The sequence below is a fragment of the Bartonella pachyuromydis genome (assembly GCF_039543065.1).
GTDB classification, from domain to species: Bacteria; Pseudomonadota; Alphaproteobacteria; order Rhizobiales; family Rhizobiaceae; genus Bartonella; species Bartonella pachyuromydis.
Genome location: NZ_BAABJA010000002.1, coordinates 115344 through 173014, shown reverse-complemented (window position 1 = coordinate 173014; position 57671 = coordinate 115344). Strand labels below are relative to the sequence as shown.

Genomic DNA, 57671 nt, shown 5'->3' with positions numbered 1-57671 from the left:
AACAGAAAAGTATTATTTATGATAACGTATCGTCCTTTTTTGTCTTTGTGGATAATTTTTTTCTTAATGGTCACTATACAAACCAGCGCAACTATCACTTTAGCTAGTGGTGCTAAACTAGTTTCAACTGTCGATATGGCTGAAATTCTTCAAGCGAGAAAAGTGAAGGATCGGTTTGAGGGAGAGGAAGATGCACCAGTAACAATTGTTGAATATGCTTCGTTGACCTGTACGCATTGCGCGTATTTTTATAATGATGTACTTCCTGAAATTCGTAAAAAATATATAAAAACAGGAAAAGTAAAACTTATTTTCCGAGAATATGCTTTTGATCCTCGAGCAACAGCGGGCTTTATGTTGGCGCGATGTGCACCAGAAGATCGTTATTTTCCTTTGGTAGAAGTTTTATTTCAAAAACAACAAGAGTGGGTTTGGGGAAAAGATGCTCTAACACCATTAAAGGCAATTAGCCTAATGGCAGGTTTTACAGAGGAAAGTTTTACTGCTTGTCTAAAAAATAGGACCATTTTAGATGAGGTAAATGCCTCTTTTGATCGTGGTAAAGAGCTTGGTGTTACAGCAACCCCTACTTTTTTTATCAATGGTAATAAGTATGAAGGTGTCATGTCGGTAGAAGAGTTTTCTTCGGTGATTGATAGTTTTCTTAAAAACTAAATTTTCTCTAAATGAAGATGGGTTTTGATAGTTGTGGCCATTGCCCTTTTGAAAGGGTTTGTTTTATGTATTGATAAAGCGATCTTTGTTTTGGTTGGGTTAATGATAAAACAAATCATTGCTTTTAATGGTAAATCTGGGCACATGATGTTGTGATGCTGATATTAAGAGGATTTGTGGGATGGCAAAATGGGTTTATAGCTTTTGGGATGGCAGTGCGGAAGGAAATGCGAGCGAACGTAACCTTCTCGGCGGCAAAGGGGCTAATTTGGCGGAAATGAGTAATCTTGGTTTGCCTGTACCTCCTGGATTTACTCTTACAACGGAAGTTTGTAATTTTTACTATGCACATAACAAATCATATCCGGAAGAATTACAAGAAGTCGTGAAGCAAGCGCTAAAGTGTGTTGGTGAACAAACAGGACGTGAATTTGGGAATGAAAAAAGACCTCTTTTACTCTCTGTTCGCTCAGGCGCGAGGGCTTCTATGCCAGGAATGATGGATACAGTATTAAATCTTGGTATGAATGATAGAACTGTAAAAGCAATTGCTTTACAAACGAATAACGAGCGTTTTGCTTATGATAGTTATCGTCGTTTTATCCAAATGTATTCTAATGTTGTTTTAGGGTTAGATCATTCGTATTTTGAAGAGATTCTCGATGAGTCAAAAGCGCGCAATGGTTATACTGTTGATACAGAAATGACAGCGGATGATTGGAAAGATGTTATTATTTCTTATCATGCATATGTAGAAGAACAGTTAGGAAAGCCGTTTCCGCAAGATCCTGAACAACAGTTGTGGGGAGCAATTGGAGCAGTTTTTTCAAGTTGGATGACAGCACGTGCAGTGACTTACCGCCGTTTACATAATATTCCTGAAAGTTGGGGAACGGCAGTTAATGTGCAAGCTATGGTTTTTGGAAACATGGGGGAAGATTCTGCAACGGGTGTTGCTTTTACGCGCAATCCATCGACAGGGCAAAAAGAGCTTTATGGTGAATTCCTCGTAGATGCGCAAGGTGAAGATGTGGTAGCGGGTATTCGAACTCCTCAAAATATCACAGAAAATGCACGTATTGTTGCTGGTTCAAATAAGCCATCTTTGGAAAAGATTATGCCAGAGGCTTTTGAAGAGCTATGTCAGATTGCACAAAAGCTCGAGCTGCATTATCAGGATATGCAAGACCTCGAATTTACCATTGAAAAAGGTAAATTATGGATATTGCAGACGCGTTCAGGAAAGAGAACGGCTCGTGCGGCTTTAAAGATGGCAATTGAAATGGTTGGAGAGGGGTTGATAAGCCGTGAAGAAGCGGTGATGCGCATTAATGCAAAATCGCTTGATCAACTTCTCCATCCAACGCTTGATCCTAAAGCAGAGCGTTTTATTATTGCACGTGGTCTGCCTGCTTCTCCGGGAGCAGCGACGGGTGAAATTGTTTTTACTTCAGAAGAGGCAGAAAATCTATCGGCAGAAGGCCGAAAAGTTATTTTGGTGCGTGTAGAAACGAGTCCAGAAGATATTCATGGTATGCATGCAGCAGAAGGGATTTTAACAACGCGCGGTGGTATGACAAGTCATGCGGCTGTTGTTGCGCGTGGCATGGGAAAGCCATGTATTGCTGGTGCTGGTAGTGTACGAATTGATTATAACACAAACACGATGTTTGCTTCAGGACAAAGTTTTAAAAAGGGTGATATCATTACCATTGATGGTGGAAGCGGGGAAATTTTAAAGGGGAAGGTTGCTATGTTGCAGCCTGAGCTTTGTGGAGATTTTGCAAAATTGATGGAGTGGGCTGATGGGATGCGGCGTTTAAGAGTTCGCGCCAATGCTGAAACACCGTCTGATGCGCGTATGGCGCGTTCCTTTGGAGCTGAAGGTATTGGGCTTTGCCGTACGGAACATATGTTTTTTTCTGGTGAACGTATCGTTGCCATGCGTGAAATGATTTTAAGTAATGATGAAAGCGGCCGTCGTAAAGCGTTAGACAAACTTTTGCCCATGCAGCGTTCAGATTTTAGTGAATTATTTGAGATTATGTGTGGATTACCTGTTACTATTCGCTTGCTGGATCCACCATTGCATGAATTCTTACCAAAAACGGATGCAGAAATTCTTGAAGTTGCAACGGCTATGGGCGTTTCTGCTGATGTACTTTCTGAACGTGCGCAGCAGTTGCATGAATTTAACCCGATGCTTGGATTACGAGGATGCCGTCTAGCTATTACTTATCCAGAAATTGCGGAAATGCAGGTACGGGCTATTTTTGAAGCAGCAGAAGAAGCTGCTCAAAAAACTGGATCTCCTGTTATACTTGAAATTATGATACCGCTTGTTGCACTTAAAGCTGAACTTGATTTTGTAAAAGCGCGTATTGATCAGGTAGCTGATGAGGTGATGAGAGAAAAGGGAAGCAATATTCAATATATGGTTGGAACAATGATTGAGCTTCCAAGAGCAGCTCTTCGAGCAGGAGAAATTGCAGAAACTGCAGAGTTTTTTTCATTTGGAACAAATGATTTAACACAAACCACTTTTGGAATTTCACGTGATGATGCTGCTCCTTTTTTGGCAACATATTTTCAAAAAGGACTTTTGGAACAAGATCCTTTTGTATCCATTGATCGTGATGGAGTAGGAGAGCTTATTGCAACTGCTGTACAACGCGGTCGTTTACAGCGTGCAAAAATAAAATTGGGAATTTGTGGTGAACACGGAGGAGATCCTTCTTCTATTGCTTTATGCGAAGAAAATGCTTTGGATTATGTATCATGTTCTCCTTTTCGAGTTCCAATTGCACGTTTAGCAGCGGCGCAGGCGGCTCTTGCAAAAAAGATATAAAAAAGTGTTGAGTTATTTTATTGTGTGATAGTTATTCTTGTATTCACATCATAAATAAGAAGATATTTATTTCTTTCCTCAATATTTCGAGCTCTATACGCATCCCTCTTGTAATCTATAAGCATATGCTGTTTACGATTTATGATTAAAGAGGGATAGCAGAAGGGGGATACTGTATGAAGCCTTCTCTTTCAGATTTTAAAATAATTTATTTTTATAATTCAATAAACTAACTTGAATACGCAGAATAAATTGTACCTATTTTATATTTTATTCTCTAAAAATAGGAATTTTAGGATACATTATGAGTTGCATGAGTGAGAGAGAGAAAAGAATGCCTTTGATAGAATTATGAGACAAGCATAGAGTAGAACAGTACACTATTACCATGTTTTCAGCGTTTTCTTTATAAGATAAATATTTATCTTCAATTTAACAAACCAACTTCACGCATTTTTATCAAAACCACTTGGTCGATTTTACCGGTTATAGGAAGATCAAACATTTTTTGAAATTGTTTTAAGGCTTCTGTTGTTTTTTTATCTTCTATACCTGTGGCAATAACTTCCCTGTTACCAAACATACGTAAAGCTTTTTGCACTTGTATAATATCTGCCATAAGAGGCTCTAAAACAGTTTTTGTTGAGTGCGGCATATTTTTTATTTCATTTGTCATTTCCATTTCGCTTTGTTGAATTAATATTGCAATTTCGTCTGTTTTGATGTCGGGTAAAGTATTACTTTTCAGCTCCTGAGCGGATTGTTGTTTCCATTGTGCTATGGCGCGACGTGTTTTAGGACCCTCTACCCCATCTAAAGGACCATCATAAAGTCCTAGTTTTAGTAACTTCTTTTGCATTTTAAGTATGTTTTCTGATAGAGAATGCGAAGATGAATTTTTGCCTAAATGATCTAGAGACTCTATAGAAGTAACATGGGAAACGGCATGAAGTTTCGCTTCTTTTTTAGATAAAGTAGCGTTTGTCTTTATCTCAGGAACATATGGGAATTTCATCTTAGTGAAGATGTCATGATGCATTGTCATTTGCAAAAATAAAGCATTAAATGAAACAAAACCAAAACTAATGATAAAAAGACAAGCGCCAATGAAAACTAAAGTATTTTTTCTTGTATAAAAATAAAATGTTTTTGCTATCCAAAAAAGAAAACGACCGCTTATAAGAAAAAGGGTTATAACAATACTCCTATAGTGTTTACGCTTTTTCACGTTTTTTGTTCTATGCGTCGTTCGTTTTTTTGTCATTATTTTTATTTTTATTCCAATTGTGATTGTTTCCTACAGAGAAACAAAAATGAATTATTTTCGTTCTATGAGAGAAGATTACATCTCTATCGTTGTTTCTTCCTTATAAATTGTTAAAATGAGTAAAATTATCCTGTGAATGTATAAGCTGATAAATTAACTGTAGCCTTCATCCAATTTTCTTAAATTTATATTCCAAAACATTTTCAGTACGCATAAAAAGAATTCCTAGGTAAGCGATAGCACTTTTATGCTCATAAATCGTATCATTACACATTGTATCAAACGAAAAGGTGCTTTGTCCTTTCCTCATTTTTCTTGTGCAATATTTGAAATCAAATGAAAGCACATTTTCTTATCACCCTGCAGAGCTTATAGAAGTGTGTATCTGTTTCAAATATCTCATATGTACAGAGAGGGTATATTTCCATACAGTGTATCATGCACATGATTACTCAACCCTAAACATGTTTTATTTTAAATTCTCTCCACAAACATTTCATAAATTTTAATGAAAGCAATTTTTAAAATATCTGCAAGGAAATAAGTTAGCTGCTTAATCTTTATAATTTGACAACTGTGCGTTCTTATAAACTAAAAAATGGCAACATGTTCTGTACAATATCGTAACTTTCACATATTATCTAGTTATTACAATAGTTTTTTTGTCGCAGTACATTTGTCTTTATTATGCATCATGGAAGTGTAAAATTCCTATTTTCAACGCTTTTTTTGATTGTGCAATTCTGACATTAATTTTCACATAAAAAGAAAATGCTTCTTATTTTTGTAATGATGTAAATTTTCTCAATAAATGTTCATTTCGTAAACTGCTCATTTTTTATAAATTTTTTATAAAGAAGAAGAATATAGACTGCTATTTCATTTACAATTGTGGTACCTTGGTTGCCTATGATACGTTTTTTAATAAAATTATTATTATTTTTGTTTGTTGTTTTTGTCATCATTTCATTTTTTGTAGAAAAGCCGAGCAATAATCATTCCTCTATACCACAAAATAGCGAGACAACAACGACGAGTGATATGGTTATTGCTTTTAAGGAAGCTTTAAATGATGTAGGAAAATTCTGTGATCGTAATATAGAAGCTTGCAAAGTAGGAAAGTCGTTTTTAAGTTCCCTTGGCGAACGTGCACATTATGGTGCGAGAGCAACTTACGAATATTTGGGACGGATATTAGATAACAAGAACAAACCAGCTTCCTCAGATATTCTTCCTAATATGGAAATACGGGAGCCCACGCAAAAATAGTCCCCCACAGCACTTCCTTGAAATAAAATTTTCAATGTTCACCATTGCTGTTATGCTAAGAAGAATAAGTAGTTATGAGCATATCTGTCGAGCAATAGTATTCAATATGATTATCAAAACAGAATAGGACCCAAATTATGACAGAAACGATCGATGATATTATAGAAAATTTTTCTCTCTTGGATAATTGGGAAGATCGTTATCGTTATGTGATTGAACTTGGAAATGAATTACCGCCTTTTCCTGAAAATGCTCGAAATGATGCACATAAAGTAGCTGGTTGCGTGAGCCAAGTATGGCTTTTATCTTCACGCAATAATTCAGAAAATCCAATAATAACATTTCAAGGCGATTCTGATGCTCATATTGTACGCGGACTTATCTACATTCTCCTTACCTTCTATTCAGGTAAAAAAGCTTCTGAAATTCGTGAGGCTGATGCTGAAGGACTCTTTGAAACACTTGGTTTAAATGAAAATCTTACACCACAACGATCAAATGGTCTTAAATCGATGATTAAACGAATTCGTGATGAAAGTTATGTATAAGAAGACATCTCATAGCAAAATCATGCAAAAATTTTCACGGAAAAAACATCTGATCAAGAACACTTTTATATACTAAAGATCTACACTTTTTGTAAAATGCCTTTATTTATTTTTTTTCCGTTTACTTTTTCTTCCAAGTCCCATTTCTTTTGCTAAAGCTGAGCGCGCTTTTGCATAATTAGGAGCCACCATAGGATAAGAACTATCCAACTGCCACTTTTCACGATATTCTTCGGGTAGCATTCCATAATGTGTCATGAGATGACGCTTTAAAGACTTAAACTTCTTCCCATCTTCAAGGCAGATGAGATAATCTGGAAAAATCGAACGTTTTGGGTTAACAGCAGGTCTTTGCTTTTCAACTTCAGCTTCTATTAACTCTGCATTCCCCGCCTTACGAAAAGCGGCATGAACATCAGCAATCAAACTTGGCACTTCAGTCGGTCGAATAGAATTATTACTTACGTAGGCAGCAACAATATCAGCAACTAATGTAATAACTAAATTGCTTTCAGTCTCTAAGACTGGACGATGTTCCATTCTTGTTTCCTTTAATTTAAAATCGAGTAATTTAAAACCGAGATACAGCACATATACTCACGATATAGAGATCTCATGCACACAGGCTTCATATTGTACAAAAATCTTTTTTGTCAATTCAATTATTCTATAAAATTGCTAAAACACAAAAAAATCAAATAAATACCTCTTTTTGGTCATAATATATAATAAACAGAACTAACTCCTTACCTTTTAGAATATAGTTTTGTTTTATAAAATTTTATGTATAAAATAAAATATAGCATATATCATAAAATAATATAGAATAAAGTTATGTATTTTATAGTATCTAAAAAATAAAAATATTAAATTAAAGATGTATTATAGTATTTTAAAATTATAAATTTTTAATTTATTATTTATATTACATAATTTTTTAATTATATCACACAAGCATAATTTCTTTAACATAAAAAAACAACTTAAATAATTTTAAAAATTAAAAAACACGGTAAAAACAATAAAGAATCACATATCAGTACAGTATAAAAATCTTTTTCTTTTTAGGTTATAATACTGATATTTCTAAAATAAACTTGAAATTTATATATCCGAAATCCTGTTCTATTATTTAAAGAAAAATTCAATTCTGCTACTAAATAGCCTTATTTTCTTTCAGTTTTTAGACTTCGGTAAAGATGGCATGCTTTTTATAGAAGAGGATCTTGGTGACCTATAATAACGGGAATATATACAGAGATATATATTGTAGCAGTTGTTACAGCTATCAGTGGAAGTTACGGAAGTAGGCACTTGCATAAATAATATGATTCTAACATATAGACGAAATCCCCAATATTTTTAAACATAGGACTATGTATGACTAGCTCTTTTGTATTTCCTCCCAAAGCATCCAAAATTATTTATAAAGAAATACATCACGGTATTTGTCGTGATGATCCTTATCATTGGTTACGTGCCCCTAATTGGCAAGATGTTTTTAAAAATCCTAATTGTCTTGACGCAAATATTCGACTTCATCTCGAAAAAGAAAATGCTTATCAGCTTTCTCAAATGTCTGATACAAAGCCATTACAAGATTTACTTTTTACTGAAATGAAAAATCGTATTCAGGAGAATGATAGTTCAGTTCCTATAAAACATGGGCCTTTTGCTTATGGATTCTTTTATGTTACTGGAGGACAGCAACCACATTATTTTCGCACATCAAGGAATGGCGGAGAAAAAAATGTTTACCTTAATGGTGATAGTTTGGCTAAGGGTAAAGAATATTTTCATTTTGGTTCAATACAGGAATCTCCTAATCATAAACATGTTGTATGGACCTATGATGACAAAGGATCAGAATTTTATACAGCTAAAATTCGTAATTTTGAAACATTGTCTGACCATATGGATGCAATTACGGATACATCCGGTCAGATTGTATGGGATTCTAAATCGGAAGGTTTTTTCTATACGAAGATGGATGAAAGTCACCGACCTTCAGAGCTCTATTATCACCGATTAAACACTGATCAATCACAAGATAAACTCATTTTCCGTGAAGATAATCCAGGATTTTTCTTACACATAAATGGTTCTAAGCTTAATGATATTATTTATATTAATATTCATGATCATGAAACATCAGAGGTTTGGTTGATTCCCGCTGAATCTCCCCTTACTGCTCCCCAATGCGTACGGAAACGACAAAAAGGTATTGAATATTCACTTACAGAAGGTGGCGATGTCTTTTATATTTTGACAAATCTAGATAATGCAAAAGACTTCAAAATTATGGTAGCACCATTTACATCTCCACAATCAGAAAATTGGTCTGAACTTGTCCCACATCAGCTTGGATGTCTCATATTATCTCATGATGCCTATCAGGATTTTCTTATTTGGCTCGAACGTTTTGAAGGGCTCCCTCGTATAAAAGTAATGGAGCGTACTACAAAACAAATTCATTCCATTGCTTTTACTGAAGAGGCTTATTCTTTAGGTTTACAAGGAGCTGCAGAATATAACAGTCAAACCATTCGCTTTTCTTATTCGTCCATGACAACACCTGATCAAGTATTTGATTATGAGATGAAAAGTCGCAAACAAATACTTTTAAAAACGCAAATAATTCCCTCTGGGCATAATAAAGATGAATATGTAACACAGCGTATAACAGCGATAGCAGATGATGGCGAGAAAATTCCTATTTCTCTTTTATATCACAAAACGACTGCTCTTAATGGTAGTGCACCCTGTTTACTTTACGGTTATGGTGCTTACGGAATTTCCATCCCAGCCAGTTTTAATAGTAATATACTTTCTTTGGTTAACAGAGGTTTTATTTATGCTATTGCTCATATTCGTGGGGGAAAAGAAAAGGGTGTTGAATGGTATGAAAAAGGAAAACATTCCTTTAAATACAACACATTTACAGATTTTATTGCTTGTGGGCGTTATCTTGTAAATAATAAATTCACTTCGCATGATCGCCTCATTGCTCACGGTGGTTCAGCAGGAGGGATGTTAATGGGTGTTATTGCCAATATAGCACCACAGGATTTTGCTGGAATTGTAGCGAATGTGCCTTTTGTTGATGTTTTAACAACGATGTTAGATGCGTCATTGCCACTAACACCTCCTGAATGGCCTGAATGGGGTAATCCTCTGGAATCAGAAGAGGATTATAATCTTATTGCTTCTTATTCACCCTACGATAATGTTAAATCTCAAAAATATCCCCCTATACTCGCAATAGCAGGATTAACAGATCCTCGTGTAACCTATTGGGAGCCTGCAAAATGGGTAGCAAAATTAAGAGATTTAAAAACAGATGATAATGCTATTTTATTCCGCATTAATATGGACTCAGGTCACGCAGGAGCGGCTGGACGTTTTTCAAAGCTAGAAGAAATTGCCTATATCTATGCATATATTTTAAAAATAGCGGGAAAAAATAACAGTTAATTGAAATACTGTTATCTTTTTAAAAGCTCCATAATCTAAAAATTATGGAGCTTTTCATAAAAATGGAAGATCAGATTTAAAATTCACAATCTTCATAAAGTTTTAAAACATAATCCCAATTAATAAGATGATCGACGAAAGCCTCAAGATATTTTGGGCGCGCATTGCGATAGTCAATGTAATAAGAATGCTCCCATACATCGATACCTAAAATAGGTTGAGCATTATAAACTAAAGGATTTTCACCATTAGGCGTTTTCATAATTTCAAGTTTACCGTCTTTAACAGCAACCCATGCCCATCCAGAACCAAATTGGGCAGCAGCAGCAGCAATAAAATCTGTACGGAATTTATCATAACCACCAAGATAAGTATCAATAGCTTTTGCTAACTTTTCAGGAATTTTTCGACCACCGCCACCTTTTTTCATCCAAAGCCAAAAATGGTTATGATTGTAATATTGCGCTGCATTATTAAATAACCCAATATTTTTTCCAAAACTTTTTTTGACGATATCTTCAAGGCTTTCATTTTCTAAGCCTAATTCTTTTACAAAATTATTAGTATTGGTAAGATAAGCAAGATGATGCTTATCATGATGATATTCAAGCGTTTCGCGTGACATATAAGGCGAAAGGGCATCATAGTCATAAGGCAATGGGGCCAATTCAAAAGCCATTTAAAAGTCTCCTTGATTCTAATTGTTAAGTTTACTCAACAAACCTAATTTGCCATTTACAAAACCTAAAAGCAAATATTGAATATCTATTTGTATTAAAATTTTGATGACTATTCCTTCATAAAGGTTTTTTGAGTATACACACTCGACTAAGCAAAATCCGGTTAATTTATATACGATTCTTGAAGAATGTTTTCTATTTCAGCATAATATACTACTTGATGAAAAAGTGAATTAAGATAGTTATAAGATCTTGTTTTGTTATCTCAAATATTTCTTCCAATACCATATAAAATCTCTTCGATATTTGTAAAATTTTTCTATTTTCTTTATTAAAGTGTATCAGCATTTTTATCACAGTGGATTTAACAAAAACGCTTGTGAGTATCTTTTATAGATAGTTTGTATTTTGGTTCAGATTTTAGAAGTTTTTATGAGTTCAATGACATTTATCAGTTCGCAAATATTGATTCCCAAACGCGCTTGTCCATGAACAGCAAATTAAATTATGAGTACAATGTTAAGTGAGCAGAAGAGGATTATTGTATGTGGAATAAAATGAAATTGTATGAATGAATAAACATTGAAAGACCAAAAATCGAGAATGTGATTAAAAAGACAAAAAGCATCAACATACAAAAATATTCTGTTTTCTTCTCTTATTAAACAGCTTAGATTTTGGGGAATCGAGACAACATATCGCTTCATGGTGTTTCATAAATACTTCAGTGTAGTACAGAGTTTACATTTCCTCAGACATAAACAGTTAAATAAAACAGCGAAATACGAGAAACACAAAATAATTTGTGGATTAAGAGCTATTCTCTATGCTAAAATAACTAAGTAATGTTGGTTCCTATTATGATTCTTGCGTTAATAACAAACAAGATTTCAAAGTTTTATGATAAAAAAGTCAAAGCTTTTATTTTCAGATATTGCACACATTCACAGGAATCGCTATAAGGTGCGAAAATCTTTGTAAGAGCATTTTTCTTTTGGGGTATAGCCAAGCGGTAAGGCACCGGTTTTTGGTACCGGCATTCCCTGGTTCGAATCCAGGTACCCCAGCCATTTTCTAGTGAAATTAGTTAATCAAAGTTTAGCTTGAGAGTGGATTAATCCCCTTAACCATCTGTAGTCGTTCTTGGTCAAATATTTCATCAATGAATTTTTCAAGTAGTGGATCACGACCTGGGTGTACTGTGGGAGATTATCTCTCTGCAGGATTTTCAATGGGACGTAGGGGACATAATATGGGAGTGGTAATTGGTGGAGTTATGGGGGGGGATAACTGGAGGACAAATAGGTTCAGCGGAAGGTCTATGGTTAGGAGGAAGAGTTGGCTCTGGAGTAGGATTTGCTACAGGTTTGGGATATACAGTCTATGCATGTTATCGCTAATATAAAAATCCGCAAATATTTCTAAAATGAACAAGCTTGTAGGCATAATTATGTGTCTACAAACTTGACAGGAAGGTTTAGGTGCATAATTTTACAAAATTATATATTTAATTTGGATTTTTTTTATGAGTGACCTTATACGTATTATTGTAGAATTATTATTTTCTATAGGTGCTTTATTTATATTTTTCTATACATTATTTTTACATTATAGATATAAAGGTTATAGTAAAAAAGAAATTATAAAAAATTTTGTTAAAAATATTTTGGTTCATTATATTATTTTCTATGACATATTTTATTTATATACGTTATTCATATAAAAATAATTATTTTAATTTTATTCTGTCTCTAAGGTCTTTAATGAAAAAATATTAAAATTAAATCCTTAATAAGAATAAATTCATTTTTTATATTGTTTTCCTTATTTAATTTTTATATGAATAATATATATTAATATTTATTGTTTTTATATATGATTGATCTTAAAAAAATGTTTACTGATGGCATTTGGATAGTGTCTTTAAATATTAGCAATTATCGTTATGAGTGCTTTTTAAAAAGCTTTTTTATTGCTTTAAGGGCGTGTCGTATTTAGATTATTATTTTTTGTATAAGATGCTCAGTTTATAGCTTTTGAAAAGTGATTATTTTCTTATATATTATAATTTATTGAAAAATAATCTGTTATTTATAAAATAAATTGCTTTCTTGATTGTTATCCATCATCTGGTGAGAGAGGAAGTGAGGCGATTTCCGTATCAAGGGCATCCATAAAATTGATAATAAAGGCAGCATTAGTCCCCAAATCTCTTGGCAAATAACGTGAAGCAGAACGCATATCAACAAAGGTGGTATCACCTTCATCAGTTAAGCGGATCACAATGTCTGAAATAAAACCGAGGTAAAAAGTTTTGGCCATCGTTTCGATATAAATTTCATGTTCTTCACCTTTAAGCTCTCGCTGTGCGACAATGGGCCAATCATACGCAGCCAAAACATTGAAAACGGATTCGCGAATGCGATCAGGTGGGCCATCATAGCGGCGTCCTGATATTTCTGGCCATTGTGACATTTGTAATGCCGTTTGTTTGATCAAAATATTTTTAAGCGGCAAAGCATTGCTAGGGCGTATTGTGCGAAAAAAAACAGGTGGTCTTTGTGTATCCGTAGAAACATCGTAAAGAGCTGGTAAAGTAAACCAAAGCCCCCAAAACAGCAACAATGGTATACTCGTGAGTAATGAATAAATAATTCCTTTTAAAGCTTTCATTCCCCCTAGAGCACCATACACCCACAAACTGTATAGCGCTTTGAATGCAAGAAAAAGAGAAACAAAAACACAGCAAGAAGAGATGATAACCAAAATGATGAAAACAACAACATCAATCACAGAAAAACGCTGTAAAATTATTGAAAAAAATACAATAAAAAACGCTAGCCCCCCAAAACGAGGTGCCCATACTGCGGCTCTTGAGACTAACCGAACATATGCCTTTTTCATGAACCCTTTTTCCTCTCAACCATAGACTAGAAGCAAAATTTTCCTAGATTTCATATCTCGCAAAAAGCTTCTGATCATAGAACAAAAGTAAAGCACTTACTTTTAAGATCAAGGACGTATAATGCATAACAATTTCCAGTAATTATTCTTATTCATAGAAGGCGGTTATTTTCTCTATAGTTTACTATGGTGTAAGTATACAGGTAAAATTTTATAAGAATATTTTGTCATTACATAGCAATAAATTAAGAGGACAAGTTTTACTATTGCTATAAGTTTGTTTATCTAAAATTTTTAGCTATCTTGAATACTTATAGTGCAAAGAAGCGCTTTCCTACCAAATAGAACATGCTCATCTGCAACAGGTCTTGCATTATTTTTACATTTATAAAAATGTGCTAATTTCTATATGCTTTGTATAGCGGATTTATACTTTAAGAGAAGATTATTATGGCAATCATTATGAATGATTTTTTGCTTCAATAAAAAGTTTAGTCTTTAAAAAGTTAGAATGAGAATGGCGTTTTCATTCTCATATGGTATTAATGAAGGTTGAAAATAACCATTTTGATATAAGTTTGTAATATATTGATTTATTAAAATAATTTATCTTTATTTATACTAAATAAGAGAGTTCAATATCGTAAGATTCTCTTATTGCAAATATTGCAAATTTTCTTATATTGAAACAATCAAAATAATTTCTTTGCATGTTATAAATGAGACTCGTGTGTGGATAAAAACAGTTGAAAAAAGCAGGAATTATGCTCCTTATGAATGCGTTTCAAAGGCAGAGGCCACAGCAACATAAGGACTAGTAAGTAATATGATGGGCTAGTTTGTGCTTTTATAAGTGTAAAGATAAGGGGGCACAACAGATTTTAATTATACCATTATTCATGAGCGCCGTTGTGAAATTAATTTGAGCACATTGAGAGATGTTTTTGTAAAGAAAGTGCATGAACGTGCAACAAAATGGTATTTTATTTTTTGTGAAAGATATGTTCCCATTAGGAACGAGAAAAATGTAAGTGTGAGACGATGTGTAATCTTCATTAATTAAAAAAGATAGATGTTTTTATTCATTCAACATGTGACAGGTTGACGATGAAAAGAAGGCTTCACTTTCTTTTTTTGCAAGTAAGGAGGGAGCAAAGATGCGTAAGAGTGCAAAACCTTTATTCAATTGTTTAGCAACCAGAACTGAATTTATATTGTTTTGAGGTTTTGATTGTTTAAGCTCTATGATGTGTATTGGTTTTCCAATGATGAGGTCAAGTGTAGCATCAGGGGCGGTTCGATCATTCAGGCTATAAAAAATAATTCCCTCTTGTGTATAGGCTGCGAGTGACCAAAATTGTGTTGTCTTTAAAGCCTTTAAATGAACAGGGCCATTTGCGAGATCAAATCTGCAGACTTTGAGAAGAAAGAACGGATCAGTAGTCCGTTGGAGAGAGTTCTGCGCATCCAAGCTAACAAATTGATAAGGAGCTCCTGATTTTTTTAGTTCTGTCCATATATTATTCTGTGCCCAATAAGGGATCAGAAAAAGAACGCAAATATGGACAATAAGAGCGCCAATAATTGCAAGAAGTGCGGTGTGAATGAATCTAATCACAGTTCATTTGTCCTGATGGAATTTGTTCTACAGATGGCATTGTAAGCTTTTGCAAGGGGGGTGCGGAGATGATCGGGGTATCATATAAGGTGAGAATAAGCCCGAATTCTTTTTGACTAATCGTTGCAAGCCAATTACCGGTTTGTGGTGTTGGTGAGATGTTGATGCGTAAAGCCCCATCATTTTCATAGGTAATATTGTTGGTATAGAGTTCAAAAGGGATATCCTTGGATGAAGTATATGGTTTGAGTGATTTATCAGCTGTATAAAGTGTAAAGAGGCGCGCTTTAGGGATATAGCCTTTAAGTAAGTAATGGCAGTAGGGGCGTAATGGACGCCCATAGTTATCTTTCCAAATTTGAAAAATAAGTCCTTCTGTGTGTCCAATTGAAATATCACCCCGTTTGGCAGCGCGTGCGCGCGTATAGGGATCAGTATTGGATGTTCCTATGCTAGGGTAAGCGCTCCATTCTCCAATTGTGAAGCGGCCAAAATAAGGAAAGGAATTGAGTATATAATCGACACTCAGTGTTCCACATAAAAGGGCAAAAGCAAAGATGAAACAGGGAATAACGCTCTTAACAAACATAGTACGAATATCTCAAATTCAAAGTTTTGCAGCTCCTGTAATTTCCCTTTTCAAAGAGATGGTAGGTGGCTTTTTCAGAGCGTTGTTAATCAGACGCAAAATATCTAATGTTTCAGAGGAGAGCGTATATGGTATTGGAGGGGCAAGTTCAGGATCATTATTAGAAGGATGTACGGGTGGTTGATAAGGGAGGAGAGAATGTTCAACACCATAGAGCTGTTTGAGCATAATATTTTGGTGTGCAGAAAGCATAATACGGTGCCATATCATGGCAGGAACACCACCACCAAAAGCACGATTCATTGGTGAGAAATCATCATTGCCCATCCATACAGCTCCAGTATAATTACCGGTAAAGCCAACAAACCATGCATCGCGATAGGATTGTGATGTTCCAGTTTTTCCAGCAACAAGCGTCATGGGGAGGGCAGCGCGTTTACCTGACCCTCGTGTGGTAACACCAACCATCATTTGGTTCATATAGGCTGCTGATTGGCTAGTGAGGACTCGATGTAGTTTATTGCCGTTATGCTCAAAGTCCCATATCAAACGTCCATCTATTGTTCTGATTTGCGTAAAACCATGGCGATTTCCAGCCATTCCTCCATTAGCAAAGACATTAAAACCGGTTGCTTGATCCATGGGAGTCATATTGGATGTACCCAGAATCATTGTTTTATGTGATAAAATATGTGCGTCAATACCCATATTTTTGATAAGCTCTATGATGGGTTTTGTATCGCGGTTAAGATATTGATAGGTAAGATAAACAGGAACTGTATTGATGGAAAAGGCTAAAGCCGTAGCCAAATCAATTTTACCAAGATAACGACCAGAGTTATTTTTGGGTGACCACCCCCCCCAATTGATAGGAGCATCTAAGACAATTGTTGAGGGAGACAGGCCATGTTCCATTGCCAGTGCATAAATATAGGGTTTAAATGAAGAACCAGGTTGTCTACCTCCTTGTGTTGCTCTGTTAAATTGGCTTTTATTATAATCCACTCCTCCAACCATTGCACGTACAGCGCCGTTATTTTCGAGTATAACGGTGGCAGCTTGTGTGACACGATATTGTTGACCATATTTCTGTAAATGATATGCGATTGATTCCTCTGCTGCTTTTTGAATATTCGGATCAAGAGTGGTTTGAACAATTAAACTATGACTGGGAAGTTGATCGCGCATTTTTTGAACTTCACCAAATACCCAATCAAGAAAATAATCAGGTAGAGTATTTTTTACTTTTGGAAGCGCCTTAGCAGGATGACGATGGGCGTTGATAGTTTGGCTCTCAATCATAAACCCGCTATTTACAAGATTAGCAAGTACCACATTAGCACGTGTTTGAGCCGCAAAGAGGTGACTATGAGGAGCATATTTGGTTGGAGCTTTGAAAAGCCCTGCTAACATAGCAGATTCGCTAAGAGATATATTGCTGATATTTTTCCCAAAATAAAATTTTGCAGCTGCTGCAATACCAAAATTATTTCCTCCCATATATGCACGATCAAGGTAAAGTTGCAAAATTTGTTTTTTGCTCAAGTTTGCTTCCAGCCAAAGAGCAAGATAGGCTTCTTTGATTTTGCGTGTTATGGTTCGCTCATTTGTTAAGAACAAATTTTTAGCCAGTTGTTGCGTAAGAGTTGATCCGCCCTGAACCACACTCTTAGCTTGCATATTTTGTGAGATTGCCCGCGTCAATCCTTGCAAGTCAATCCCCCAGTGATCAAAAAAATGACGATCCTCGGTTGCGAGAACAGCTTTAATAACATAATCAGGCATTTCGTCAACGGGGACAGACACAGTTGGCAATGCACCACGGTGACCAATAGGATTTCCATAACGATCTAGAAAAAGAATGGAAAAATTTTTTGGTAAAGACCAATCTTTTTTTGTTAATTCAAAAACAGAAATACCAATGGTAGTAAAAAGAGTAAAACCAATTAATCCCAATGTGAGTGTTTCATCAAGAAATTCTACTATAAAGCGTTTCCATCCACGCATACGCAAAGATTGTGAGATGATTTTTGCCCTATTCCAGAAAAAACGATTAGCAGAATAGAGGTGATAAAGTGTTGTATCAAAGAGTGCATCTAATTCAATGAGTGTAGGACTGCAGAATGGTTTATGATGTTTTTTTTTCTTTTTTTTTAAAAAATAAAACATTTAAGGAAAGCCTATAGAAAAGCAATACAACCAAATAAATTTAATAATAACTATATGGAGCAAAAGTAATTTTTTGCTATAGTCATAATTGGGACAGAATTTAATTTAGAATGATGATTATTTATTTTTCTTAGACTATGTATTAAATTTTTTTCGTTATTTTAAAATTATTAAATAAGATTTTATTTTGAAAAATTTAAAATTTTGGATACCATAATCCTGTTATTCTATTACACAGAGGGCAAATCATAACGCCAGTGTAATTTTTGAGTAAACAAAAAGCCATTATTCATCCTATATTCATCTAAAATGGATTATGAAATGCTTATGATGAAAAAAGTTTTCTTATTCATGGTCGTAGCAATTTTTTGGGGGGCAGATTTTGTTCTGGCTTCTGAATGTGCTGAGGTAGGCAAAAAGGTTTCCGCTCGAGAAAATGGAGTACTAGTGCGTTCAAAACCAGTTGTTCAGGATGGAAAAGATATGTGTGATATTGTGGTTGTTGTACCTGCTCGTAATGGTGAAAAATTACGTCGTGTTGAAGTTTCTGTTCCTGCCACTTAATGTTTGTTAGATATTATCATGCGTATTCTAATTGCTGAAGATGATAAAAATCTTAACCATCAATTAGCAGAAGCGGTAAAAAATGCAGGATATGTTTCAGATAGTGCTTTTGATGGTGAAGAGGCTTATTTTTTAGGGAGCACAGAGTCTTATGATGCTGTGATACTTGATATAGGATTGCCGCATATAGATGGAATTCGTGTTGTTGAAAAGTGGCGCCACGAAGGGTACACTATGCCGATCCTCATACTAACGGCGCGAGATCGCTGGTCTGATAAGGTGCGTGGTATTGATGCAGGTGCTGATGACTATGTTGTTAAGCCATTTCATTTGGAAGAAGTGATGGCACGGTTACGGGCGTTAATTCGTCGATCTACTGGGCATGCAACAAGCACGTTATGCTGCGGTAGTGTTTTGTTAGATACCAAGACTTCTCGTGTTTTTGTTGATAGTCAGTTGATTAAATTAACATCCTATGAATTTAGACTTCTTTCATATCTCATGCATCATAGTGATAGGGTGGTTTCAAGGACAGAGCTTACCGAACATCTTTATGATCAGGATTTTGATAAGGATTCAAATACTGTTGAAGTTTTTGTAGGGCGCTTACGTAAAAAGCTTGGGGTAGATTTGATTGAGACTATTCGGGGAATGGGCTATCGCGTGAGAGCGCTAGGTGATCAATGAATATTTTTAAAAAGAATAACCGGTTGAGGAGACTATTTTTTTTCGTTAGTAGATCTCTCAGTTTACGTGTTATGATCTTATCAACATTATGGGTTGTTATTTCACTTTCATCCATTTCTGCAGTGAGTATTTTATTTTATCAGCGTTCAAGTGAACAAAATCTAGAGCGTATTCTTTCTGCTCAGCTTTACAATCTTATTGCGACGGTAACGGTTTCACCAGAGGGAAATTTAAGGGGAAGTGTTGGGATTGATGATATTCATTATTCTGATCCAACAACAGGATGGTATTGGGAAGTTGTGGCGATATCACCTAATTTAAAAGGAAGATTGACATCTCCATCCTTAGGAACAGGGAGCATATTTTCACCAAGCGATATTGATATACCTTTTGATAGCAAATTTTTTCGCTCTTATCGGATAAAGGGAGAGAGCGGTCAGAAGCTACAAGTCATTGAAAGTGATGTTATTCTTGATGATCAAAACCATATTGCACGTTTTCGCCTCGTTGGGAATATCGATGAAGCACATGCACAGATACGGGAATTTAAACGAACTTTACAAATTTTTCTTTGGATTTTTGGTATAGGCAGTGTTCTCATCAATATTGCTCTTATTTTCTTTAGTGTTAAACCGTTGAAGCTTATTCGACGCACATTGAATGATATTCGCGAAGGTAGAGCTCATTATGTGAATACAGATTTAGTCAGTGAAGTTATGCCGCTAGCAGAAGAGATGAATGCTCTCATCAATAATAATCAACGTATTATTGAACGATTTCGCACGCAAGTTGGTAATCTTGCACATTCATTAAAGACACCTCTATCAGTGATGGTAAATGAAGTTGATAAGATGTGTGGAGAGCAGGCTGTTTTATTGAGAGAACAAACACAAATAATGCAGGCCCAAATAAATCATTACCTTCAGCGTGCGCGGATTGCAGCACAACGTGACAGTATTATCTATCATACCTCTGTTCGCAGAGTTGTTGATCGTTTGGTATGGGTGATGGAAAAACTTAATCCAGAAAAACAGTTTCAATTTATCATGCATATTGATGATATTATTTTTTCTGGTGAAAGGGAAGATTTAGAGGAAATTGTGGGAAATTTGATTGAGAATGCTGCGCAGTGGTCTCATACAAAAGTTATGATTTCTTGTTGTTTAGAAGAAAATATTGAAAAAACAGAATATTTTAAGATCCTCGTAGAAGATGATGGCTCCGGTTTAACAGAAGACAAAATTGATGATGCTCTAAAAAGGGGACACCGGTTTGATGAAAGTAAGTCAGGATCAGGGTTAGGGTTAGCGATTGTCTCAGATATGGTCAATGAATATGGTGGAAAGTTTTTTTTATCACGTTCTACCTTGGGAGGATTGTGTGCGAAAGTTGTATTACCAAGGCGAAGATAAATATATTTCTTTTTGCTTAGAGCATATATTAAAATTCATAAGCATGCAGCGTGTTTTTCACATGATAGTAAGAGTTATTGCAGGATTTATAATTAAAATGTAAAAATAAAATTTTGTTTTTATGCTTTTGATCTCTATGAGAAAAATGAATGATAAATTTAACAATGCTGTTGATAAGAAATAAGCTTCTAACATTTTTCATAAGTGTCTTCGTGAATAAGGGAAAAAAGTAAATTGGCTCTTTTTTTAATTTTCGCTTTGGTTGCAAAATGATATGCTCTTATTAATCTTGGTAGCATTTTTTTTCATTTTTTTAGCGAGCATTCTTTTTCTTGCGCTATATTACTACGGAGAAAAAGAAAATTTAGGCGTTCAAAGCAGTGATAATGAAAGAAACTATAGGTATTGGGTGAAGTTCAATAAGATTTACACGCATTATAACAGTAAACATATTAAAGCTTTAAGTGTTTTATTTGTTCTTCTTATTACTTGGAGCATTTACGATCTTACAGGGAATCCAGAAGTTAAGAGTTATTTTTTTAGCGAACTCATGGATAAGGATCCTCAAATGCTTAGTAAATGTGAACAGCTTGTTCGTCTGCAAGCCCTTTTTTTTCGCACACCTCATGATGGCAAGTTAGCAGATGCATTAGCAGTAGGCTACCTTGAGGAAGGTCAATTTCAGGAGGCTGTGAACACTTATTTAGATGCGCTGCGCTTGAATGGAGAAACAGCTCCAAGACTTGTTGGATATGGGTTGGCACTGGTGGGTTACGAGGGTGGCATAATTACACAAGAAGCTCAAAATGCTTTTCAAAAAGCAGCGGCTCTGGCACCAAAAGATTTTTATCCTCATTTATTAATCGCTGAAGCGCTTCATCAGGCAGGAAAGTCTATACAGGCAGTGCAGTTTTTACAAAATTTTCTTGATACAATGCCTAGAAATTTTACAGGACGATCGCGTATTGAAGCAATGATCTTTCAATTACATCATGCATCCAATGAGAATCTTAAGAAAGGTGATTTGAGGTAGTTTAGAGTATTAAATCAGAGGAGATATTCGAGAGTAGTAAAGATATTGGATAAAAAGTTGCACCCCCATACAAGATATGCCAAGCTTATCTCGAAAGATAAAGCATATGAATAATCAGTATTTATACACCGCATTTGTAAGACAATTTCCGTAGACAGTTTATGAACAGTCACCCATTCCATACTTCTCCTTCATTGAAGGTTATTTTAAAGCAACGGAAAAAAAATCGATTGTTGATCATTTTATCGTGTTGTTTGGTGATAACAATTGCAATAAGTCTTATTATCTATGCAATGCGTAATACGGTAAGTTTTTTTAGAACACCATCTGAAATTACAAGAGAAGATATTCTAACGGGATATCCTTTGCGTTTAGGCGGCTTTGTTGAAAAAGGGACTGTTGAACATATTGGAGAGGTGGGCATTGTTTTTTTTGTAACGGATAATATAAAACATGAGAAAGTGATTTTTAATGGTGTCTTACCGGATCTTTTTCGTGAGGGGCAGGGAGTTATCGTAGAAGGATATTTCGATAAACAGGGTGTTTTTATAGGTACGCGTATTTTAGCAAAACATGATGAGACTTATATGTCTAAAGAAACAGCTGATCGCTTGTACAAGCATCACAATATGGAGAAATAATTCGATTGTGCTTGTTGAACTGGGGCATATTTTTTTATCTGCTGCCTTTGCAGTAAGTTTATTAGGGGCTTTTTTACCCGCTTTAGGTTTTTTATGGAGGGAGCGTTCATTAATACAAGCTTCTATTCCTCTAACATATATAACTTTTACATTATTATTCTTATCTTTTTTGATTATTGTTCATGCCTACATTATTTCTGATTTTTCTGTTTTGAATGTGGTTGAGAATTCTCATTCAGAAAAACCAATGCTGTATAAAATTACTGGTGTTTGGGGAAACCATGAAGGATCCATGTTGTTATGGGTTTTAAGCCTCTCTTTTTTTAGTACATTAATGGCATTGTTTAGCCAACATTTACCTGAGCATTTTAAAGCCCTTATTTTGATATGCCAAAGTTGGATTGCCAGCGCTTTTCTTTTATTTATTCTTTTTATGTCAAACCCCTTTTTACGTGTTAATCCACCAGCATTACAGGGAGAAGATCTCAATCCTCTTTTACAAGATATCGCCTTAGCAATTCATCCACCACTTCTTTATTTAGGGTATGTTGGTTTTTCACTTTGTTTTTCTTTTGCAGTGGCTGCATTGATTATAGGGCATGTCGATAGGCTTTGGGCGCATTGGCTTCGTCCTTGGCTTTTACTTTCATGGTGTTTTTTAACATTGGGTATTATGGTTGGTTCCTATTGGGCATATTATGAGTTAGGATGGGGTGGTTATTGGTTTTGGGATCCCGTTGAAAATGTTTCATTTATGCCTTGGCTTTCAGGAACAGCCCTTTTACATTCTGCCCTTGTTCTTGCAAAACGAGAAACATTGAAAAGTTGGACTTTATTTTTGGCTATCGTTACTTTTTCTCTTTCTCTTATGGGAACTTTTCTTGTTCGCTCTGGTCTTTTAACATCTATTCATAGTTTTGCGGTTGATCCAGCACGAGGACAAGCAATTCTGATACTTTTATTCTTCTTCACGGGAGGGGCTTTGCTTCTTTTTGCTTTACGCATACCTGTTTTGACAAAGGGAAATTTTTTTCAACCAATTTCGCGGGAAGGTTTTATTGTTTTAAACAACTTGTTGCTCACAACAATAACAGCGACAGTGTTGATTGGTACACTCTACCCTTATTGTATTGAAGCATTAACGGGACAAAAAATTTCTGTAGGCGCTGCTTTTTTTAATCTTACCTGTGGGCCTTTAATGGTGTTCTTGTTATTATTAGTTCCATTTGGAACGATGATGACATGGAAACGGGGTGATTTTCTCGCAGTTCTTGAGCGGCTTTGGTTTGTTTTTGCATTGGTTTGTATAACTTGTTTTATCACATTCTATACAGCTTCCTTGCAGGATATTTTTGCCATTTTAGGAATTGGGCTTTCAGTTTTTGTTTTTTTAGGCAGTTTGGTTGATCTTTGGGAAAAGAGTGGACATCACAAGATCGCTTTTAGAGTACGGGTTAGGAGATTTATCGGATTACCATGGTCGGTTTTTGGTGCAGCAGTGGCACATATGGGGTTAGGCGTTACATTATTTGGTATTGTTTGTGTATCAACTTTTGGCCAAGAGCATATTTTAACCATACAGATAGGAGATATGGTAACGATAGCGGGCAAAACTCTTCATTTAGATGAAGTAGTGTGCAATGGTGTTGGTCCGAATTACTCAGCAAGGGAATTTCATTTTACAATATATGAAAATAACAATACTGTGCGCAATGTAACAGCATCAAAGCGATTTTATTCAAGTCAAAATACGTCAACAACAGAAGTTGGTATTCAAAATTATGGTTTATCGCAGCTCTATATTGTGCCAAGACGTATAGATGATCGGGGAATTGTTGTGCATATATGGTGGAAGCCTTACGTAATATGTGTTTGGTTAGGAGCATTGATGATGGCTATGGGCGGATTCCTTTCTTTTCTTGGTTATTGGTTTCGCATGAGGATGCATAATAGGAAACTTACTTTCAATGTTCTGAAAAGACATTTAGATGAAAAGTAGATTACTCTGGATTTTAGTTTTTTTGATCATGATTTTTTCTTTACGGTTAGTCACAGCAGTAGAACCGGATGAAATGTTAACGGATACAGTTCTTGAAGCACGTGCACGAGATATTTCATTACATTTGCGCTGTCCGGTTTGCCAAAGTCAATCAATTGATGATTCAGATGCACCCTTAGCACGTGATTTACGGCTTTTGATCCGAGAAAGATTAAAAATGGGGCATACAAATCAACAAGTGATTGATTTTCTTGTTGAACGATACGGTACGTTTATTCTCTTGAAACCACCATTTAATAAAGCAACTTGGTTTTTATGGCTTTTTCCTTTGATCATGATCATCATCAGTGCAAGTGCTTTCTTTTTTCGGATGAGACGATATAAGGCAAAAAATAATGATTTTAAATACTGATGCATAGAAACAGTTTAGAAGCTGTTACGTTAAAAGAGGTATTTTATGCAGAGAAATTGAAGTCGTTTCAATTGGTTCTTTATCCTTCTTGATGAGAATAGGTTATTATATACCAAAACCTTACAAAACTTTAACAATTTAGACAGAAAACGGTAAGGTCTGTGGTTCTATAAGGGAGCGGTATTGGGATCAAAATGTGATTGAATAGGAGCATATACCAAATGGTTAAAAAAACTTTCTTTAAAACATTAGCCGCAGTAAGTTTTTCTGCTGCGTTGGAAAGTGCACTGTTTTTTAGTGGTTGTGGATCAAGTTTGTTGACGACGACGGCTCATGCAAATTCTGTCTTTAGTTCATTAATGCAACAGCAGGGATTTGCCGATATTGTTGCTCAAGTAAAACCTGCGGTTGTTGCAGTGCAAGTAAAGAGCAATAAAAAGAAAGAAGAATGGTTCTTTAATAACTTTTTTAGTGGTCCGAGTTTTGATCAATTACCAGATCAACATCCTTTGAAGAGGTTTTTTAAAGAATTTTTTGATAACGATAAACCTAAAAATAAATTTTCACAACGTTCAAATAGACTGCGTCCGATAGCTTTTGGATCGGGTTTTTTTATTTCTTCTGATGGTTATATTGTGACCAATGATCATGTGATTTCTGAAGGTACAAATTATTCTGTTATTCTTGATGATGGTACAGAATTGAATGCAAAACTCGTTGGTAAAGATCCGCGAACCGATCTTGCAGTCTTAAAAGTAAATGACACAAGAAAATTTGCTTATGTTGATTTTGGTGATGATTCAAAGCTTCGCGTTGGTGATTGGGTTATTGCTATTGGTAATCCATTTGGTCTTGGTGGAACTGTAACAGCAGGTATTGTTTCATCACGTGGACGTGATATTGGTACGAGTGCTTATGACGATTTTATTCAGATTGATGCTGCTGTTAATAGAGGAAACTCTGGAGGTCCAACTTTTGATCTTAATGGTAAAGTTGTTGGAGTAAACACAGCGATTTTTTCTCCGTCTGGAGGAAATGTTGGGATTGCTTTTGCTATTCCCTCAACAACAGTAAAACAAGTTGTGCAACAATTGATCGAAAAAGGTTCCGTCCAGCGTGGTTGGCTTGGGGTTCAGATTCAGCCTGTAACAAAGGAAATTTCTGATTCAATAGGTTTAAAAGAAGCAAAGGGTGCTTTGGTTACAGATCCATTAAAAGGACCAGCAGCAAAAGCTGGCATCAAAGCAGGCGATGTCATTATTTCAGTGAATGGTGACAAAATTAATGATTCTCGTGATCTGGCGAAGCGTATTGCAAATATTAAACCTGGAGAAACTGTAGCCTTAGGAATCTGGAGATCTGGTAGGGAAGATAATATCAAAGTTAAACTTGCTTCAATGCCTGAAGATGAAGATAAGAAAGAGAGTGCAAAATCTTCAAATAAGCGCAGTGATAGTGACTCAGATGAGACATTAGAAGATTATGGTTTGATTGTTGCTTCTTCTGATGATGGTTTGGGATTGGTTGTAACGGATGTAGATTCGGATTCAGATGCGGCAGATAAGGGAATACGACCTGGTGATGTGATTGTGACAGTTAATAATAAATCTGTAAAAAAGATTTCTGATATTACCGATGCAATCAAGAATGCTCAAAAGCTAGGACGAAAAGCCATACTTCTACAAGTGCGAACAAATGAGCAAAATCGTTTTGTTGCTCTTCCAATTTTCAAAAAATAACCCTTTATTGCTAGTAGGGCAGAGGTTTTGTAGACTTCTGTCCTACACTACGATTTTATAAAAATAATGGAGATGCGTTTTATGAAAATACTCGTTATCGAAGATGATCGTGATACGGGGCGTTATCTCGAAAAAGCTTTTTTGGAAGCAGGACATTCCGTTGATGTTGCTTATGATGGGGATACTGGATACACCTTAGCTGAAACGGAAAGTTACGATGTCATGGTTGTTGACCGAATGCTTTTGCATCGTGATGGTCTTTCTATTATTTCCGAATTGCGTGCTAAAGGTAATGAAACACCAGTACTCATTCTTTCGGCTTTAGGGCAAGTAGATGATCGTGTGGCGGGTTTACGTGCAGGTGGGGATGATTATTTGACAAAGCCTTATGCTTTTTCTGAACTTCTTGCTCGTGTTGAAGTTTTGCAGCGTCGGAAAAATCCTAAAGAGGCAGAAACGGTTTATTGTGTAGGCAATCTTGAACTTGATCGGTTAGCACATACAGTAAAACGGGGTGACAGAAATATTCTATTGCAACCACGAGAGTTTCGTCTCCTTGAATATTTGATGCGATATGCTGGTCAAGTTGTGACACGTACTATGCTTTTGGAAAATGTTTGGGATTATCATTTTGATCCGCAGACAAATGTCATTGATGTCCATATATCTCGTTTAAGAGCAAAAATTGAAAAAGATTTTGATATCCCACTTCTCCATACAGTGCGAGGAGCTGGTTATATGCTGAAAGCACCAGATAAAACAATATGAATCGTCTGCTCAATATAATGCGCACAACTGCGTTAAGGCTTTCAGCACTTTATATTTTATTGTTTGGGTTGGTTGCGACAGGGCTTTCTCTTTATATGACAGATTTTTCCGCTTCACTGTTAACAGAGCAAACGGAGCAAACTTTACATGAAGAATTAAGATATATCGAAGATTCTTATAATTATGGTGGGCTTCCTTTATTAATACGCACTATTGATTATCGTTCGCGTCAACCAGGAGCTTTTCTTTATCTTGTTGCGGATCCTATGGGACGTATTTTAGCAGGCAATGTTGCACGTATTGAATTAGGACTTTTGAATCATAATGGCTTTATTGCAAATTCCTTTTTATATTCACGTTTTGGAGAACAAGGCAAAACAAGTGAACATCGTGCTTTGGCAATTGTTTTTGATTTACCGAATGGTATGAAGGTTCTGATAGGACGAGATTTAGATGAACCAGAACGTTTTGCAGCGGTTATTCGTAAAGCAGTCATGATTGCTCTTGTAGCAATGGTTGGAGGGGCTTTGCTCATATGGTTTTTTGTGGGGAGGCGTGCCTTACAGAGGATTGATCATGTCACAGCTGCTTCACAACGTTTGATGGAGGGAGATTTCAGTGGGCGTCTACCTGTTGCTGGAGTAGGAGATGAGTTTGATCGATTATCCGCTAACCTTAATGTTATGTTAGACCGCATCGAAGAATTAAATATTGGTTTGCGTCAAGTATCTGATAATATTGCTCATGATTTGAAAACACCGCTAACACGCCTTAGAAATCGCGCTGAAGAAGCGCTTTCTGGGCAAAAGACCAAGCTTGAATATCGTCAAGCACTTGATGCTGTTATTGCTGAATCAGATCAACTTATTCGTACTTTTAATGCTATTTTGATGATTTCACGCATTGAAGCTAGCAGTGCAATTGAGCATCTTGAGGCTATGAATATGAAGCTGATCCTTGAAGATGCTGTTGAACTTTATGAACCTTTTGCTGAAGAATCAGGTGTTTTGCTTCGGTTAGGAGATACTTTTGATAAAGAGCTGAAATTAAATCGTGAGCTTATTGCACAATCGATTTTTAACCTTATTGATAATGCAATTAAATATGCTCCTAAAGATGGAAGAAAGGCAAAGGTTTGCTTATCTATGGAATATCGAGGAGATCATTTGTTGGTTGTCGTGAGCGATAATGGTTCAGGAATTGCAGCAGATAAACGTGAAAAAGTAACAGAACGCTTTGTTCGTCTTGAAGAAAGTCGGACACTGCCTGGTTTTGGTATTGGTTTAAGTATAGCAAAAGCTGTTATGAAACTTCACGGAGGTGAACTCTTACTTGAAAATGCAAATCCAGGACTTAGGGCTGTTTTATTATTTCCTTGAAAAAGTATGTTTGTTTCATAGTTTGATATGTCTATGGTTCTTTTTCCTTGGAATATAAAGCAATAGAAAGAAGCTAACATGTTTTTCAAGAGAATATAGATGAAAAATGCTTTTTTAAAAACACAGCTTCTCCCCTTATGCCCTCTTAATGACAGTGGTTCTCGATGGTTAAAAGAAATTGAAGAACAAGCGAGAAAAGAAAATTTAGAGTCGCTTGTTTGTTTTATTGCAGACAAGGGAAAGCAGGTTGAATTTATAAGCGCAGTTATGACCTTATCACCTTTTTTACGTGAGGTTTTAATTGCCAATCCATCTTATCTCAGCCCCTTATTGGAAGTTGATATAGAAACAAGGCTAAGTGAAATTATAGATGATATTGTGCTTATTGATAAGAATGAATCTATAAACGAAACGTCATTAATGGCCGCTTTAAGGCGCAAAAAACGTGAAGCACATGTTCTCATTGCTTTAGCTGATTTGAGTGGTGTTTTTACTTACGAAGTCTCATGCGTTTGGTTGACTCGCTTGGGAGAAGCTGCATTAGGTGTAGCTCTGCGTTTTCTCTTAAGAGAAGCACATGATCATGGTAAAATAAATTTGTCGAGCCGTAAGGATCCAGAAAAAGACTGTGGATTAATCATTTTAGGCATGGGAAAATTGGGGGCAGAAGAACTTAATTACTCTTCTGATATTGATCTTATTGTTTTTATTGATGAAATGTCACCACATATTGGTAATGTTTCTGAGAGCATAGATTTATTCTCTAAAATGGTACGTCGACTAATTCGTATCATTCAAGAACGCACTGTGGAGGGCTATGTTTTTCGTCTTGATTTTCGTCTTCGACCAGATCCAAGTTCAACCCCTTTAGCTTTACCAGTAAGGGCTGCATTGCGTTATTACGAGGGACGTGGACAAAATTGGGAGCGTGCAGCTATGATTAAGGCGCGTCCGGTCGCTGGTGATAAAATGGCAGGTTTTAATTTTCTCAAAGAGCTTTTTCCTTATGTGTGGAGAAAATATTTAGATTATGCTGCTATTGCTGATATTCATTCGATAAAACGTCAAATTCATGCATATAAAAACTATGGTCAAATTTCTGCTTATGGGCATAATATAAAGTTAGGACGAGGGGGGATTCGTGAGATTGAATTTTTTGTCCAAACACAACAGCTCATTGCTGGAGGGCGCTTCCCTCAATTGCGTGGACGTCAGACAGTTGCAATGTTAGCAGAACTTCATACGCTTGGTTGGATTAGTGAGAAAACGAAAGATAGCCTTATAAAAAGTTATACTTTTTTACGAAATGTAGAGCATCGTATTCAGATGCTTGCGGATCAACAAACGCATCTTCTTCCACATGATGCTTCTCAATTTACTAGTGTTGCATATTTGATGGGATATCAAGAGAGTAGTAGCTTTATCCGTGATTTATTAAAAACACTTCAGGTTGTTGAAAAACATTATGCAGCGTTGTTTGAGAACGAACAAGAACTTGGCTTAGAAATTGGCAATTTAGTTTTTACCGGTGAAGAAGATGATCCAGAGACATTAATCACGTTAAATCGTTTAGGTTTTGAAAGAGCGAGTGATATTTGTCGTATTATGCGTACTCTCCATTTTGGGCGTTATAAAGCAACGCAATCTGCGGAAGCACGTGAGAGATTGACGGAGTTGACTCCCGCACTTTTGAAAGCTTTTGGCGCGACAAAACGGGCAGATGAAGTGATGTTATGTTTTGATCGTTTTTTACAAGGATTGCCTTCAGGGATTCAACTTTTTAGTCTTTTGCAGTCTAACCCTTCTCTTTTAGATATGTTAGTGCTTATCATGGGAGCTGCTCCACGTCTTGCAGAAATTATTGCACGTAAACCCCATGTTTTTGATGGCATGTTAGATCCAACCATTTTTTCAGAATTGCCAACAAAGGCTTATCTAGAGAAAAGACTTGAGTGTTTTCTTGAAGATATTTTTTCTCATGAAGAAATTCTTGATCACTTGAGAGTTTTTGCTGATGAGCAGCGCTTTTTGATTGGTATTCGAATTTTAAATGGTACAATTACAGGGGAGAGAGCAGGTTTTGCATTTACTGCACTTGCTGACCTTATGATAGAAAAAACTTTTTCTTCTGTTCAAGAGGAGTTTTCGCGTCTTCATGGTCATATTAAAGGAGGACGCGTTGGCATATTAGGTATGGGGAAGCTTGGCAGTCGTGAATTAACTGCAGGTTCGGACATTGATCTTATTTTGCTTTATGAACATGATGAAGATGCAGAAATATCTGATGGAGAAAAACCTCTCTCTATTCCTCAATATTATACACGTTTAACACAGCGTTTGCTGACAGCTTTATCTACTCTTACAAGCCAAGGCGTTCTTTATACTGTTGATTTAAGATTGCGCCCATTAGGCAGTAAGGGGCCTGTTGCTGTTTCTTTTCAGTTTTTTAAAAACTACTATCGTGGACAAGCGTGGATATGGGAACATCTTGCTTTAACAAGAGCACGTGGTATCGCTGGAGATTCTGATTTTTTGCAAAAGTTAGAAAATGAAGTTTGTACAATAATTGCTTTTCCTCGTGATAAGAAGAGTGTGGCAAAAGCAGTATGTGAAATGCGCACTTTGATTGAAAAAGAAAAACCGCCCCAAAATCAATGGGATTTAAAAACAATGCTTGGTGGTATTGTGGATTTGGAATTTATCGCTCAATATGCTCTTATTACGCATGTTATGGAGTTTCAAATTGGAGCAACAACAGCAGATATTTTGTTTCATTTGCCGAAGAGCTTTCTTAATCAGTCATTTGTTTCTGATTTACATTATGCTTATGATCTTTATACAAATTTAAGTCAAATTATACGATTGTGCTTAAATGACATTCTCAATCCTCATGATATGCCGCCTGGATTAAGTGATCTTTTGTTAAGTAGTATTGGGGAACCTGATTTGCTTCGTGCTGAAAAATTAATTGAGGCAACTGGACAATCGGTGTCTTCAGTTTTTACGCGCGTGATGAAACATTGAATGTAGTTTATAATAGTTTGTGCAAGAATTACAAATAATTATTTATAAAGTATAAAATTTTTATAGAGGTATAAGTTATATACTAAATTAAGTTATTTTATCTATTTTTATAGAGATTATAGCATATTATTATTCACTTTATCTGTATTAAAATTTTGCTGTTTTGTTTTATTATGTGTTTCAGAGCACCAAATAGGGAAATTTATTATCTCTTATTTTCTCATATAGATTGAAAGAATTTTTACTATAAACGAATTCATTTTATGTTTTATTGTTTATTCAGAAAGTTGAAGTGCGTTTTTAAAAATTTTTAGTGAATAATATTATTTTTTAGCTTTTCCATTTAATGTATACTACGCAACGACATCACCTATCCAGCTAGAGCGCATATTAAATCAGACACATTCATGAATTTAAAGGGACACTAAAGTTTTCTCAAAAGAGACTGGTCAAGTTTTTATGACATCAATTGAGACACAATATCACACACGGTATTATAGATACATATTGTTTCCAACCATATTGATAACGAAACTATATTGCGAAAAAGTGAGATAGGAATTTTTATGAATTACATAATGAATTTCTTTAATTAATAACATAACCACTCACACCCATACTGAGAAACATGGAGAAGAAGTAATATTTTCGAGGAAAAATTATAGAAAATTAAAAAACTATTACAATATAGTTTGCTAGAAATGCTTGTATTTTTCAATAGAGATTAGCTTTTTTCTATAACTGTATCATTTTTACTACAGATTTTTTGTAAAAAATATGAAACTATTCAATCATTACATGTCACATTAGCTTTTAGGGGAGCAATTATGACTACAAAATACTTAATCACAACTTCTCTTTTTTCTCTAACTTTGGTTTCTGCAGTACATGCAGCGGATGTTATAATACCAGAACAGCCGGCACCTGTTGTACCTATTATTGCCGCTCCATCTTTTTCTTGGACAGGTTTTTATCTGGGAGGTCAAATTGGTAATTTTACCAGTAAAACCCGTGCAAATTATTTAAAAAATGAGAAGACAGGGCAATGGTTACCGGTTGAAAAGGAATATTTACCTAAACTTTCCGGTTTTATAGGTGGTATTTATGCAGGTTACAATATTGATACCGGCAATGGTTTTATTGTAGGCATTGATACGGATATCATGTGGGTGAATAAAAAGGATACAAAGGGTATTGGTGTATCAAAAGGGCTTCAAATTGAGGAAACAGGGTTATATTTAGAAAAAGCAATGAGAAAGAACAATTTTCGAGATAATCCACCTCCTCCTCCGATGCCTTCTGAAACTGTGTATCATACTTTAAAACAAAAATGGGCTGGTGCTACACGGGTGAAATTGGGTTTCTCTGTTGATCGTTTTATGCCATATGTGTCCGGAGGTATTGCTTATACGCAGCTTCGTAGTATTTTTTCTAAGGATTCTGATATAGAAAAGAAAGCAATTGACCTTTCTGACTGGTTGGAAGATGAAAAAAAGACCATGGTTGGTTACACTCTTGGAGGCGGTGTTGATTTTGCAGTGACCGATAATATCATTATGCGTGCGGAATACCGTTACTCAGATTTCGGCAAAAAGAAGTTCGTACGTGATAGAGTTGAAATGCGCTATAAAACGAATGATTTCCGTGTTGGTGTAGCATATAAATTTTAAATCGCTGTGAGATAAAATGATTTTAAAGTCCCATTTTCGAATGGGGCTTTTATTTTTTCAGATATGTTCTGGAAAATCTTTTTAAGAAGAGAAATATCATTTTATTTTAAGTATCTTAAGTAATGGTTCTTTCTCTTTTTATATGTCATAAATATTTTTTATATAATAAAATAGAACATTAATACAGAAAATTTTGAGATAGTAAGATTAAGCCAAATAGATAGATCAATTGATAGTATAGTTAAGTAGTGTTTGCAAGGATAAGCGAATAGAAAAATCTATATCATGTATTGTAGAGTATTATCAAATATCTGATGTTTGAGTATTTTATAATTTGTAATAAAAATCATCTTCATTACCGAATTGAGGAAATGCTCCATTACAAATAGCATTATCAGCTGTTAAAGAGGCGGCATTATGAATATAAGAATAATCAGATAGGGGTAAGTATCACAGACAGTAGCACCCAAATATACAAGATTCATTGTAGATATGAGCAGTATTGTTTATTTTTGCATTGTTTTCAATAATCACAGTATTTATAACATGTATATTGTGTCATAGATGTTTACAAAAAAACTTTCACTTTTGTGTTTTTGTAAACGCGTGCATTTTTAATGCACACAAATTTTATCATAAACTCAGAATATGATTGTTTGTTTTCTTTTTCAATAGAGTCACTGAGATCTCTTCTAAAATAGTTTTAAATTTTTAAGGTTTGACATGTGGTATAATGAATAATTCGCCTCATGAAATTTTTATTTGTTCTTTCTTTCAAAGATTTTTATGTAATGAGGAAGAATATTTTGCCAAAAGATAAATAATTTTTCGCGCTTTAAGATAATCATTATTTGATTTTTTTCACTTATGAGTCTTGAAGAAGAGGGATAGTTTTATTTATAACTTCATTCTCCAAATGTTTAAAGTATGATTTGAAGTTAATGATTGAGACGATAAACTACAGGGTTGTGCTACTTTATCGCGTAAAGAGTGTGATAAAAAATTCACTTACTTTATTTCATTGATGCTTCTTAACTCTTTAAAAAATATAAAAAAGGTGAAATGCTAAAAATTCTTCAACAGAGAATATTTTGTCTAAAAAACACATCAATAGGAGAGCTTTTGGTAGCAAAGTCTCATAAAGGAATTTGTAATATAGCACTAGGAGATAGTAAAGAACAATTATTACGAGAGTTCAAGGCATGTTTTTCTGATGCCCAACAAGTGGATGATAGTATATTGAGAAGAGAAGTCGCGCATATTGTAGCAATGATAGAAACACCGCAGTTGGCAAAGAAGCCTCTTTTTTCTTTAGATATAAATGGTACGTTTTTTCAAAAGAAAGTGTGGACGCTATTATGTGAAGTGCCTTGTGGTGAAACAATTTCATATAAAGCATTAGCGCAACATATTGGTAAGCCAAATGCTTTTCGTGCAGTTGCGAATGCGTGTGCATGTAACGAGTTAGCATTAATCATTCCTTGTCATCGTGTTGTGTGTAAGAACGGATTTATTTCTGGATACCGCTGGGGAACTTGGCGCAAGAAGATTTTGCTACAACGAGAAAAATATGTGGGTCTTTAAAATGCATTTAACCTTGTTGAATTGGCATTGTAATGATGACAGTTGTACCTTTCATTTCTTTAGAGATAATTTCGAGTTTCCCTTTATGGAGTTCTAGCAAGGAGCGAGAAATAGCTAATCCAAGACCTGAACCAGTATGGGTTTTTGTGAGTTGATTTTCAACTTGTTCGAAAGGTTGGCCAAGTTTTTTAATTGCTGATTGGGGAATGCCAACACCTGTATCTTTAATCTTAAAGATAAGGTTATTTTTTTTCTTGAAAGCACAGACATTAATACTCCCACCAGAAGGCGTGAATTTAACAGCATTAGAGATGAGGTTAAGAAAGATTTGTTTCATGGCGCGGCCGTCAACTTCTGCATGGAGTTCTGGAGCGATATTAGTCGTAATAAAGATATTTTTTTCTTGAGCTTGGGGCGTCAGTGTACGTGTTGCTTCACTGATAATTGGTTCCAGATCAGTATTTTTACAATCAAGAGTAAATCGACCAGCTTCGATTTTGGACATATCCAAGATATCATTGATAAGGGTTAGAAGATGGGCGCCTGAATTATAAATATCATGCATATATTCTTTATAGCGTTGCGAACCAAGAGGACCAAAGGTGGATTGCAACATGATATCTGAAAAGCCGAGAATGGCGTTAAGTGGAGTGCGCAATTCATGGGACATATTTGCTAAAAATTCTGATTTAGCTTTATTAGCACTTTCAGCGCGTTCTTTTTCTGCTTTTAAACTTTTATTCAGTTTTTCCACTTCTGTTGCACGTTGTTGAGCACTTCCTCGAGTACGTTTGAGTTCTTGAATGAAAGAAAAAAGCCGTCTTTCACTGTCTTCAAATTTTTCTTGTTGTTGTTTAAGTTCCGAAATATCTGTACCAATACAAACAAGTCCTCCATCTTGGGTACGTCGTTCATTAATTTTGAGCCAACAACCATCTGCAGTTTGGCGAATACTGGTTAGGTTCCCATTACCATCATCTTTGAGAGGATATTCATTGATTGCTGGGCGGGCCATGGCTTCAACGGTTGCACGTTGGATTCCTGATTGTAGAACCTGTTTAGGGATAGCAGCATATTCGCAAAATTTGCTATTGGACATGACTAACCGCTCTTCTGCATCCCATAATACAAAGGATTCTGAAATATTTTCAATAGCATCACGAATACGAAGATCAGCTTGTGCTGTTTCTTCTGCAAGTTGACGTTGTTCACTAATATCAAAAGCAATACCAACCAAATGGGGTTCTTCTTCATCTGTCATCTCAGCGCGAATACGCATCCATACATAATGACCATCGGCATGTCGCATGGGGACATTAATATCAATATGCTTTTTTTGACCACTCATTAGTTCTTGAGCAAGATCAAAAAAATTAGCATCATTTGGATTGATAATGGCAGTAATTTGCGAAATTGATAGCAGTGCATCTTGAGGTACATAGCCCAGCATTTCATACATTGCACGTGACCAATAAACACGCCCACTCGCCATATTCCAATCCCACAAGCCACAGCGTCCACGCATCATTGCCATATCAATGCGGTTTTGAATTTTTTCTGAAATTAAATCTGTATTGCGTGCTCGCATAATTTGATTGTAATAAGCATAGAGAAGCACCAGAATAACACCACTTGTTCCTATCAACAAAGTTACATTTAACGAGAAAATTTTGCGCCACTCCATGTAGGCATGTTGTTTCTTTTCGCTGATAAAAACACCATATTGTCCATTTTCTGTTTGGTGAAATGAAGCAAGGGCAGGAACATCTTTGCCTATGGTGATTTCCATAGTTCCAGCACGTTGTCCAAGAGATTGTAAAGCAATACTTTCAGAGGTAAAGTCCTGTAGGGGGGTTCCTGAAGTAATTTCTGAACTGGACGAAGCTAAAACAGTGCCTTTTTGATCGATTATAGCAATAACAATATTGGGATTAATAAGACTTTTATTGTCAAAACGAGTAAGGATATTTTGCAAATGATTGTGAGAAAGAGAAGCCTTTTTTCCTTTCTCAGCAGTAGCAAGTAAGTCACGATCAATTGTATTGCTGATATGAGAAGCCAACAGAGTAAGGGTAGAGCGTGTGTTTTTATCAATGGCATGATGCCAACCATAGATTGATACAAAACGAATTGTTGCCAGCACAACAAGGAATGCCACAATAACAAATGGAACTGAACGTCGCAGCCAAGGTTCAATAAAGAGAAGCCTTTGATAGACTAAACCCAAAAGCAAATGGAGACGCTTTGTTTGTGTTTTATGATTTTGAGCATTCGACTTTGAATCCGCACGCACCTGCGTTGGTGCATTATATACATCCAGTTCAGCCATTGCTCGTTCCTTTAATTATGGAATAATGTGTTTTAAAAACTGTTTTAATATTCATAATCAAACCCCATAGGGTGCAATGAATCAAAACAGGAGTCCTCTGTCCAGTCTTTTTTTTAAAAAAGCTATTTTACTTTTATTGAATGTGGATTACGGAAATAAAAAAGAACTTTAAAATAACCTCTAAACAAGTTTAAATGACCTGTCTAGAGGCTTATTATGGCCCAATCGTTTGTTAATATGATTTGATAAATAGTTCTATAACATAATGATTATAAATATTTTTCTACTTTAAGTGAGCAGACGAGAGATGATCTCAGCCACATCGCTCGACAATTGGGGAGCTTGTGCAATTGTTTTTAATGCCTTTTCAAATTTTTGTTGTCGAATAGGTTCTAATTGTCTCCAAGAACGCATCATAGTGAGTAATCGCGAAGCGAGCTGTGGATTTTTTTTGTCAATTTCTAAAATGATTTGGCAAAGGAAGCTATAGGAAGCACCATCAATTCTATTAAAACCCGTGAGATTGTGAGAAGCAAAGACACCAATTAAGGCCCGTACCCGATTAGGATTATCTTGTGAAAAAAGCGGATGTTGCATGAGTTTTTGAACATGTTCAAGTGTTGAAGCTCCTGCAACCACTGCTTGAATGGAGAACCATTTATCCATAACTAAAGGGTCATTCTGATATTGGCGTTCAAAATCATTTAAGGCATTTTGCGCTTGCTCACTTTCGTTAAAGCGCCGTACTAAGACAGTGATACTGGCCATACGATCAGTCATATTATCAGCTATAGCATATTGTGTGGCAGCACGGTGTGGTTTGTTTTCTGCAACGGAAAGATAGTCGAGTATTATATTCCGTAATGCTCGTTTTCCAGCTTGTGCAGTGTTTGGTGAATAGGGCTCATTGTTCTCCATTTGTGTATAAATTTTTGTGAAGAGCTCTTGATGCGTATATGCAACTGAAAGCAAAAACTGATTACGCACATGGTGAATACGTTCTGGATCGACATCTTTACCAATTATATGGGCTAGTTCAACTTCGCTTGGTAAACTTAAACAGAATGCGCGAAACTCTGGTTCAAGACTTGCATCTGTGGTAATGTTTTCAATCAACTTTAGCAAAGCAGAGGGCATGTCTATTGTTGCTTGTGTTTTATCTTGAATAGCTTGAATCAGGGCTTTCGTCATCAAGTTGTTTAATGATTGCCAACGGTTAAGTTGATTATCATCTTTTTGTGCAAGAAAGATAAGTTCGTTTTCATTGAGTGGAGAGTGTAAATTGATAGGTGCAGAAAAGTCTCTCAGCAGTGATAAAACAGGTTTTTCACTTAATCCCTTTAATGTAAAGGTTTGCTTTTCTTGGGAGAGAAGCATAACGTTTGATTGAATATCTGCATCAGTTTCATAGCTGAGAGATTGTCCATTATGCCCTAACAAACCAAATGCAATCGGGATAAGCATTGGCTTTTTTGTGTTTTGTTGTGGTGTTGCTGGAATATGCTGTTTTGCATGAATTGTTAAAATACCATTACTATAATGGTGATCGATTTCTACATGGGGAGTTCCCGCTTGTTCATACCACAACATAAATTGTGAAAAATCTTGATGAGAGACTTCAGCAAAACAGGCAATAAAATCTTCAATTGTACAAGCCTGTCCATCGTGACGTTGAAAATAGAGGTCCATACCTTTACGAAAGAGGGTAGGGCCTAAAAGAGTATGCACCATGCGAACAACTTCTGCACCTTTTTCGTAGACAGTTGTGGTATAAAAATTGTTGATTTGACTATATTGACGAGGCCGTACAGGATGAGCGAGAGGACCAGAATCTTCAGTAAACTGCATAGCTTTCAATGTTTTTATATTTTCAATACGCTGTAAGCTACGAACATTTTGATCTGAGGAAAATTCTTGATCACGATAGACAGTTAAGCCCTCTTTTAAACAGAGCTGAAACCAATCGCGGCAAGTAATACGATTTCCAGTCCAATTATGAAAATATTCATGCGCAATAACACGTTCAACATTTCTATAATCATGATCGGTTGCTGTTTGTGGATCTGCAAGAACATATTTGTCATTAAAAATATTAAGTCCTTTGTTTTCCATTGCACCCATGTTAAAGTCGGAAACAGCAACAATATTGAAAACATCAAGGTCATATTCGCGCCCGAAACATTGTTCATCCCAACGCATGGAACGTTTAAGAGAATCCATTGCATAGGTTGCGCGTTTTGTTTTTCCTTTTTCAACATAGATACCAAGTTCAATACGTCGTCCAGATACAGTGATAAAATGGTCTTCTAATTTATCAAGATTACCACCAACAAGAGCAAAGAGATATGATGGTTTGGGATAAGGATCCTCCCAAATGGCAAAATGGTAATCATTTTCAAGAGTACCTGTTTCGACAAGATTTCCGTTGGAAAGTAAAATAGGAATAGTGTGAGAATCCGCTTCAATTTTTACCTTATAGGTAGAAAGAACATCTGGGCGATCATAAAAGTAAGTAATGCGACGAAAACCTTCGGCTTCACATTGTGTACAATAAACACCATTTGAAAGATAAAGCCCCATAAGTTGGCGATTTCTTTCAGGATTTAACTCTGTAACCAATTGCAATGTAAAAGGAACAGCCGGTGGGGTGGTAATTTCTAAACATGAAGGAGTAGCTTTATAAGCATTTTCAGATAATGTTTCTCCATTAATAGCAACAGAAATTAAGGTAAGATCATCACCAGATAGTACAAGAGGTGCGAATTCTTTTGTATTTTGACGGGGTTCAATAGATAATGTTGCTGTAACAGAAGTTTTTGTTGGTGCCAAACGAAAATGCAGTTGTGTTTTGGGAATAGCATAAGGTGTTGGTTGGTAATCTTCTAAACGATAAATGGGAATTGCTGATTGTGACATAATTTTTCCTGACTAATATTTTAAAATTAAAGAACTAAAAAAATGTGATGTTTTAAGAAAAGGTAAGAATAAAGGGGTTACAAAAAGCTATCTAAGCGGTTTTTTACTTCTAAAAAATCTATCCATGTAAGCTTTTTTTGACTAGGTGTTCGGAGAAGATAAGCGGGATGAAAGGTTGGCATAACAGGGATTTTTGTGTTGTCTTCGCTTTCATAGGTAAGCCATTTTCCTCGAGTACGGATAATTCCATTTTGCGCTCCCGTTAGAAACTGTGTAGCAATACCGCCAAGTGCGACAAGAATACGAGGTTTAGCTAAATGAATTTGCCGTTCAATAAAAGGACGGCATAACATGACTTCTCTTGGTGTTGGTGTTCGATTTCCTGGTGGGCGCCAAGGAATAGTGTTGGCTATGTAAACATTGTTTCTTGTTAAGCCAATTGATGCGAGGATTTTATTGAGTAACATTCCTGCCTTTCCTACAAAAGGGATTCCTTGTATATCTTCTTCTCGTCCTGGAGCCTCTCCTATGAGCATAAGTGGACTTCCTGCTGTTCCATCTGAAAAACAGGTGTTTTTTGCGGTTAATTTTAATGAACAGCCATTAAAGGCGAGGAGAGCAGATTTTAATTCATCAAGTGTATTTGCACTTCTTGCACTCTCTATAGCGGAAAGTTCATTTTGCATAACACTAGGGCGAAGCAGTGGCTGTTTTTCTAACTTTATGCTTGGTGCTGTTTGTTGATTATCAGAAAAATTCACTGTTTGTGTTGCTTTTTTTTCTAGGCAAACTGCTTGATTAAAGCGATCAATAGGTGAATTTGTTAGAACAGCATCCGCACCGCTTTCTTTATAAAAGTTTAAAAGTTCTTCATACGAGATTGAATACGATATTTGATTTAGCATTTTACCATTTCTAATGATCCACCAACAATAGATTAGACAATCTTATTCTTTAAGTTTTTGATGTGCTCTTTTGTAAATTTATATCTGAAACAATGATAGCCTTTTTTTGACAAAAAAGAAAAGCTCTAAGATAGGAGAGTACGCAGTTTTATGCATTAATGGGTTGTCTTATAGTTAAAGTAACTAAACAACTCTGTATTATTTCTTTACTTAATGCAAGAGATATAAATGAAGCTATTCTGACCGGACATTAATAGATTTGTAAGATAATAAAAAAAACTCTTATACCGTTATATTTATCAGAGTTGAAATAAAGATATGTTTTTATATTAAGAGAAATAATTTAGTATTTCTGAGGACATATTTATAGAAAAATAATCCATATAAAATGTAAAAGTGAACAACAGATTATGACATAATGTTAAGTTTTTAAGAATAGTTCTGATTATGATTTAACAGTAATGTGTGAACATATGTTTTTGCATTTTTTATGGCTTGAGACATAGATTCATTTAATGCTAATTGCGCTGCAATAGCACTTGAAAGGATACAACCTGTTCCACGCATGGTACCTGTTATGCGAGGCATAGAAATATTGATGATTGCATTTTTATCAATGAAGCTATCGATTGCAAGGGGACCATCTGCATGTCCCCCTTTTATTAAGAGAGAGCGTGGTCCAAATGACAAAACTTTTTGTGCTTGTTGTATTGCTTGCTGATCATGAGTTGCTAATGGACTTTGGCTGAGAAGAGCGAGTTCTTCTCTATTGGGTGTTAAAAGATCAATGTGAGGGAGAAGCCTATTGATCATAATGTCTATGATTTTTTCTGTTGTTAATTTTCCCCCTGATGAGGCAACAAGTACAGGATCAAAAATAACAGGAATATGGGTATAGTCTTCTAGGACGTTAGAGATTGCTTCTATAATTGCTTTTGTTCCTGTCATACCGATTTTTATTGCACTGATTGGATTGGCCTCTAGAGCACTGCGCATTTGTGCGGTAACGAGTTTTTCACGCATTGGAACAATTTCAGCAACGTGGTTATCATCTTGTACGTTAACACAGGTAATAGCTAAATTGGCTTTTACATGAAAATATGCTGCTGTTTCTATATCACGAACAATGCCAGCCCCTCCCGTTGGATCGGTGCCTGCCACAATAAGAATAGAAGGCTTTAACGCCATGCTTTTGTTACCTTGATCCACTGTCTTGCACGTTGTTCAGGTTTTTTATGGAGGATAATATCGCTTACAACAGCAGCACTATTGGCTCCTGCTTTTAAAACACCAACAGCACGTTCTGGTGTTAAACCGCCAATGCCCACTAAAGGTAAAGTACCAATCCGCTGTTTCCATTGTTTGATTTTGTCTAATCCTTGAGGCTTCCATTTCATTTTTTTTAAGATTGTTGGATAAATAGGACCAAGGGCAATATAATCAGGATGAACAGAAAGTGCGGTATCCAATTCTCTCTCATTATGTGTACTAAGACCAAACCTTATACCATTTTTACGAATTGCGGCAAGGTCAGCATTGCTTAAATCTTCTTGCCCAAGATGAATAAAATGACATTTTTCATCAATAGCTATTGTCCAATGATCATTGATAATGAGTTGTGCTCCCCATTTATCGCATATGTCTTTTGCTCGCCTAATATGTTGAGTGATTGTTTTAAGGTCTTCATTTTTCATACGCAATTGTACGAGTTTGATACCAAGAGGAACCAAGAGTTCAACCCAATCTGCGCTGTCAACAATGAGATAAAATGGATCTAGTTTCATGAAAAGACAGCTTTTCCAATAACGGGTGTTGAAGGAACCGCAACATTACGCGCTTCGAGAAGCCCTGCTTTATATCCCATACGTCCTGCTTGAACCGCTTTAGAAAATGCTTCAGCCATTAAGACAGGATCACCCGCTTTAGCAACCGCAGTGTTAAGAAGCACTGCATCATATCCAAGTTCCATCGCAACAGTGGCATGTGATGGGCGTCCAATACCGGCATCAATAACAAGTGTAACATCAGGAAGGTAGGCACGAATAGAACGTAGTCCATCAGTATTGTGAGGCCCTTTGGCAGATCCAATAGGAGCACACCAAGGCATAATAACTTGGCATCCAACGTCGAACAGTTTTTCAGCAACAATGAGATCATCGGTTGTATAGGCAAAAATTTTAAAACCGTCACTGTTTAAAATTTGCGCTGCTTCGATGAGAGAAAAAACATTTGGCTGTAGGGTATCGGGATTGCCGATAATTTCCAGTTTAATCCAAGAGGTTTTAAAGAGATCTCGTGCAAGCTTTGCTGTTGTAACAGCTTCTTTAACAGTGTAACAACCAGCAGTATTAGGAAGTATCGTTATATCCAGTTCTGTAAGAAATTGCCAAAATTGCCCACCTTGTTTTCCACCGGCTGTTTCGCGGCGCAATGAAACGGTTATAATTTCTGTACCAGATTTATAAATAGCATCACGAAGGATTGCGGGGGAGGGATATTGCGCTGTACCTAACATAAGACGAGAAGAGAATTTACGTCCATAAAGATTCAGCATCGTTCTAGCCTCCTTGCATTGGGCTTAAAATTTCAATTTTATCCCCCTCATGTAAGACAAATTGGTTTCGCTCACTTACGGGAACAACTTCAGCATTAACAGCAGTCGCGAGCCAATTTCCCTCATAGCCCAATTCTTCAAGTAAGAGATTGAGAGTAATGACTTGTGTTTGAACTGATTCACCATTGACAAATATTTGCATGTTTTATTCCAATGCTAATTTCACCGCGCGTTTTGCCATTTCTGGAGACAAAAGAAAACCATGTCTATAAAATCCATTAATAAAAATACGATTACCATGTTTGCGTACAGAAGGGAAGTTATCAGGATAACATGGTCGTATTCCAACACCAGATTCAATAATTTCTGCTTCAGCAAAGGCAGGATGCAAAGTATAAGCTGCATTGAGTAATTCCATCATGGATCTTACCGAAATGGCACCATCAAAGTCACTTTCAATCATTGTTGCACCAATCATAAAAATGTTGTCTTGTCGCGGCACAATGTAGAGAGGAAATCGTGGATGAAGGAGGCGAATTGGACGAGAAATTTTAATATCCCTGCTGCGTACAAGAAGCATTTCGCCGCGTACACCGCGTATATTTTTATCTTTTCCTAAACGTGCTATTCCAGTTGCATCAACGATAATATCAAAATTTGTTTCAGATGTTTTGATATCAACAAAACATGTTCCATTTTTTATAAGATATTCTTTTAAAGCAATAAGTGCTTTACGGGGATCAAGATGTGCTTCATTTTCATAAAAAAGTGCGTCATTAAAATGTTCTGCAAGATCTGGTTCAAGATTTGCTATTTCTTCATTGTTTATAATTTTATGGCTATGTGTCCGCGCTGAAAATCGTTCAAGCTCTCCCTTATCTCGTGCTGGTGCAACCACTAAAGTCCCTTTTTGTATAACAAGATGGGGAAGCGTTTTATACCACCATTCTATAGCTTGTATACCGAGGTCTTCGACGATTTGTTCAGCGTTTTCTCTTTCACAATAAGGTGCCAGCATTCCTCCTGCATACCAACTGGCAGTTCCTATAGGAGAAGAAGGAGGAGCTGCTACAGTAACAGAAAAACCTTTTTGTTGTAACATAAAGGCAGCTGTTAGCCCCCCTACACCTGCACCTTTGATAAGAATGTTTTTCAACTGCTCACTCTCTTTTTTTGCAGAGGTATGACTTCCATATAAAGGTCACCATTCTTTTGATACTTTTCTGCCATAGCCATCATACCTTCATCTTTTGTTTTTCTCACGACTGCATCACGAATATCATGGGAAATACGCATAGAACAGAATTTTGGTCCACACATAGAACAAAAATGCACCAATTTATGAGCTTCTTTGGGCATAGTCTCATCATGAAAGGCACAGGCTGTATCTGGATCAAGGGAAAGGTTAAATTGATCATGCCATCTGAAGTCAAATCGTGCACGTGAAAGAGCATTATCGCGCAATTGTGCTCTGGGCAAACCTTTGGCAAGATCAGCGGCATGAGCAGCAATTTTATAAGTGATCACTCCAGTTTTAACATCATTTTTATCGGGGAGCCCTAGGTGTTCTTTAGGTGTTACATAACAGAGCATAGCTGTTCCAAACCATCCAATCATAGCGGCACCAATTGCTGATGTAATATGGTCATAGCCAGGAGCAATATCAGTGGTAAGGGGGCCCAAAGTATAAAAAGGGGCTTCATGACAGAGTTCTAATTGCTGTTCCATATTTTCTTTAATTTTATGCATTGGAACATGTCCAGGTCCTTCAATCATAACTTGTACATCTTTTGCCCAAGCAATTTTTGTTAATTCTCCTAAAGTCTTAAGTTCAGCAAATTGAGCTTCATCATTAGCATCGGCAATAGAACCAGGGCGCAATCCATCTCCTAAGGAAAGAGAGATATCATAGGTGCGTGCAATATCACAAATTTCATCAAAATGTTCATAGAGAAAACTTTCTTTGTGATGATGGAGACACCATTTTGCCATAATAGAACCACCCCGTGAAACGATACCTGTTACGCGGTCAATGGTGAGAGGAATAAATGCTAATCTTAAGCCTGCATGAATAGTAAAATAATCAACACCCTGTTCTGCTTGTTCGATAAGGGTATCTCGGAAAATATCCCATGTTAAATTTTCAGCAATACCTTGTACTTTTTCGAGTGCTTGATAAAGAGGAACAGTTCCAATTGGAACCGGTGAATTTCTAATAATCCACTCACGAATATTGTGAATATTTCGTCCTGTTGAGAGGTCCATAACTGTATCAGCCCCCCAACGAATGGCCCAAACCATTTTATCAACTTCTTCTGCCATAGAGGATGTTACAGCTGAATTGCCAATATTGGCATTAATTTTAACACGAAAATTGCGTCCAATAATCATTGGTTCGCACTCTGGATGATTAATGTTTTTAGGAATAATGGCACGCCCATGGGCAATTTCATTGCGAACAAATTCAGCAGTATAAAATTCTGGTATTGATCTGTTAAATTTTTCATTTGAGAGTAGTTTTTGCTGATCTTTTATTGTGCAACCTTCATTTTCTCGTATAACAACATATTCCATTTCTTCGGTAATAATACCTGCACGTGCATATGCCATCTGCGTAATTGCTTTGCCATTTTTTGCTCGCAAAATAGGACGTTTTTGTTCAAAGCTTGGTGTGGAAGGGGTATCATAGGTTAATCCATTATCTTCAGGTTTAACGGACCGTGCAGGATAAGATTCAGTATCGGCGCGTTTAGCAAGCCAAGGCAAGCCAATTGCGGGCAGGCCTTTTGTAATATCAATTACCATATCTCTATCAGTGTATGGGCCGGAAGTATCGTAAATGTTTAAAGGTTCTTCATCACTGTCATCGGTCAATGAAATCTGTCGTAGTGGAACACGCACATCAGAAAAAGAAGGACTTTGTTGATAAATTTTACGTGAGGCAGGAAAGGGGGAGCAACTGATTGATGGAATCTTTTTCTGCATAAATTTTTCCTTATAAGCACATAGTTTAAAAATAAGTTGCGATGTTAGGGGGGGATATATTTAAATCATCAATCATGCACATCTGAACGAAGAGGAAATATAATACTGCTTCGTATCGAGATGCTTCAAATAAAAATGAGGAAACTTGATTGAAGAAATTAATTACAATAACTTTTATAACATTTGTACTCCCCCCATTTAAAGAGCTTTTATTTATGAAGGCATGGTTGGCTTAATTGTTTGTATTGTCAATCGCAAAGATATGTTTTTAACGATTTTTCTATGTTCGTGAGAAGTAAAAGCAGCTGCTATGAAGTAGAAAAATAATATTGAAGTGTCTTATAAACAAACAATCAATTCAAGAATTGAATTGAAATGAGAATGAAGAAAAACAAACTTTGAAAGCTGTACAACGAAAGAACAAAAACAGAAGTCATTTGTTCAAAGCATAGCAAGAAAAAATAATGAAAAATAGTATAAAATATTTTTATTGCAGCTTTTGCTATGCAAGAGGTACCAAAGGGTTGGCTTTTATGCGATGGTGCCATTTATAAACGCAAAGATTATTCGCAATTATTCAAGACAATAGGTGATAAATGGAGAAAAGACAGTGATACAATCTTTAAAGTTCTAGATTTTAGAGGAATGTTTTTACGTGGCTTTGATGATGGTCGTGATCTAGATGTAGATAGATAGTTTGCAGATGAGCAGTACGATAGCACAAAATCACATACGCATATTGGCACTATTGAGGAGGCAGGTGAGCATACACATAATTTTCAGTATAAAACATTTGGATGGCTTGCTAATACTGTTGGTCGAAGGAATCCATATTATTATAATCTTGAATATACCACAGGAACAACACAACTTGCTGGTACACACACGCATAAGCGAACTATTTTTCAACAGGTGAAATAGAAACACGGCCTGTTAATGCAACGGTTGTTTATGCCATAAAATCATGAATTATCTTGGATAATGAATAATTTATCTGCCATTAATGATATTTTTAATGCGGAGAAAATCTGCGTTCTTTTTATGCAACACATAAGGGGCTCATGGCATGTAAATAAGATATTGGAGAACGTGTTAAAAGGTTTCTTAGGTGATGAGGAAGTAATTTCCAATATTTGTAAAGTTAAACATATAAAATATTATAAGAAGAATGGAGAATTATAACTTATTTTTTACATCTTCTTAATATTAAAGAGATATTTTTGTACATCTTTCATATTTTCTTATAAAGACTATTGTGGCAGAAAGAGAGAGATGATTGCTTCTTTTTATGAAAAGAAGATGTGGGAGAAGGACAAAGCCTTAAATGTTTTTTATCAAATAAAATTTTGAAAACTCTTTGAGTATACGGATTTTCTTTTTCAAGATGTCTTTAGAGGCGCGATTCTCTTTCAAAGAGAAGAGAGCTGCTGTGTGGAAAAGAGTTCATTACAATTATCGAACGCTTCTCCATATTTTATTTTGCTATTCTTATAATTTTTTATTTAAGCCAATAGATTTTCTACAAATTCGTATCATAAGCAGGATGCTGTTTGAGGGAGTATAAACGGCACATTTGTTTTAGGTAGTTCAGAGACGATTAGAGCACAGTGATAGACATCACGAAGATTTTGCGTTGTCAAAACGATAGAGGCGTTTCCCTCGCAATAAATTTCTCCTTGCTTTAACAATATCATTTTATCCGCATAATGTGAGGCAAGATTAAGATCGTGGAGGACAGCAAGAACACCACCACCACGACGGGCAAAATTCTTGGCAATATCCATAACAACAATTTGATGTTGGATATCGAGGCTTGCAATAGGCTCATCTAAGATCATCCAACGAGGAATTTCATGATAAACCGGTTCCCATACTTGGCAAAGTACACGAGCAAGTTGCACTCTAGCCTGCTCTCCACCTGATAATTGATGATAATATCGATTATTATAATCAGCAAGGCCAACATATTCTAAGGCTTTTTGGGTACGATTTTGCAATTCGGTTTTGGTAATAGCGCATTGGTTTACAGAGAGACCAAGTTCTACAATTTCATGAACTAAGAATGGAAAAACGAGCGTTGTTGATTGTGGTAACACTGCACGCATTTTTGCCATTTCAGAAGTTTTCGTTTGGCTAATATCGTGACCATTTAAAGTCATTTTTCCACTATAGGGGATCTCTCCACTCAGTGCTTTAATGAAAGTACTTTTGCCAGATCCATTGGGACCGATAATAACGGTAAGAGCACCACTTTTAGCTTGCAAATTGATACGGTTGAGAATCTTCTTTTTCCCGCGTTGAACGCAGATATGAGACGCTTCAATCATGAAAAATTTGCTCCTCGTTTGCGTATAAGAATCCACAGGAAAAAAGGAGCCCCAACAAGTGCTGTAACGATTCCAATTGGCAATTCTGCTGGAGCAACAATTAAACGTGCAAAGGTATCGGCAAAAATAAGCAATGCAGCCCCCAAAAGAGCAGAACAGGGAATAAGATAACGATGATCTGGACCAATCAATTGACGCAAAATATGTGGAACAACAATACCGATAAAACCAATACCACCACTAACAGCAACAGCGCTACCACACATCAGAGCAACAAGGAAAATAGCAATATTTTTAACGCGTTGAATATGGAAACCAATATGACCAGCAACGGCTTCTCCAAGGGCAAGTGCATTAAGAGCACGTGATAAAAGGGGCGAAAAAAAAAGTCCAACACAGATAAAGGGCAGAACAAGCCAAACTTTTAACCATGTAGCACCCGCAAGAGAGCCAAGACTCCAAAAAGTAATATCACGCAATTGTTGATCATTTGCTATAAAAATGAGTGTTCCAATAATAGCACCACTTAAAGCACCAAGAGCGATACCAGCAAGAAGCATTGTTGCAATAGAGGTAAAACTATGATGCGTTGCTACAGTATAGAGAACAACTGTTGATAAAAGTCCGCCCCCAAAAGCCCCTATGATAACTTTATAAGGCTCCAGAAAAGGTATTAATGAAACAGGAAATGCGATACCAACAACAATTGCTAAAACAGCACCAAGACTTGCACCTGCTGATACACCTACAATTCCAGGATCAGCAAGAGGGTTTCTGAAAAGCCCTTGCATAAGAACACCAGAGACAGCTAAAGATGCTCCAATCAATACCCCTAAGATAACACGAGGAAGTCTAATGTCGACAAGTATGAGATAATCACGTGTTTTACTACTTACTGAAAAGTCCTGTGTCAGCATGATATGGAGGAAGTCAAATAAAGAAACCTTTGAAGCACCATTCAAAAGTCCACCCAAAATACTTAAGATAAGGAATATAATAAGACTTAACAGTACAATCTTTTTCAAATTTGTATGGTTTACTCTTTTACTCGTATTTGTTTTAGGTGCATACACTATGGACGTATTATCTAACATTTCTATTAGCTCTTACCATTTTTCTTTGCACCATAAAATATATTAATAAGCTCTCTTGATGCATCTGCAGTGCGCGGACCAAATCCTAAAAGATACATAACATCCATCTGTGCGATGGCGCGGTTTTTTGCAGCGGTCGTTGCTTGAACTGCTGGTATAGCTAAAATTTTTTCAATGTTAGTGGATTTTTCACCATGCTTTACAAGTAAAATAACATCTGGGTTTGCTTTCAATAACGCTTCACCATTGAGCAACTTGTATCCTTTATAATCGGTGATGGCATTGATCCCACCTGAAAGCTTTATCATACCATCGGCAGCTGTATCTGTTCCAGATGCCATAACGCTGTCATTTTGTACGGACAGAACAAAAAGAACACGCTTTGGCTCTGTTACTTTTGCTAAAAGTGCATCATTATCTACAAAATCACGGCTTAATTTTTCAATTAATGCAGCAGCTTGCTCTTCACGATGAATGGCTTTACCAACAATGCGAATCTTTTCTATTACATTTTCACGAGAATAGTTTTCTGGTACGATTACTATAGGGACAGAAGTTTTTTTAAGAATATCGATTGTTGAAGCAGGACCACTTCCTTCAATAAGCAATATGCCTTCTGGAGCAAGAGAGAGAACCCCTTCAGGTGATAAGGCTCGCATATACCCAAGAACAGGAAGTTTGAGTGCTTCTTGTGGATAAACGCTTGTACTATCACGAGCCACAAGTTGATTTTGCGCTCCTAATTCATAAATGATTTCTGTAAGAGAACCGCCAATAGAGACAATTCGTGCATTTTTAGAAAACTGTGTTGTAGGTTCAGCGATAACTTGTTGAGAAAGGAGCGCAGAAAAAAGCAATATAAAAGTAAAAAAAATATCAAAGTATCTCCGTAAAAAAAGTACAATCATCTTAGAATTTACCTTTCTACGCGACCACAGCTTCTTGACATGAGGGCAGACTATCTAATAACGAGCGCCAATCCTCACGTTCTTTTTGTCCTTCCTTGCGCATGCCAAAGAATTGAACAATCATTTCACCATTTTTATCAAAAACTTCAAGCGAACTGACATAACTATCACTGGTAGGTTTGCGAACAGACCATACGCTATCAATACCGGAAACGAGCAAATGCAGGTCAAATTTATGATCCAGAACATTAAGCCACGGTCCTACTTGCTTAATATTTTTTACTTGTCCAGTGAAAATCTGAATACATCCTCTGTTACTAACAAAGCACATAATGGGTATTTCTTGCTCTGCAACTTCTTTGAGCATTATCTCAACAGCTTCCATCCTTAATTCATTGGCAAACTCATGACCAGCATATTTTACAGCATCATGTCGATTAATTTTAAATTCAGAAATAATCTTATGCAGTTGGTGCACATCGGTCATATTCCGCCAACGTTCTTGGAACTGTTCAATATCCAAATCTGTTGTCGTATCACGTTGGACTGAAATAGAAGCAGGAAGGACACCAAGAACAGATGATTGGTCTTCATGAAGCAATTTTTCAACAAGTTTACCCCATTCTTCCATATTCGTTGTATCTTTAGAATAGAGTTTTAAAATAGCAACACCATATTGATCAAAGAATTGTAAACTCTTTGTAGGTTTTCCAAGAACAATGACCTCATACTCGAAACCGAACTTCCATTGTTTTGCAAAAATACGTAAATCAATCTCCCCAAGTGTAATAGGGACGTGCTCATTTTGAACAATTTTTTCAAAACATCCTGTTACTTCGTGAACAGCGTATTCATTACGTGTCAACGCCATAACTGTTCCAAGTTGAGGAGCATTTTCTAAGAGAGTAGCAATATCAATTTTTAACCTTTTCGCTTTTCCAACTGTACAATAAGCAGCAACAAGTTCTGCTTCAGATATGCCAATAGAAATCGCAAAATCACGATTTCGCATTTCTTTTTTTTCTTCACGCAAACGAATAATCATCTCAGCTGTATATGACATAGACTTTCCTTAATGTTACTTTAGAGAGTTAACCTTTAAAATTTAACGATTCAAAAGCAATGGGTTGCCCATTCTCAACGAATGGTTCAACCCATCACCAAATAAGCCCTTACTATCAACAGCAAAATAACCAAAATCAACATACTAAAAAGAGTTAGTACTCCCCTTTCAAGTTTTTGTGATTTAAAGAACAATGAGAACAGAAACACAATAATTCATCCTTTTACAATTCCCCATTGAGCTTATGGTTTTAACAGAAGCGACTAAAATTTTTGCACAAACGACACTTTAAAATTGCGACCAGGCTGGCTATAGTAGTCTTTTGGTGTTGCACTATCACCAGAGGGAAGGTCTAATATATTCCAATACTTTTTATTGAAAAGATTATAAACACCTGCTCTTATAACGGGTCCCTTTTCACCAAAAGGCTTCCACCAACTTGATATATCAACAACTTCATACCCAGGAACTTTCTGATAATCAGATTTGCCAGAAACTTTGTCACGTTTGGCCACTACAGTCAGTGTAGCATCTGTTCCCCAAGTTTCCTGCCCATATCCTAACTCGATAACTGCTTTCAAAGGCGGAATTGAGTTAAGATATTCATTTGTGTCAAGATCTTTTCCTTGCGAATAAGAAAGAGAGAAGTTGCTACGGAAGCCACTATAAAGAGCCAAATGCATTTTTGCTTCAGCACCCAAAATTTTTACGCGCGAGCGATTCATGTAATGACGACGCATAAATCTAAACTCTTCTGATGGACCTATATCCATAGTATCGATGAAATCTTTATATTGATTAACAAAGCCACTCAGTGAACCACCAAAATTTGTATTCCCATATTGTATGCCGATATCATACCCATTGCTTGTTTCTGCTTTAAGATCAGGGTTTCCTTTTACATAATAAGCAGAAGGTTTAATATAAGAGACATAAAGTTCTGAAACACGTGGTGCACGGAAAGCTTGTGCCCATTGAGCATAGAATGTCACTTGATCACGAACATCCCATTCTACGCGCAACTTAGGAGAAAAGCGCGAACCATTCCGTTCAGGAGGAAAAGGATCTGAAATGAGAGCTTTCTCATAAGAAGAAGTTTTTTGAGGGGTATATTTATACCAATCGTAACGAACTCCAGGCGTTACACGGAAACGACTATCTGCCAACCCAATTTCATTTTCAAAAGCTAAACCAAAGTTATAGCTATGCGTATCTGGCGAATCTGACCGATTAGAAGGAACAAAGAGACATCCCCGTTCATTTTCTTTTAAATGACAATTATCTTTTCCTAGCAAATAATGATGCCACTTAGATGACGAAGCATCTGCGGCAAACTTTAACCTGTGGCTTACAGTACCAATATTCACGCGTTTATAACCATAAGAATTCAAACCATAATTGCTATTATTGACAAGATTATCCCTCAAAAAATCCCCTTTTGGAGCTCTAAGACGAACACCAGTTGTAATATCATTATTTGATTGTTTTAGCCAATAAACTTGCCCAAGAAATGCATCAAAAAATGCATCTCCCTCGCCATTGTAATTATAAGAGAAAGAAAGACGTTCACGACGTTTATTGTCTTTTTCATAAGCAGAACCTGGAACGTACCTTGAACCTATATTTAATAAATGCGTGTTTTTATCATAATGAAAACGTTCTGCTGTAAAACCAAGTCTGTGGTTATCATTGAAGTATTGATGAACTTTAAAAAGTAAATTATTTTGATCAAAACGAGCGGGGTTTTTACGGGTGCGTTCATCATAGCCCCCTACGGTCCCCATATTTTTGCGTTCATGGCCTTCTGTATAAGAACCTTGGAAAAGCAAGAATGTTTGGTAATTACGCACAGCAAAAGCTTGATTCACGCGCCAACTATTATCAACAGAATGATAACTACCTTTTATAAGGCTACCCCATTTTTTTTCTCCAGTGATAAGGTCTTCAGGATTAAGGGTACGCAAAGCAACAATCCCTCCCAAAGCACCAGATCCATAAAGACTAGAATCTGATCCTTGAATGATATCAAATGTAGAAAGGGCACTAAAGTCAAACGTTGTATTTCCACTATTCCCACGCAATATATCATCAAGCCATGGAAGAACAATACCATCCATTGTAGTAAGCACACGCTGCGCATCCAAACCACGAAGCACAAAACTGCTCTTACTTGTGTTGTAAGTTATAGACGAATCAAGACGACTAACATCATGAACATCATTTATTTGTTTTTCACTAATATCCTTAGCGGTTATCCGATTGGTCAGAATATTTACTGAACCTGTATCATCTTTTTTCCCTTTAATAACAATCGGCTTAAGCTCAGTCACAGCATCCGTGTTACTGTTCTGCGCAAAAACAAATGAAGGTATACAGACCGATAACGCACTTAAAATTATGCAGTTCTTATGGATATTTTTTCGTCTTATTCGCATAACACATTATAACCTTTTCTTAGAACGAACCCCTCCCTAGTTTGAAAATTTGACATACAAAAATGCTTGACTCACCGACAACAAATTAGCCAGTCAAGCAAAAAAGTGATTTGACTCCAGCAAAAAACCACGGCAAAATCATATTAAACATGACAAAAGCAGTCAAGAAAAAAGTTGCAATTTTAAAAGAGCCTGTTTTAATGAAGATAGCACCTAGTATTAGGTTTAAAATAGCAGCGGAAGAAACGATGATTTTTGTAAATACGAGGCGGTTATTAGCTCTTTGGATTGGTGGGTTTATTTGCGCCGTTTCTTTGCATATGGCATTGGGAGCACAGTTTTATTTCTCTGATACTGGTGTGGGAAATGGTATGCTCTCATCCCCGATCATGCTGACTTTTGTTCAGGAGCCTCTTTATTCAGATGTTGACACGGATTCCCCAGATATAGACACTGATCTATCGAATGTTAGCACAGAACCAGAAGTGTTGCCACTTGATTTTTCAGAGCAGGATTCAGAAATATCAGAAGCAGTGGATGAGGTTCAATCTGAAGATCTTCAATATACTGTAGAAAAGGATGATTTTAACGTTCTGAAATCTTTAGAAGACCCTTTCCCTCAAAAAGATGAGCATAAAGTGCATGATAAAAAAGCAGTACCACAAAAGGCTATGCTAAAGCAGCCCACTGTAATAAAGTCTGTACGCTCGTCTGTCGCTGCTCAGGGTGGTGATACAGCAGCACGTGCAGATGCGTTGTTAAGAGAGTGGTTGACAAAGGTACAGGCACAATTAGAAAAGCAAAAAAGTTATGTTGTAGGACAGCGTATCAGTCGTACAAAAGGGACAGTAACATTAGAATTTAGGGTACATGAACAGGGAAGTGTTTTTTCTAGTCGTGTTGTAGCTTCTGCCGGTGATCTGGAACTTGATCGATTAGCCATAGCGGCGCTTCAACGTGTAGGCTCTTTTCCGCCTCCCCCTCCATCAAAAGTGAACAAAATTATAAGAGTGTCATTGATATTCAACTAATTTTATAGGGAAACTAGTTAATTCTCTTCATAACATTTATAATTTCTACAATGTTATAATCTATAGGTTTTAAAAGCTGAAATAAACAACTTTTGAGAGAATGGGGTGTTATCTCTATCTCCCAGAAAGAAGATCGGCTTTTATATCTGTTTTTCCCGTCAGTCTAGCTTTGTAAACCCCGTAATTTTCCATGACACGCATTACATAATTACGTGTTTCTGTGTAGGGAATGCGTTCAATCCAGTCGATGACTTTATCAAGAGATTGTCCTCGAGGATCACCATAACGTTTTATCCATTCATCAACACGGCGGGAGCCTGCATTGTAACCAATAAGAGTGAGTATATAGGATCCATTAAAACGTTCCAATTGTTCGCTTAAAAAATAGGCACCTAATGTAGCGTTATAACTGGCATCACTACTCAATTTTTTGGGTGACCATATAATGGAATATTTTTTTGCAAGTGTTTTTGCTGTAGTTGGCAGCAATTGGAGTATACCTTGTGCGCCTGCTTTTGATATAGCTGTTGGATTAAATTCACTTTCTTGACGTGCAATGGCATAAACAAGCGCCTGTTTAGCGCCAGAAACATTGACAGAGGTTGGTATTGCACCTATAGGATGGGAAAGTGCACCAACATTTTTCCCGTGATAAACAGCAGTTTTCCCGATTTTGAGGCTGGTATAATAGTCGCCATTTTTTTCTGCCATCACAGCTAGAAGAGCTAACTCTCCAGGACTGTCTATTTTTTTACCAAGTTCTTTATAAAAGAATTGAGTTAAATTCGCATAGCCAGCTTCTTCTAGGCGTTTAATTGCTTTAATTACTTCTCGTGCATGAAAACGTTGTCGTTCAGTTGCTGTTGGCTTGGGAAAAGAAATTTCAAGTTTTTTTTGGTTAAGCTTTACAGCTGCTAATTGTCCATAATAGGTTGTACTAAAATGGGCGGCACGGTGAAAATAATTCTGGGCATTTTTATGTTCACCTAGAGTTTCTGCTGTTCGCCCCATCCAATAATATCCACGGGATACTGAAAGAGGCACAGAAGATAATTGGGGAATACGTGAAAAATGATGCATTGCCAATTTAGGATCATGCAGAAACCGTAGTGCATACCATCCAGCATGAAATTCAGCATCCACCGCCAATAAAGATGTCATACCATGATGCATAGTAACGAGTTGATAAGCAATTTTAGGCTTGTTTAAATCAAGCATTTCTCGAGAAAGGGCGCGTTGCTCTTTCCACAATGCGTGAGCGTTCATCAGTTTTAATGCATTATTGGATGTTTTTAGCATGAGCGTTGCAGCTGCATTATATTGTCCAGTTCGCCGAAGATAGCGAATTTGAGCAAATTGTAAGAGAGGATCTTTTTGCCATATTTTATCGACAGCACGTAATTTTTGCGTGGCTCTAGGGTCATTTTTTTCAACGGCCACAAAAGCATTAAAAAGAGATTGAGCACGAGCTAATTTTGCAGCACGCTCTGCTGAATCAAAGCGATGATCATAAAGCATAAATTGCATGCGTTTTAGATGATCAATAGGTTTTAGCACAGCACTTGCATTTTTAAGAATGAGCTCTTCTTCTTTTGCATTTAGCTTTGTGTTATGCCACCATGGTGAAATAATTTGTTGAGCACGAGTGGTTTGTCCAGTTGTAATAAGTACTTTAGTAAAAAGAGCCATACCTTGTGCTGTTAGAGGAGGATGATGCGCAAATTTTTGGAGAATAGCCTGTGTAAAATTTTTTTCATTGATAAAAGCACGTTCAGCATTACGTTGCATAATGTCTATACCCGGCCATTCTTTTAGCTCTTTGATTGCATTAAATATTTCAAAACTTGGTATATTGGCTTGTCCTGATATAGCGATTGCCCATGTCAAAATATGACGATCAAGGCTATTCTTTACCAGTGAATTACGAAGATTGATTGTTTTTGCAATATTGTTGTTTAAAAGTGCATCTAAGCCAGCTTTAAGTTGTTGAAGAGTAGAATTATTATTGGATGCAGAAAAATTGTAGGGTAGCGTGTGCAATTGTCTAAGAGATTTTTGAGTTTCTTTTTTTATAACAAGAGGGGTGGGGCGTACCAAAGGAATTGGCGCTTTTCCATGCAAAAGAGCTGAATGTGCCCATGCACTTGAAAATGAAGCTATTGTTGCCAGTA

General features: G+C 36.2%; 42 protein-coding genes, 1 tRNA gene and 1 pseudogene (1 of these 44 only partly in view). 22 read left to right on the top strand and 22 right to left on the bottom strand.

Annotated features, from left to right (window positions below):
• The first annotated feature begins 18 nt into the window (after positions 1–18).
• Both ABD917_RS02590 and ppdK read left to right on the top strand, forming a co-directional pair.
• On the top strand, positions 19–675 hold the full coding sequence (locus ABD917_RS02590) for a DsbA family protein (protein ID WP_345118534.1): 657 nt from the start codon (positions 19–21) through the stop codon (positions 673–675).
• 181 nt (positions 676–856) lie between these two features.
• A complete protein-coding gene (gene ppdK, locus ABD917_RS02585; RefSeq protein WP_345118533.1) occupies positions 857–3523 on the top strand; it encodes a pyruvate, phosphate dikinase in 2667 nt (888 codons plus the stop codon).
• Positions 3524–3950: 427 nt separating this feature from the next.
• Here the strand turns inward: ppdK and ABD917_RS02580 are convergent, their stop codons facing one another.
• Positions 3951–4787 carry a peptidoglycan-binding domain-containing protein gene (locus tag ABD917_RS02580; protein WP_345118531.1) on the bottom strand — a complete coding sequence of 279 codons (837 nt, stop codon included), beginning with the start codon at positions 4785–4787 and terminating at the stop codon, positions 3951–3953.
• Between the two features lie 912 nt (positions 4788–5699).
• Here ABD917_RS02580 and ABD917_RS02575 point away from each other — a divergent pair.
• Both ABD917_RS02575 and ABD917_RS02570 read left to right on the top strand, forming a co-directional pair.
• Positions 5700–6059 (top strand): DUF5330 domain-containing protein, encoded by a 360-nt coding sequence (locus ABD917_RS02575; RefSeq protein WP_345118530.1) that lies wholly within the window; start codon positions 5700–5702, stop codon positions 6057–6059.
• 137 nt (positions 6060–6196) lie between these two features.
• Positions 6197–6607 (top strand): SufE family protein, encoded by a 411-nt coding sequence (locus ABD917_RS02570; protein ID WP_345118529.1) that lies wholly within the window; start codon positions 6197–6199, stop codon positions 6605–6607.
• A gap of 102 nt (positions 6608–6709) precedes the next feature.
• On the opposite strand, the gene ABD917_RS02565 is transcribed toward ABD917_RS02570, so the two are convergent.
• Positions 6710–7147 (bottom strand): Ros/MucR family transcriptional regulator, encoded by a 438-nt coding sequence (locus ABD917_RS02565; protein WP_345118528.1) that lies wholly within the window; start codon positions 7145–7147, stop codon positions 6710–6712.
• Between the two features lie 840 nt (positions 7148–7987).
• Here ABD917_RS02565 and ABD917_RS02560 point away from each other — a divergent pair.
• The gene (locus ABD917_RS02560) at positions 7988–10081 is read left to right on the top strand and encodes a S9 family peptidase (protein ID WP_345118527.1); all 2094 of its coding nucleotides are present in this window, start codon (positions 7988–7990) and stop codon (positions 10079–10081) included.
• Between the two features lie 76 nt (positions 10082–10157).
• Here ABD917_RS02560 and ABD917_RS02555 read toward each other — a convergent pair whose 3' ends face one another.
• Positions 10158–10760, bottom strand: coding sequence for a superoxide dismutase (locus tag ABD917_RS02555; RefSeq protein WP_345118526.1), 603 nt, complete (start codon positions 10758–10760; stop codon positions 10158–10160).
• A gap of 996 nt (positions 10761–11756) precedes the next feature.
• On the opposite strand from ABD917_RS02555, the gene ABD917_RS02550 reads away from it, so the two are divergent.
• Together ABD917_RS02550 and ABD917_RS02545 are read left to right on the top strand one after the other, a co-directional pair.
• A tRNA-Gln gene (locus ABD917_RS02550) sits at positions 11757–11831 on the top strand.
• 198 nt (positions 11832–12029) lie between these two features.
• Positions 12030–12161 carry a hypothetical protein gene (locus tag ABD917_RS02545; RefSeq protein WP_345118525.1) on the top strand — a complete coding sequence of 44 codons (132 nt, stop codon included), beginning with the start codon at positions 12030–12032 and terminating at the stop codon, positions 12159–12161.
• 718 nt (positions 12162–12879) lie between these two features.
• On the opposite strand, the gene ABD917_RS02540 is transcribed toward ABD917_RS02545, so the two are convergent.
• From ABD917_RS02540 to ABD917_RS02525, 4 genes are all read right to left on the bottom strand, one after another.
• Positions 12880–13665, bottom strand: coding sequence for a DUF1499 domain-containing protein (locus ABD917_RS02540; protein ID WP_345118524.1), 786 nt, complete (start codon positions 13663–13665; stop codon positions 12880–12882).
• A gap of 1078 nt (positions 13666–14743) precedes the next feature.
• The gene (locus ABD917_RS02535) at positions 14744–15283 is read right to left on the bottom strand and encodes a DUF1254 domain-containing protein (RefSeq protein WP_345118523.1); all 540 of its coding nucleotides are present in this window, start codon (positions 15281–15283) and stop codon (positions 14744–14746) included.
• Positions 15276–15872, bottom strand: a complete 597-nt coding sequence (locus tag ABD917_RS02530) for a DUF1214 domain-containing protein (RefSeq protein WP_345118522.1) — start codon at positions 15870–15872, stop codon at positions 15276–15278. Before ABD917_RS02530 ends, ABD917_RS02535 begins: the two co-directional genes overlap by 8 nt.
• A gap of 18 nt (positions 15873–15890) precedes the next feature.
• Positions 15891–18041: a transglycosylase domain-containing protein gene (locus ABD917_RS02525; protein WP_345118521.1), complete on the bottom strand. Its 2151-nt coding sequence runs from the start codon at positions 18039–18041 to the stop codon at positions 15891–15893.
• Positions 18042–18368: 327 nt separating this feature from the next.
• Between ABD917_RS02525 and ABD917_RS02520 the strand changes: the two genes are divergently transcribed.
• From ABD917_RS02520 to ABD917_RS02460, 13 genes are all read left to right on the top strand, one after another.
• The gene (locus ABD917_RS02520) at positions 18369–18605 is read left to right on the top strand and encodes a hypothetical protein (protein WP_345118520.1); all 237 of its coding nucleotides are present in this window, start codon (positions 18369–18371) and stop codon (positions 18603–18605) included.
• An 18-nt stretch (positions 18606–18623) separates the two neighbouring features.
• Complete coding sequence (locus ABD917_RS02515) at positions 18624–19292, top strand: response regulator transcription factor (RefSeq protein ID WP_345118519.1); 669 nt, start codon at positions 18624–18626, stop codon at positions 19290–19292.
• Complete coding sequence (locus ABD917_RS02510; RefSeq protein ID WP_345118518.1) at positions 19289–20704, top strand: ATP-binding protein; 1416 nt, start codon at positions 19289–19291, stop codon at positions 20702–20704. Before ABD917_RS02515 ends, ABD917_RS02510 begins: the two co-directional genes overlap by 4 nt.
• A gap of 274 nt (positions 20705–20978) precedes the next feature.
• Positions 20979–21737, top strand: a complete 759-nt coding sequence (locus tag ABD917_RS02505) for a tetratricopeptide repeat protein (RefSeq protein ID WP_345118517.1) — start codon at positions 20979–20981, stop codon at positions 21735–21737.
• A 161-nt stretch (positions 21738–21898) separates the two neighbouring features.
• Positions 21899–22378: a cytochrome c maturation protein CcmE gene (ccmE, locus tag ABD917_RS02500; protein ID WP_345118516.1), complete on the top strand. Its 480-nt coding sequence runs from the start codon at positions 21899–21901 to the stop codon at positions 22376–22378.
• Positions 22379–22385: 7 nt separating this feature from the next.
• Positions 22386–24377 carry a heme lyase CcmF/NrfE family subunit gene (locus ABD917_RS02495; protein WP_345118515.1) on the top strand — a complete coding sequence of 664 codons (1992 nt, stop codon included), beginning with the start codon at positions 22386–22388 and terminating at the stop codon, positions 24375–24377.
• On the top strand, positions 24367–24789 hold the full coding sequence (locus ABD917_RS02490) for a cytochrome c-type biogenesis protein (protein ID WP_345118514.1): 423 nt from the start codon (positions 24367–24369) through the stop codon (positions 24787–24789). The genes ABD917_RS02495 and ABD917_RS02490 overlap by 11 nt, the downstream gene beginning before the upstream one ends.
• 221 nt (positions 24790–25010) lie before the next feature.
• Positions 25011–26528 carry a Do family serine endopeptidase gene (locus ABD917_RS02485; protein WP_345118513.1) on the top strand — a complete coding sequence of 506 codons (1518 nt, stop codon included), beginning with the start codon at positions 25011–25013 and terminating at the stop codon, positions 26526–26528.
• Positions 26529–26609: 81 nt separating this feature from the next.
• A complete protein-coding gene (locus ABD917_RS02480) occupies positions 26610–27296 on the top strand; it encodes a winged helix-turn-helix domain-containing protein (RefSeq protein ID WP_345118512.1) in 687 nt (228 codons plus the stop codon).
• Positions 27293–28675 (top strand): sensor histidine kinase, encoded by a 1383-nt coding sequence (locus ABD917_RS02475; protein ID WP_345118510.1) that lies wholly within the window; start codon positions 27293–27295, stop codon positions 28673–28675. The genes ABD917_RS02480 and ABD917_RS02475 overlap by 4 nt, the downstream gene beginning before the upstream one ends.
• A gap of 99 nt (positions 28676–28774) precedes the next feature.
• A complete protein-coding gene (locus ABD917_RS02470) occupies positions 28775–31699 on the top strand; it encodes a bifunctional [glutamine synthetase] adenylyltransferase/[glutamine synthetase]-adenylyl-L-tyrosine phosphorylase (protein WP_345118509.1) in 2925 nt (974 codons plus the stop codon).
• An 827-nt stretch (positions 31700–32526) separates the two neighbouring features.
• Positions 32527–33369 carry an outer membrane protein gene (locus tag ABD917_RS02465; RefSeq protein WP_345118508.1) on the top strand — a complete coding sequence of 281 codons (843 nt, stop codon included), beginning with the start codon at positions 32527–32529 and terminating at the stop codon, positions 33367–33369.
• Positions 33370–34431: 1062 nt separating this feature from the next.
• Positions 34432–34953, top strand: a complete 522-nt coding sequence (locus ABD917_RS02460; RefSeq protein WP_345118507.1) for a methylated-DNA--[protein]-cysteine S-methyltransferase — start codon at positions 34432–34434, stop codon at positions 34951–34953.
• Between the two features lie 7 nt (positions 34954–34960).
• On the opposite strand, the gene ABD917_RS02455 is transcribed toward ABD917_RS02460, so the two are convergent.
• The 9 genes from ABD917_RS02455 to thiC form a co-directional block, all read right to left on the bottom strand.
• On the bottom strand, positions 34961–37282 hold the full coding sequence (locus tag ABD917_RS02455) for an ATP-binding protein (protein ID WP_345118506.1): 2322 nt from the start codon (positions 37280–37282) through the stop codon (positions 34961–34963).
• 288 nt (positions 37283–37570) lie between these two features.
• Positions 37571–40198 (bottom strand): aminopeptidase N, encoded by a 2628-nt coding sequence (gene pepN / locus ABD917_RS02450; protein WP_345118505.1) that lies wholly within the window; start codon positions 40196–40198, stop codon positions 37571–37573.
• 77 nt (positions 40199–40275) lie between these two features.
• Positions 40276–41103: a uracil-DNA glycosylase gene (locus ABD917_RS02445; protein WP_345118504.1), complete on the bottom strand. Its 828-nt coding sequence runs from the start codon at positions 41101–41103 to the stop codon at positions 40276–40278.
• Positions 41104–41532: 429 nt separating this feature from the next.
• A complete protein-coding gene (locus ABD917_RS02440) occupies positions 41533–42291 on the bottom strand; it encodes a hydroxymethylpyrimidine/phosphomethylpyrimidine kinase (RefSeq protein ID WP_345118503.1) in 759 nt (252 codons plus the stop codon).
• Positions 42282–42887 (bottom strand): thiamine phosphate synthase, encoded by a 606-nt coding sequence (locus tag ABD917_RS02435; protein ID WP_345118502.1) that lies wholly within the window; start codon positions 42885–42887, stop codon positions 42282–42284. Before ABD917_RS02435 ends, ABD917_RS02440 begins: the two co-directional genes overlap by 10 nt.
• Positions 42884–43657 carry a thiazole synthase gene (locus ABD917_RS02430; protein ID WP_345118501.1) on the bottom strand — a complete coding sequence of 258 codons (774 nt, stop codon included), beginning with the start codon at positions 43655–43657 and terminating at the stop codon, positions 42884–42886. The genes ABD917_RS02435 and ABD917_RS02430 overlap by 4 nt, the downstream gene beginning before the upstream one ends.
• 4 nt (positions 43658–43661) lie before the next feature.
• Positions 43662–43859 carry a sulfur carrier protein ThiS gene (thiS, locus tag ABD917_RS02425; protein WP_345118500.1) on the bottom strand — a complete coding sequence of 66 codons (198 nt, stop codon included), beginning with the start codon at positions 43857–43859 and terminating at the stop codon, positions 43662–43664.
• A 3-nt stretch (positions 43860–43862) separates the two neighbouring features.
• Positions 43863–44813 (bottom strand): FAD-dependent oxidoreductase, encoded by a 951-nt coding sequence (locus ABD917_RS02420; RefSeq protein WP_345118498.1) that lies wholly within the window; start codon positions 44811–44813, stop codon positions 43863–43865.
• Entirely contained in the window at positions 44810–46642 is a 1833-nt protein-coding gene (gene thiC, locus ABD917_RS02415) for a phosphomethylpyrimidine synthase ThiC (protein ID WP_345118497.1), read from the bottom strand. Before thiC ends, ABD917_RS02420 begins: the two co-directional genes overlap by 4 nt.
• 486 nt (positions 46643–47128) lie before the next feature.
• On the opposite strand from thiC, the pseudogene ABD917_RS02410 reads away from it, so the two are divergent.
• Positions 47129–47610 (top strand): annotated as a pseudogene (locus ABD917_RS02410) (tail fiber protein); the annotation flags it as partial.
• A gap of 564 nt (positions 47611–48174) precedes the next feature.
• On the opposite strand, the gene ABD917_RS02405 reads toward ABD917_RS02410, so the two are convergent.
• From ABD917_RS02405 to ABD917_RS02385, 5 genes are all read right to left on the bottom strand, one after another.
• The gene (locus tag ABD917_RS02405) at positions 48175–48969 is read right to left on the bottom strand and encodes a heme ABC transporter ATP-binding protein (protein ID WP_345118496.1); all 795 of its coding nucleotides are present in this window, start codon (positions 48967–48969) and stop codon (positions 48175–48177) included.
• Entirely contained in the window at positions 48966–50063 is a 1098-nt protein-coding gene (locus tag ABD917_RS02400) for a FecCD family ABC transporter permease (protein ID WP_345118495.1), read from the bottom strand. Before ABD917_RS02400 ends, ABD917_RS02405 begins: the two co-directional genes overlap by 4 nt.
• Positions 50064–50068: 5 nt before the next feature.
• Entirely contained in the window at positions 50069–50971 is a 903-nt protein-coding gene (locus ABD917_RS02395) for a heme/hemin ABC transporter substrate-binding protein (protein WP_345118494.1), read from the bottom strand.
• Between the two features lie 16 nt (positions 50972–50987).
• Entirely contained in the window at positions 50988–52034 is a 1047-nt protein-coding gene (locus tag ABD917_RS02390) for a hemin-degrading factor (protein WP_345118492.1), read from the bottom strand.
• Positions 52035–52297: 263 nt separating this feature from the next.
• Positions 52298–54469 (bottom strand): TonB-dependent hemoglobin/transferrin/lactoferrin family receptor, encoded by a 2172-nt coding sequence (locus tag ABD917_RS02385; RefSeq protein ID WP_345118490.1) that lies wholly within the window; start codon positions 54467–54469, stop codon positions 52298–52300.
• Positions 54470–54717: 248 nt separating this feature from the next.
• Here ABD917_RS02385 and tolA point away from each other — a divergent pair, with 248 nt between their 5' ends.
• A complete protein-coding gene (gene tolA, locus ABD917_RS02380; protein ID WP_345118633.1) occupies positions 54718–55500 on the top strand; it encodes a cell envelope integrity protein TolA in 783 nt (260 codons plus the stop codon).
• A 114-nt stretch (positions 55501–55614) separates the two neighbouring features.
• On the opposite strand, the gene ABD917_RS02375 is transcribed toward tolA, so the two are convergent.
• Positions 55615–57671, bottom strand: partial view of a lytic transglycosylase domain-containing protein gene (locus tag ABD917_RS02375; protein ID WP_345118489.1) — the 3' portion only. The gene runs 49 nt beyond the window's last position; 2057 of the gene's 2106 nt are visible here — the last part of the coding sequence; the start codon falls outside the window, past its right edge; it ends in the stop codon at positions 55615–55617.

What these genes read in the sequence shown, in the direction of transcription:
- ABD917_RS02590 (WP_345118534.1), top strand. Translation starts at nt 19, where the DNA reads ATGATAACGTATCGTCCTTTTTTGTCTTTGTGGATAATTTTTTTCTTA.
- ppdK (WP_345118533.1), top strand. Translation starts at nt 857, where the DNA reads ATGGCAAAATGGGTTTATAGCTTTTGGGATGGCAGTGCGGAAGGAAAT.
- ABD917_RS02580 (WP_345118531.1), bottom strand. Translation starts at nt 4,787, where the DNA reads ATGACAAAAAAACGAACGACGCATAGAACAAAAAACGTGAAAAAGCGT.
- ABD917_RS02575 (WP_345118530.1), top strand. Translation starts at nt 5,700, where the DNA reads ATGATACGTTTTTTAATAAAATTATTATTATTTTTGTTTGTTGTTTTT.
- ABD917_RS02570 (WP_345118529.1), top strand. Translation starts at nt 6,197, where the DNA reads ATGACAGAAACGATCGATGATATTATAGAAAATTTTTCTCTCTTGGAT.
- ABD917_RS02565 (WP_345118528.1), bottom strand. Translation starts at nt 7,147, where the DNA reads ATGGAACATCGTCCAGTCTTAGAGACTGAAAGCAATTTAGTTATTACA.
- ABD917_RS02560 (WP_345118527.1), top strand. Translation starts at nt 7,988, where the DNA reads ATGACTAGCTCTTTTGTATTTCCTCCCAAAGCATCCAAAATTATTTAT.
- ABD917_RS02555 (WP_345118526.1), bottom strand. Translation starts at nt 10,760, where the DNA reads ATGGCTTTTGAATTGGCCCCATTGCCTTATGACTATGATGCCCTTTCG.
- ABD917_RS02540 (WP_345118524.1), bottom strand. Translation starts at nt 13,665, where the DNA reads ATGAAAAAGGCATATGTTCGGTTAGTCTCAAGAGCCGCAGTATGGGCA.
- ABD917_RS02530 (WP_345118522.1), bottom strand. Translation starts at nt 15,872, where the DNA reads ATGTTTGTTAAGAGCGTTATTCCCTGTTTCATCTTTGCTTTTGCCCTT.
- ABD917_RS02525 (WP_345118521.1), bottom strand. Translation starts at nt 18,041, where the DNA reads ATGTTTTATTTTTTAAAAAAAAAGAAAAAAAAACATCATAAACCATTC.
- ABD917_RS02520 (WP_345118520.1), top strand. Translation starts at nt 18,369, where the DNA reads ATGATGAAAAAAGTTTTCTTATTCATGGTCGTAGCAATTTTTTGGGGG.
- ABD917_RS02515 (WP_345118519.1), top strand. Translation starts at nt 18,624, where the DNA reads ATGCGTATTCTAATTGCTGAAGATGATAAAAATCTTAACCATCAATTA.
- ABD917_RS02510 (WP_345118518.1), top strand. Translation starts at nt 19,289, where the DNA reads ATGAATATTTTTAAAAAGAATAACCGGTTGAGGAGACTATTTTTTTTC.
- ABD917_RS02505 (WP_345118517.1), top strand. Translation starts at nt 20,979, where the DNA reads ATGCTCTTATTAATCTTGGTAGCATTTTTTTTCATTTTTTTAGCGAGC.
- ccmE (WP_345118516.1), top strand. Translation starts at nt 21,899, where the DNA reads ATGAACAGTCACCCATTCCATACTTCTCCTTCATTGAAGGTTATTTTA.
- ABD917_RS02490 (WP_345118514.1), top strand. Translation starts at nt 24,367, where the DNA reads ATGAAAAGTAGATTACTCTGGATTTTAGTTTTTTTGATCATGATTTTT.
- ABD917_RS02485 (WP_345118513.1), top strand. Translation starts at nt 25,011, where the DNA reads ATGGTTAAAAAAACTTTCTTTAAAACATTAGCCGCAGTAAGTTTTTCT.
- ABD917_RS02480 (WP_345118512.1), top strand. Translation starts at nt 26,610, where the DNA reads ATGAAAATACTCGTTATCGAAGATGATCGTGATACGGGGCGTTATCTC.
- ABD917_RS02475 (WP_345118510.1), top strand. Translation starts at nt 27,293, where the DNA reads ATGAATCGTCTGCTCAATATAATGCGCACAACTGCGTTAAGGCTTTCA.
- ABD917_RS02470 (WP_345118509.1), top strand. Translation starts at nt 28,775, where the DNA reads ATGAAAAATGCTTTTTTAAAAACACAGCTTCTCCCCTTATGCCCTCTT.
- ABD917_RS02465 (WP_345118508.1), top strand. Translation starts at nt 32,527, where the DNA reads ATGACTACAAAATACTTAATCACAACTTCTCTTTTTTCTCTAACTTTG.
- ABD917_RS02460 (WP_345118507.1), top strand. Translation starts at nt 34,432, where the DNA reads ATGCTAAAAATTCTTCAACAGAGAATATTTTGTCTAAAAAACACATCA.
- ABD917_RS02455 (WP_345118506.1), bottom strand. Translation starts at nt 37,282, where the DNA reads ATGGCTGAACTGGATGTATATAATGCACCAACGCAGGTGCGTGCGGAT.
- pepN (WP_345118505.1), bottom strand. Translation starts at nt 40,198, where the DNA reads ATGTCACAATCAGCAATTCCCATTTATCGTTTAGAAGATTACCAACCA.
- ABD917_RS02445 (WP_345118504.1), bottom strand. Translation starts at nt 41,103, where the DNA reads ATGCTAAATCAAATATCGTATTCAATCTCGTATGAAGAACTTTTAAAC.
- ABD917_RS02440 (WP_345118503.1), bottom strand. Translation starts at nt 42,291, where the DNA reads ATGGCGTTAAAGCCTTCTATTCTTATTGTGGCAGGCACCGATCCAACG.
- ABD917_RS02435 (WP_345118502.1), bottom strand. Translation starts at nt 42,887, where the DNA reads ATGAAACTAGATCCATTTTATCTCATTGTTGACAGCGCAGATTGGGTT.
- ABD917_RS02430 (WP_345118501.1), bottom strand. Translation starts at nt 43,657, where the DNA reads ATGCTGAATCTTTATGGACGTAAATTCTCTTCTCGTCTTATGTTAGGT.
- thiS (WP_345118500.1), bottom strand. Translation starts at nt 43,859, where the DNA reads ATGCAAATATTTGTCAATGGTGAATCAGTTCAAACACAAGTCATTACT.
- thiC (WP_345118497.1), bottom strand. Translation starts at nt 46,642, where the DNA reads ATGCAGAAAAAGATTCCATCAATCAGTTGCTCCCCCTTTCCTGCCTCA.
- ABD917_RS02405 (WP_345118496.1), bottom strand. Translation starts at nt 48,969, where the DNA reads ATGATTGAAGCGTCTCATATCTGCGTTCAACGCGGGAAAAAGAAGATT.
- ABD917_RS02400 (WP_345118495.1), bottom strand. Translation starts at nt 50,063, where the DNA reads ATGTTAGATAATACGTCCATAGTGTATGCACCTAAAACAAATACGAGT.
- ABD917_RS02395 (WP_345118494.1), bottom strand. Translation starts at nt 50,971, where the DNA reads ATGATTGTACTTTTTTTACGGAGATACTTTGATATTTTTTTTACTTTT.
- ABD917_RS02390 (WP_345118492.1), bottom strand. Translation starts at nt 52,034, where the DNA reads ATGTCATATACAGCTGAGATGATTATTCGTTTGCGTGAAGAAAAAAAA.
- ABD917_RS02385 (WP_345118490.1), bottom strand. Translation starts at nt 54,469, where the DNA reads ATGCGAATAAGACGAAAAAATATCCATAAGAACTGCATAATTTTAAGT.
- tolA (WP_345118633.1), top strand. Translation starts at nt 54,718, where the DNA reads ATGATTTTTGTAAATACGAGGCGGTTATTAGCTCTTTGGATTGGTGGG.